Genomic DNA, 57,671 nt, shown 5'->3' with positions numbered 1-57,671 from the left:
AATGTATAGAAATTGTACATTACTTTTAATATAGAAATGTGATTATTATTTGAAATATTGTAAGGAGGAGATTATGACAAAGTGAAAAAGCAAGAGAAGAAAAGTGGTAGAGTAGTACCTCTCCGGTTAAATATTTTATTCCTTTGTGTATTTTTATTATTTTCTGGCATTATTATTCAATTAGGGAAAGTGCAAATTTTTGATGGAGAAACATATAAAAATGAATTAGAGAAGAGAGAAAATGCAACCGTGGGCCTTTCTGTACCACGTGGGAAAATATTTGATCGTGAAGGAAATCCAGTAGTTGATAATAAGTCTTTACGTACGATTACATATACAAAGGTGAAAGGTGTAAAACAAGAAGAAATATTAAAATCAGCAAGACAACTTGCAGATATTATTGAAATGCCACAAGAAGATATAGATAAGTTAACTGTGACTGATAAGAAAGACTTTTGGATGCAATTAAATCCAGAACTTGCTCAAGACTTAGTATCAAAAAAAGAAATAGATAAGTTCCGAGATAAGGATATTACCGGAAAAGAGCTAGACAAAAAAATAGAAGATTTAAAAAGGAAACGCGTTACAGATAAAAATCTTCAAGAACTAACGGCTAAAGATATAGAAGTGTTAGCTATTAAAAGTAAAATGACCTCAGGTTTTCAAATGGCACCTCAAATTATTAAAAAGGACGTTAGTGAACAGGAATATGCGGTGATTAGTGAAAATTTAGCGAACCTTCCAGGAGTAGACGCATCAGTTGATTGGGAGAGAATCTATGTAAATGATGGTCTATTCCGTTCTGTTCTTGGTAACGTTTCAAACGCTGATGAAGGATTGCCACGTGAACGATTAGATTATTATTTAGTGCGTGATTATAGCCGAAATGATAGGGTCGGTAAAAGTTATATCGAACAGCAATACGAAGATGTACTTCATGGTACAAAAAAAGAAGTAAGAAGCATTGCTGATAAACAAGGAAATACTATTAGAACGGAAACGGTCTCGGAAGGAAAAAGCGGTAAAAATTTAACTTTAACAATAGATATGGAATTGCAAAAAAAAGTAGAGGAGAGCATAGAAAAAATATTAAAACAATATAAAGGATCAGAATCAATGTTAGACCGTGCTTTCGTAGTGATGATGAATCCTAAAAATGGCCAAGTATTATCAATGGCTGGGAAAAGGCTTGTAGAAAAAGACGGGAAAATGGAAGTAGAAGATTATGCTTTAGGCACGCTGACAAGTTCATATGAGCTTGGATCAACGGTTAAAGGTGCGACAGTGTTAACAGGGTTTGAAACAAATGCAATAACTCCTGGAACACATTTTTATGATGCACCTATGAAGTTTAAAGGAACTAAGGAAAAGAAGTCTTGGAAAAATTTTGGTGATATAGACGATCTAAGAGCGTTACAAGTTTCTTCAAACGTTTATATGTTTAATATAGCATTAAAAATTGCTGGTGTGGATTATGTGAAAAATAGTTCACTAGATATTAAACAAGAATATTTTGATAAAATGAGATATTATTTCAGGCAATTTGGACTAGGTGTACAAACTGGTATTGATTTACCAAATGAAACTGCAGGGCAAATTGGAAAAAAAGATAATCAGCCTGGTTTCTTATTAGATTATTCTATTGGGCAATATGATACGTATACGCCACTTCAGCTTGCACAATATATTTCGACTATCGCAAATGGAGGATATCGAATGAAACCACAAATTGTTCAAGAGATTAGAGAACAAACCGTTCAAAAAAATGAGGTTGGTAAAGTAGTACAATCAATAGAACCCGTTGTTTTAAATAGAATCGATATGAAACAAGAATATATTAATCAAGTAAAAGAAGGATTTAGAAAAGTATTTCAAGAAGGAGATGGAACAGGAGTAAGAGCGTTCCAAAAAGCACCATATAAACCAGCTGGTAAAACAGGGACCGCACAAACTGTATATGGTGGAGAAAATGCAATTGGGCGAAATGCGAAAGGCGATCGTAGAGAATGTTATAACTTAACATTAGCTGGATATGCGCCATATGATGATCCAGAAGTAGCATTTTCTGTTGTAGTACCGTGGGTTGAAAATGATAAATCGGGCATTAACTCCGATATTGGAAAAGAAGTTTTAGATGCTTATTTTGATTTGAAAAATAAGCGGTTAACTGGTGAAGCGCCAAAAACGGATGCCTCTAAAGAGAATTAAAATGTACGAAACGTCTCTAGCATTCCTGTAAACTAGAGGCGTTTTTATCTGGGGATAGATTAGAAATGAGGTATATATGAAGCTGTTTATTCTAAAATATTGGAGGAACATATGTAGCTACATATTAATTATAATAGGGGTTATTTTTATTAATAAGTTCTTTTTATTTTGTATGGTAGAAGGAATTTCGATGCAACCTACTTTGAATGAAAAAGATTATATACTTGTTAATAAGGTAAACGTCTGTTTATCGTCTTTTCATCATGGAGATGTTGTCATTATAAAAAAAGAAGACGAGCCTACTTACTATGTGAAACGAATTATTGGATTATCGGGGGATAACATACAACTAAAAAAGGATGAGGTATTTATTAACGGTAAAAAGCGTGATGAGTCGTATATACATTTAGATATGTCACAAGTATCCAATCGTTTTTCCAATTTTAGAGAAATAAAAGTTCCTATGCATAAATTATTTGTGTTAGGTGATAATCGTAATCATAGTAAAGATAGTAGGAATACACTTGGACTTATTGATGAATCAAATATAATAGGTAAAGTAGAAATGGTATTTTATCCATTTGACCATATAAAATGGATAAAATAATTCTATTAACGATTCACATTTTATAAAATAAATCATATATTGATAGCATAGGACAAGCAGAAACGCTTGTTTTAACCTCACAGAACACTCCTTATCACGGTTAGGCATCTACATAGGTAGATGCTTTTTTTTATGTTGATGACTGAAAATTATTTATCAATATAATGTAGCAAGCATATTAGGACTATTAGGGGAAGATTACTTGTACAAATAACAGTATGCTTAATTAAAACAATGAAATGTAAGGAGTGAGGAATAAGTGCTAAATATTTTAGTGGTTAATTTTCCAGCAGAGGGACATGTAAACCCTACATTAAATTTAGTAAAAGCTTTTACTGAACGAGGGGATAACGTACATTATATTACAACGGCAAACTTTAAGGATAGAATTGAAGATTTAGGAGCTACTGTACATATTCATCCGGATTTATTAAAAGAGATTTCTATTGATGCTGAAACCTCATCTGGGTTAAATGCTTTCTTTCATGTGCATGTTCAAACTTCTTTATATATATTAGAAATTACGAAACAATTATGTGAAAGTATAAATTTTGATTTCGTAATTTATGATATATTTGGCGCAGGAGAGTTAGTAAAGGAGTATTTACAAGTTCCAGGTGTAGTGTCCTCACCTATATTTTTAATTCCGCCAGAATTTTTGAAGACATTACCTTTTCATCCAAATGCAGATATGCCATTCCAACCAGAGGAAATCTCTGAAAAATTACTAAATCAGATGGAACATAAATTTGGAGTAAAACCAAAGAATAATCTTCAATTTATGAATAATAAGGGTGATGTTTGTCTCGTATACACAAGTCGCTATTTCCAACCTAATAACGAATCGTTCGGAGAAAATAACATTTTTATTGGACCGAGTATTTCAAAGCGTAAAACAAATATAAAGTTTCCACTGGAATCACTTAAAGAAAAGAAAGTTATTTATATTTCAATGGGAACACTGCTTGAAGGACTCGAACCATTCTTTAATACTTGTATTGATACTTTTTCAGATTTTGATGGGATAGTTGTAATGGCAATTGGTGATAGAAATGATATCTCTAAAATTAAGAAAGCACCAGATAATTTTATAATTGCTCCATACGTACCTCAATCAGAAATATTAAATGAAGCAGATGTTTTTATTACACATGGCGGTATGAATAGCGTACACGATGCCATTCATTATAATGTCCCATTTGTAATAATACCGCATGATAAAGACCAGCCAATGATAGCGCAAAGATTAACTGAGCTTGAAGCGGCACATAGACTATTGAAAGAACATGTTAATGTGCACACTTTAAAAGAGGCCGTAACAGATGTTCTTTCAAATGAAAAGTATAAACATGGTATAAGAAAACTTAATGATAGCTTTTTAGAATGTGGTGGTTCAAAAGAAGCAATTGCAGTTATTGAATCTCTTTTAAATAAAGTAAAACTTTAATCGGTAGGGATTTTTTTACTACCCATAAATAGCGGGATAAATAGTCGTAACTGTATACAAGCATAGAGGTTCTCACCTTTATGCTTGTATATTCTTATCCAGCAAATTGCACAGCAGTATTTGCATGTAAAAAAGCAGTATCAAAAACGGGAACAGTAAGATCATTTTGGGAGATGAGTAAAGGTATTTCAGTGCAGCCTAATAATATACCTTCAGCGCCGTTTTGAATTAATGATTTTGTAATTTGTAATAACTTTTCTTTAGATGTTTCTGAAATGATCCCTCTACTTAATTCATCTAATATGACATGGTGGATAAAAGTTCTTTCCTCGTCATTTGGGATAATTGTCTCAATGTTATATTTCGCTAATCGTGATTTATAGAAATCTTGCTCCATCGTTTGTTTTGTTCCTAATAGTCCGATACGTTTTATATTCTGTTCTACCATTTCTTTAGCACTTACATCACCAATGTGAAGAAGCGGGATAGATATTGCTTGTTCTACTTCCTCGGCAAATAGATGTACGGTATTTGAACACATTAGTAAACATTCAGCCCCAGATTTTTCAACTTTCTTTGCAACTGTAACTAGTTCATTTTTCACTTCTTCATATTGATGGTTTTGTAATAAAGTAGTTACTTCACCAAAGTCCATACTATATAAAACTAACTTTGCATTTTGATCGTATTGAGAGAGTGTAAGTGTATTAATATGTTTATAGTATAATGATGTAGATTCCCAACTTAATCCTCCAATCAAACCAATAACTTTCATAATGCATTCCTCCCGAAACGATTTTGAATTTATTATTTCATAATCCCGATAAGAATACAATGATTTAAATGATCTATTTAACAAAAAATAAAAATAGTAAGAAAAGTGTTGAAATTAACATTCTTTAGTGCCATAATACGAATTACAAATTAATACTTATCCAGAGAGGTGGAGGGAACGGCCCTAAGAAACCTCAGCAACCCCTATGCAATTTTATAGGAAGGTGCTAATTCCGCAGAGGACACGATGTGTTTTTTGAAAGATAAGAGGATTCTTGAACGTGAAAGAAAATGACCTCTTATGTAAGAGGTCATTTTTTTGTTGTATAGAAAGGGAGTGTCGATGCATAATTCATTTTTAAATTAAATATAGAGTAATAAAAGTTGACTAATATGAGAGGGGAATTGTCATGAACAAATTATCAACAAAGTTAGTAGTAGCAATCGGTATTGGAGCAGCATTATACGGGATATTAGGACTTTGGGGATTTTCTATTGCACCGAATACATTTATTAAACCAGCATTAGCTATATTAACTGTTTTTGGAGCATTATTTGGTCCAGTGGCAGGACTGTTAATCGGACTTATCGGTCATACCGTAACAGATACGATTGCTGGATGGGGGATTTGGTGGGGATGGGTTATTAGTTCAGGTATTATTGGTTTTTCAATGGGGCTTATTCAAAAAAGAGTTGGTTTTAGTGTGAAAAACGGGTCATTTAAGAAGGGGGATATTTCTTATTTAGCAATTACTGGGCTAGTTGGTATTGTCATTGCTATTATATTTGCTGGGGCATTCGATATTATTGTGATGGGGGAACCATTTGACAAAATTGTTATACAAGTATTAGGAGCAACAATTTCCGATGTCATCGTTTTCTTAGTACTTGGATTGCCACTTACAATTGGTCTGGCGAAATCCAATAAGAAACATACACATTTAAAAATTGAAAAGTAGGGATGTCAACATGCAACCAATTATTTCGTTTGAACAATTCACCTTTCAATATGGGCATGCTGCGCAGCCTACTTTAAGTGATATTACCTTTCATATATACCCTGGGGAAAAAGTGCTAATTGCTGGACGAAGTGGTTCAGGAAAGTCGACATTAGCTCATTGTATAAATGGGCTAATCCCATTTTCTTACGAAGGGAATAGCACAGGTAACGTTTTAATTGCCGGTAAAGACCCGAGGGAAGGAAGTATTTTTGAACAAAGTAAACAGGTAGGAACAATTTTGCAAGATCAAGATGCTCAATTTATTGGTCTGACAGTAGAAGAAGATGTAGCTTTTTATTTAGAAAATGAATGTGTAAAGCAAGATGACATGAAAAAGATTGTTTCGGACTCATTAAGAAAGGTGAAGATGCATACGTTTCATAAACAAAGTCCACATGAATTATCAGGAGGTCAAAAGCAAACAGTTTCTCTTGCTGGTTTATTAACAACAAATGCGGATATATTATTGTTCGATGAACCGTTAGCTAATTTAGATCCACTAAGCGCCTTACATACGATAGAACTTATGAAAGATATACATGAACAATATAATAAAACGATTGTTATTATCGAACATAGAATAGAAGAAATTTTAAAACTGGATTTAGACAAAATTATATTAATTGATGAAGGTAAAGTCATTGCGATAGGAACACCAAAAGAAATCTTAGCGTCAAATATATTACCACGTATCGGCTTAAGAGAGCCTATTTACATCGAAGCATTAAAGAGATTACATTTTGATAGTAATAATGACGTAATATATCCAATGGAAAACCTTCAAAAAGAAAAGGTAAGCAACGTTATAAAAGAGTGGATGGAGAAACAAGTCATATTAAAAGGGAATACTAAAAACAAGGAATTACTTAAAGTGGAGAATTTATCATTTTCATACTCTAATAAACAAAAAGTATTAGAAAATGTAAACCTTTCAATATATGAAGGAGAAATTGTGGCACTGTTAGGACATAATGGAGCAGGGAAATCAACATTAGCTCATAGTCTTATAGGCATAAACAAAATGAAAAATGGGAAAATCTTGTTAAAAGGTGAAGATATTAGTTCTTGGTCTATTCGTAAACGTGGGGAAATCATATCTTACGTGATGCAAAATCCAAATCATATGATTACACAGCCTACTGTTTTTGAAGAAGTTTCATTTACATTAACATTACATAATTTTTCTAAGGAAGAAATTAAGAATAGAGTAGAAGGAACTTTAAAAATTTGTGGTTTATATCCATTTCGTAATTGGCCAATTCAAGCACTAAGCTATGGGCAAAAGAAGAGATTAACAATCGCATCTGTATTAACAACAAATCCTAAACTTATCATATTAGATGAACCGACAGCGGGACAAGATTATTATCACTATAAACAATTTATGTCTTTTATTAAAAACCTAGCTAAAAAGGGAATTTCATTTGTTTTTATCACTCACGATATGAATCTCGCGCTAGAATATACAGACCGTGCAGTAGTTCTACATGAAGGGAAAATTATTGCGGATAATACAGTGTTTGATGTATTAGGCGATCAAGAAACGTTACAAAGAGCCAACTTAAGAGAGAGTTCTTTAACCAAGCTTGTTAAATTTAGTGGGATTGCATGTCCAGAAAAATTTATGGAGCTTTATTTAGACAGTAATAGGAGGGAGGAAGGTGCATAGTACATATTTTCATCGTATGGATGGGATAGTGAAATTGTTTTTATTTATTTTTTGTATGACGCTTACTTTTTTGTTTTTTGATTTTCGGGTGTTGCTAATATTATTTATTATTGGGTGTATCGGGCTCAGCATTGCTAAAATTCCATTTCGTAAAATTTTAATTGTTTTTAGTGTCATATTTACATTTAGTTTATTAAACTCTGTCATGATTTTATTGATTACACCAACTCATGGATCTGAATTAACTGAATCATATACCGCGTTTTTACATGTTGGATATGCAACGATTACATATGAAACATTATTTTATGCAGCTACACTTTCATTAAAGTATTTTACGTTATTACCATTTACACTTCTTTTTATTTACACGACAGATCCAAGCGAATTTGTAAGTAACTTAAGTAAACTTGGTATTCATTATAAGATTACTTATGCAATAAATATTGCACTACGTTATATTCCTGACATCCAGTCTGAGTATAAAATTATTAAACACGCGCAAGAAGCGAGAGGGGTGGCTTTTGAAAAAGGAGAAGCAAGTTTATGGGTTCGTATGAAGAACCGTGTTTTAATTTTCTGGCCACTGATCATTCATTCTCTAGAAAGAATAGATACGGTTTCAAATGCAATGGATTTAAGAGGATTTGGAAAGAAGGATAAACGTACATGGTTTTATACAAGTAAGGCGAAACGTGAAGATTTCATAGCTTTATTTGCCGGTATTTTCATATTTATTGTTGCGGTATATTTAAAATTAAACGTATTTCAAAACTTTTGGTATCCATTTTAAAGCACTCTTTAAACGAGTGCTTTTACTTATTTTTATGTAGACATGCTCAAAAAAGGGATATATACATAATGTATAATACGAACCAGTTAAAATGATCAACTACCTATTAGTTTTCAAACCAAAAGGAGGAGAAAATATGAGTTACGGTGGTTCTTGTGGTTTTGGTGGAGGTTTCGCTTTATTAGTTGTGTTATTCATTCTATTAATAATTGTAGGATGCAGCTGCTGGGGCGGAGGATACTAATTTTTAATTAGTCTTCACAAATGTAAACTAAAAAAACATTGAAGATACTTATGTATCGAAACAAATAAAAAAGGAGCGACTATGCTCCTTTTTTATTTGTTTTAATGCGTATTCTTACTATATTTCGGGAACGTAATCGTTAAAGTCGTTCCTTTACTAACGATACTTCGGATTTTTAAACTTCCATGCATCGTCTCAATAATCTTAACAGCAACCATTGTACCTAAACCGGTTCCTTTTGTTTTTGTACTAAAATACGGTTCACCGAATCGATGTATTTGCTCCTGTGACATTCCAACTCCGCTATCTTCAATTCGTATTTCAACTTTACTATTATTGATAGATGAGGAAATATTTAAGGTACCACCATTAGGCATCGCTTCAATACTGTTCTTTATTAAGTTTAAAAAACATTGTTGAAAGTGCTGTTTATTACCAACAATGGTTGCCTCAGAAAAATCCTGTGTAATATGTATCGTATTCATATTACACAATGGCAATATCATATTAATAACCCGATTTAACTCTTGTTTTATTGAAATTTGATCTAATTTTTCTGGAGCAGGTTTGGCAAACGTTAAATAATCATCGATAATTTCTTGGGCACGATTTAACTCTTCAAGTATATGTTTAATATATTCGTCTCTTGACTCAGGAGTTAAATTCGGTGTTTTTAAAAGCTGTGTAAATCCTTTTACAACCGTTAAGGGATTCCTTACTTCGTGCGATATACTTGCAGCGAGTTGGCTAACAATCTCCATTTTTTCCATTTTAATTAATTTTGAGCGCATTAATACAGCATCTTTAATAACTTCATTTATATAAACAATAAATAACATTAAAGTAGTCGGTAATACCATGAAATAAATAATATACAAATTATTCACTTCAAAATCTGATAAGGTTAATACAATTAAAGTTGTAAATATTGCTAGGAAAAAGGTTAAAAACATGGAAAAAGCTACTTTAAGTTTTCTATTATATGTATTAAATTTTGAAGATGCGAGTGCTGTAACGATGAACATTATTCCGTAAACAACAACTGTCAGCATGTTAAAGCCATAAAATAAAAATCTCGTAATTAATAAAATTGTAAACAATATGATACCGACAGGGAATCCACCATAAAGCGTACCTATTATGACCGGAATTTGTCTTAAATCATGAATACAACTTTCATCCATATAGATAGGGTATCGCATACATAAAATAAGCGGGATACTAGAACAAAGGGTAATCAGTAGTATTTTATATTTCTTTAAATAGTGCCGGCTATCATATATGAAATAAAAAACAAATATACTACATAAAATGTATAGAAGATTATTTAATACGTTTTGATTAATATAAACAAAGTCCATAATATTTGCCTCGTTATTCTGAATTTACTTAACATATGTATTATACATAATAACATATGTTAAAGTGAATAAACCTTGTTAATACAAGATTAGTTTGGCTTTTTGTTATAAAATGCAAACATTTTTCAAACGTTAGCTATCCAAAGATACTTTTACTAAAATTTTTTACTCCTTCTTCCTGCATGTTCGGTAAAACATGAGAATAAATCCTAAGAGTTAATGAAATGTCTGTATGACCTAATCTCTCACTGATAATTTTAGGATTAACTCCTTGTTTCAATAGTATAGTTGCGTGTGGATGTCTTAAATTACGAATTTTAATTTTTTTCACTGCTGCATTTTTTATTTCCTTATAAAACTTTTCCCTGAAAGCATTTCTGCATAACCCCCCACCTGATTTATTACAATTAATTAAATCTAAATCTTGATAAGCAGAACTGATTGGTAATAAGAAACGTTTACATGAGATTCTAAATAAATATAAAAATACTAAAGGAAAGTAAGGTATGAAAAAACAGGTGTTTCAAGAAAAGTGGACGAGCTAGGTCGTGTAGTAATTCCAGTAAGAGTTTATTTGGGAAGTGGCTTTTAAAACTGATGTTGTTGAGTACATGTGGTAGTAAAAGGTAGATGGACATATGAACAAAGTAGAAATTGATGTTAGTAGCAACAAACTTTTAATAGTTTAGGACGAAAATGTAACAGTAGTCAATCCACCAATGAGCGGATTTGGTGAGCAAGTTGCGGTTTAGATAAAGGGTAAGGTTGATTGTGTAGATACTAAGTTTACTGAAAAGATAAAATGATTATTTTTAGAAAGATACCCAGACGGATTTAGTCGAGAAGCTAGTCAAAATCGCGTAGATGTGAAGTGAAAATCGTAAAAAAAGAGTCATGAGTGGAAAGGCTCATAGCTCTTTGTATAAGGGTAATGGTTTTATAGGTAAATATTATTATTAAATTCTGAAAAATTCAATGTTAGTAAATTAATTGGTATGTGATTTGGGTTTTATAGAAAGAGAGCAGCTAACAACAGCTAGCTGCTCTGCAGGTTCTGTAAGACAAAACAGAAAAGAATATTAACAGAATATAAAGGTTTATCCTGGTTGTTTGAACGTAGTTAAAGAAAGAATATCACATACTATCAATGTTAATAAAAACTATCTGTGGCTTTCACTTCTTTATTTTATTCACAAATAGTTCCAGTAGCTATTCCGGTTGGAGCGACACCTACTGGGACATTAGTGATAACAGTATTCGTAGCAATATCAATAACGGAAACAGTATTACTAGCTTGATTTGTAACATATGCTCGAGTGCCATCAGGTATGATGGTTACTTGATCAGGGGATAAACCAACAGAAATTGTATCAATCACAGTATTTGTCGCAACATTTATTACCGATACATTATTGCTAACCTTATTTACAACGTAAATAAGGTTTCCACCCGGTGTAATATCTATACCAACAGGTTCGGTACCTACGTTAATTGTATTAATAACTGCATTGGTAGCGGTGTTAATAACAGAAACTGTATTGCTGTTTTGATTCGTGACATACGCACGAGTACCATCTAGTGTAAACACGATTATTCTAGGACGAATGCCAACAGGGATGGTAGCAATAACTGTGTTGGTAGCAGTATTAATGACAGAAATTGTGTTGCTTAATTCGTTTGCAACATATGCAAAGGCACCATTTGGGGAAACAGTAATCCCTTGTGGAGCGATGCCAACAGGAATAGTATTAATAACTGTGTTTGTTGCCGCATTAATGACAGAAACCGTATTATTACCATGATTTCCAACATAAACAGTTGTGTTATTTGGAGAAACAGCTACACCTATTGGATTAGTTCCAACAGGAATGGTAGCGATAACAGTATTCGTAGCAGTATCAATAACGAAAACGGTATTAGAAAAAATATTAGTAACATAAGCACGAGCTCCATTTGGTGAAACTGTTACTTCAAGTGGTGCATTACCTACAGTAATTGTATCAACTACTATATTTGTTCCGGTGTTAATTACAGATACTGTATCATTTGTAGGGTCATCTATGAGTCCTGCATTTGTAGCATATACTAGGAAATTACATGCAGGTCCGGTTGGCCCGGTCGGTCCGGTCGGTCCAGTAGGTCCCGGTGGACAATCACAATCTCCAGTAGGTCCTGGTGGTCCTTCCGGTCCTTGAATCCCTTGCACACCTTGAGGTCCAGTAGGTCCCGGTGGTCCTTCCGGCCCTTGAATTCCTGGCACACCCTGAAGTCCAGTGGCTCCTTCTGGTCCTTCCGGCCCTTGAATTCCTTGTACACCCTGAGGGCCAGTGGGCCCTTCCGGTCCTTCCGGTCCTTGAATCCCTTGGATACCCTGAGGCCCAGTAGGTCCCGGTGGTCCAGGAATTCCCATTCCGGTCCCTGAACCAGTCGGCCCCGGTGGTCCTGGTGGTCCTTGAATTCCTTGTACGCCTTGAGGTCCTTGAGGTCCTTCTGGTCCTTCCGGCCCCTGAATTCCTTCTACACCTTGAGGTCCTTGAGGCCCTTGAGGCCCTTCTGGTCCCTGAATCCCTGGTACACCTTGAGGTCCTTGAGGTCCTTCTGGTCCTTCCGGCCCCTGAATTCCTTGCACACCTTGAGAACCCTGAGCGCCTCTAGGTCCAGGAAATCCTCTAGGTCCAGTGGCTCCAGTCGGCCCCGGTGTTCCGATGTTACTTAATAGCGAACTATTTAAGATTCCTTGTAGAATTAAATTGAATGTTTGCTGTAATAAGGGGTCCGATATATTTGAACAACTTATAAGTGAAGACAAGCTTTGGAATAGAAATTGGAATAATGCTGAGATTTGAGTGAGGGATGCAGTAGGTAAGGAATTAATTAATTGATTTATAGTTCTTATAACTAAATTTCTATTTGGTGTATTTGGTTGTACTGTTATTAATAAATCATTTAATGCCTGTAATGCTGATTGGAGTATTTGTATAGTTGTTGGATTTGGTGTTGTGAAAAAAGAAAGGATGGCTTGATTTAATTGATTTATTATTTGTAATAATTCTTGTTGTTGAGAATTCGAGAAAAAAACAGGTGTACAGCAATTACTTTGATCACAAGCGGATATAGAAATAAAGCAGGGTTGCTGAAATTTATCACACGAATTTTGGAAATTTGATTTTCGATTATATCTCATAAATACCTCCTTTTAAAAATTGAATATTAAGTAATTTTTGGTAAATTATTAGCAACTGAGTTTGTAGGTATATGTTTAATGTGAAATGTTTTTTCCTTCAAAGTATATGCCAATAAAATAGAGGTGTTCATATGGGATATATAATCAATACTTGGTTGTTAGGAGGATGTTGTAATCATAGGAAAGAAAATGAAGGTTACAAAGTTTATAGGCAAGCGATTGTATTTTAAAAAAGCGTTATTGTAATAAAATTTGAAGTTTATTAAAAAGAAGGAATGAAGGAAGATTTAAAAGATTTTGAAAGATCCATAAAAAATTCAGTAAAACTCTGAATTCTTCTACACGTATTTTTATTTGTTAATCCATTTAGAAATAATAGGAATTTGTTGTGCCTATTAAAATATGTACTGTTGGTAATTATAACATGAAAATGGATTGTAATAGACTAATGCATAAAAAAGAACAAGTAATAAATTAAACAAAAGCTTTATTTTATTAGAGATAAATAGGTGACTCAGCAATTGTGCTAGCCGAGTCACCTAGTACTATGGAACCAAATAATGTTCTTTTTCTATATGTAGTTATGTGGAGTTCTTAGAGGCTAGCCCAATAGACAGTTAAGGGATAAATAAAATCATTTTAGAGAGTTTTACATTTTATTATGTTAATGCTACAACAGCAAGAGTTAAGCCCAATGTATTTAATGTATTAGAATATGGTCCTACATTAACAGTAAGAGTACTTGTTATACCTAAAGGTGTAGTGAAAATAGCGGGTGCTGATACAGAAGTGAATCCTGCAGTATATCCCAGAGAAGTACCAGAGCCAATGATTGGATTATTATTAAGATACATAGTGATACCTGCCGAATTACCTCCTGGTTGAATGATAACTTGCACTTCATAGATTGCCAAATAGGTTCTTCCACCTTCAAGTAAAACAGTTGTTGGTGGTGTGAATGAGATTGCCGTACCATTAGAATTTACCACGGTATCTAGTGGAATCGCAGAATTTACCGAGACTATTGATGGGGTAGTTTGAACAACATTTAAACTGTTAGCCGTGGGGGATGGACAAGTGCAAGGTTTGTGAATGTTAGAGTTATTATCATTTTGGTAATTCACAAATAATCAAGCTCCTTTGCGTAAGATAATTTTTTATCCTATATAAAACGTAGCTTTTTTGTATCTAAGTGATTTTTAATAAGTTTTTAAAGATAAGTCGAATATTGTTGGTCAGTTAACTTTTAAAAGTATTTGATACTCTGGAATTTAAAAGTGCATCTGATAAATATATATGAATGTTTTTTAAGGACATTACTGTAAGTTAGGAAACATAATAAAATAGTTATTTTGTTAAATAAAAAAACATGCACAAAAATTGTGCATGTTTAAAAAAGTTATGTCTTGTCTATGTAAATATATGCTTAACTAATATATACCGTGTGTATGTTTGAACAAAATGGTTATTTATTAACAAATATAAAGAGCGCTTTTTAAGATGCTCCATGACCAAGATGTGTATCGATAAGGATACCAAAAGATTAATAATGAGATGATCATGATTATTGTATGTACATTTCTAATGAATGTGAAATCTTTAAATGCAATCAAAAAGAGCACGCATATAAGCATGCTCTTGGACAAGAAAGGTAGATTTCTATGAGTGGATATCTCCATACAATACTATATGCTTGTCCAGTTAAAAGGTGAAAAGTTTTAATGAAATCTTTATTTTATTAATTTGTAGGTTGATACAGTTCCCCAAACGAAAAGAACCAAGTAAAAAAGTCTTTGTAGTAGACCTGCAGGTAAGGGGAAAAGAAAAACAAGTGAGATAATGATTGTTATTACTATTAAGTTTAGTAAGCAGAAATATGTCCATTTTCTAGTTTTTTTAAGATTCTTTGCAAAAATAAATAGTCCTGGAAATACAGTAAGCATACCTATCCAAACTAGAATAGAATGTCCAATTAGGTTTACATCTGCAGGAATTAATCCTGAGACTATAGTGGAAACTCCTATTATAATTATAAAAAATGTTGCTATTTTATTAATTTTTGTTTTTTCTAGATGTTGTGAAATATATAGTACTCCAATACAAAATGTTATTCCATTAAGAATAAAGAGTAAATTCATCCAAAAGTGATTAGGGGAGCATATTTCATAAGGAGCTATTTCGTAGGTGAATTCTCCACAGGTTGTTACACCTAGATCACTCATTGCATGATGCAAATAGTTATAAGGTGCTGTAGAAGTGAAAATAAAGAAAGGTTCAATTAAAAAGTATAGACAAGTTGCAATCCAGCTAAATAAGCCAATTTTATTTGATATATACATTAGATACCTCCTTTGAAAAAAAGTATATTTCCATTATAGGTGGTTGCATTATCAAAAGTGAAAAATTTCAAGTTGAGAGTCGATAACCATTTTTAATAATATAGGGTTTTCTAGACAAATGTGTTTAGCGGAAAGACGTGTGAAAAATGGATGGGGTATAACTTAACAAAATCGTTATTTGAGAAAAAGGGATTAGTTTAGTTTTGATTCTGCTAATCCTCAACCAATTATAAAAAGCAGGCCGAATATGAGAGGGTAAAAAATACACGAAATTATTATACTAGTTATAACGACTTTTTTTGATGTACCTTTTGGAGCGAAAATAATTAAAACCAGTGATACAAATATTAAATAAATTAAATTACTATCACTATAAAAGGTAAAAAATACGATAATAGTTAACAAATTTGAAATGAAACCGAATTATTTTCTCATTACTTTAGCCTTTCTTGGAAAAATAAATAATCCAGATTATACCATGAATGAATAAGGTTTAAGTAAAATTTTAACAAAAACGTTATTTGAATAAAAAGAAGTTAGATAAGGATGAAGAATAGTCATCTCTTATGCTGGGGAGCTTAACGGATATCTAAATGAATTAAGGATGAGTATATGTTGAAAAGAAAAGTGGTTAGTTTGTTTTTGGGAATTACTATGGTAGTTTTATTTTTAAATCCGTTAGATACCAAAGCGTTTAATATTGATAATCAAGAGTTTTATGATTCTTATAATACTTTATTAGCACCATATGCAAGTCAAGTTATCAGAAGGAAGCTTGGACCAGATCATCAGTATAGTTTGACGGACACAAAAATTATAAAAATTGAACGTTTCCCAGAAGAAAACTTTAATTTTATTGTTACAGTTCAATATAAAACTTATATAGGAGCTCATAACCCTCCGAATGGCATAGAAACTATTACTTTTAATATAAATCCAAGTGGAGTAAAGGTTATAAATTTTGTTCATAAAGATGCTTAAAGAAGAAGTAATATTGTTCGTACATTGATGGAAAGGATATTTGAACTGAAAAATGTTATAAAAATTTCATTTTGTAGAAATAAAGAAACTAAAAAAAGAGCACCCTGCATCAGTGCCCTTTCAGATAGGAGGTAACACTTGGAGTTGGATACTTAAAAAGTATATGGTATAGAAGAGAAATACGACCTAAAATTTATTATCAACTCAATACAAAAGAGCAGTTAACGAAGGTTAACCGCTCAGTCCTCAGAGAAAGGAAAAAGAACATTACAGATGTCAATGTGAATTCAAGCTGTATCAGCCCATTTATAGTATCGGTGAAATATAGAATTTTATTCGTGTGAAACATAAAAAGAGCAGCTAGTAAAAACTAGCTACTCAGCCTTCGGGTATGAAGGGAAATCAGAAACTGTATATACATTATTAACGGAATATTGGGTTTTATTCAGGAGTTAGAGGGAAATGAATAAATTTAGACTGTTCCAACTTGGTTTTGGTCTGCAACATCAGAATCAAATGTGTTTGTTGCACTAACACCGTTAAATGTATTGAGAACAAAAGCAACGTTAGATGAACCTGAACCATTATAAGCTTTTGTATTTTCTTTTGGAGAAACGTTATAAAAATCACCTAAGTTGAAAGAGCCGTTACTATTTTGCACAACCATATTTCCGACAATAGATGGCATAGCTTTCACCTTCTTTCCTAGGAAGCATTTAAATTAGTATATGGTGTATGCGTCTAGTGGTTCATCTGAAACTGAGAATTTTGAAATGAAGTTTGATTGAAAATCTAATAAAATAATCCTTTTGAAATTATATAGGTACAATTCACATTTGAGCCGCTTTTTGAATGTAAGAAGGTATTAAATTAATAAAAACGCCTAAAATGGAAAAAACTGTTTTATAAGAAGGAGTGAGAGGATTGGATAATTTAAAGAAAAAGAAACTAAAAAAAGCAATTGCTCGTCGGACAAAGGTTATACAAAAATATGAGAAAGACAGAATAGATAAAGCTTGGAGGAATCTTTTTATACAGACAAGTATAATGAAATAAATATAGTCCGGCTAGAAAACTAGAGGACACCAATTCATTAAAGCAGCAATTCAAGTTGTTTTAATGAATTGGTGTCCTTTTTATTTTGGAAGGGGGAGATAGGAAAATATGAGGGCACTACAAGACTAATTACGTGAGTGGAAAAAGCAATTGAATCAAACAAGAAAGAAAAAAAGATATAGAGTTCAAGTAGTTGTGAGATAAATTGAAAATAGAAATTGATAAGTAAAAAGATAAATAATTAAACATGCGGATGTATTGAATGCAAATGAAATAAAAATTAAATAGGTATATTTTTAATTTTTAAGTTAAGTATAGAGAAGAAATGAATTATCTAGATATTAAGAAAGGATGGATTTTTACAATGAGTTCAAATGAATCAAATTTCAGTTTTACCAGTAACAAAGATATTGTAAAGTACCTTAATGTAAGAAAAGACCCTGTTGATTTAAGAGACAAAATGTTTCGGAGTTACTTGTTTAGTAATGAGGCGGATTTGCCAACGCAAGTCGATCTTCGTCCTAAAATGTCAGGTATAGTAAATCAATGGAATATAGGTTCTTGTACGGCAAATGCAATTGTTTCAGGATTACGAGAATATCTATTATTACAATCAGGTCGTCCATTTACTTGCTTATCTCGTTTGTTTTTATATTATCATGAACGAGAAATAGAAGGACATATTCAGGAAGATAGTGGAGCGAATGTTCGTGATGGTATGGGGGTTCTTAAAAATATTGGAGTATGCCCTGAAGAGGATTTTCCTTATACCGAGAATTTTAGAGATAAGCCATCACCAAAGGCTGAATCAGATGCTGCACTTTATAAAATTGGAACCTACCATCGTATTCAAGATTTATCGGGATTAAAGGCTGCACTTGCTCATGGATTAGTTGCTGTACTTGGATTTGCTGTACCAAAATCTTTTATGTCAGAAGAAGTGAAAAAGACTGGTATAGTTCCAGTATCAGGAACAGATGATGTAATTGTTGAAGATGGTCAACCAGCGGGACATGCTGTTTGTGCTGTTGGATATGACGATGATAAGCAAACGGTTATTATTCGCAACAGCTGGGGAGAAGACTGGGGAGATAAAGGATATTGTTATTTCCCATATGAATTATTTAAAAATGGAATTGTGCAAGATATGTGGACAGGTCGTTAATTAGAAAAGTGATGGAAGTATGGAAACTACAAAACACGTTATACGTGTTACGGGTAGCATAAAAGAGCGTGAAAAAGATGTAGAAATAAAAGGTGTAATGCATTATCATCTATTAATTAATGATATATCAGTTTTACATACAAGTGGTGCAGAGGTATCGTATAAAGGTTATGTACAAGCTATGAAGCAGCATGTGATTTCTTTTGGTAACTATGCATTCTGTCGTTTCTGAAAATGATGCACGCGTAGAAGCCCGTGATTTCTGAAACTGTGGTGACAAGAGTGCAACAGTTTGGGTGGCTGATGTAGAAGTGAAAACAATGGATGATATGCGAGCAGGTACACAGGCTTTTATCGATGAATTATGTCAATTAGGTGCTAAGAAAGTCGGTTTATATGTTGATCATCATATGTATGCACCTTTTGGGTGTGAAATATTTAAACAAAAAAGTGTTAGCAAGTTTGCAAACGAACTTGCTAACACTCATACAAAATAGACATAAATTATCGCTGATATGTCTTCCTTAATAATAGCCATAATCAATTAGAACACAATAATATGAAATGCTCATAAAATCATTCTTGCTATACATGATAATAGTATAAACTCTATATTTCTTTTAATAATTTAGGGTTATATCTTTTCTGCATCAGCCGCTTTTAACCACGCTTCGTAGAATTCTGTAACTGATGCATACCGTTCTGCCCGATTGTCATTTACAGCACGATACGCTACCTCATATAATTCCTTACTTGCTTCCCATTTTATAAAAGAACGATCTTTTTCACCGCCTAAGAGTGAGAAAGCCATTGCTCCCATATTAAATACATTTGTTCTTTCATCAATTATAGCGTTTAGTTCAAATTCCTCTGGTGACATAAAACGGGAGGAACCCCATAGCCGGCCCATTTTATTTATGTAAGGTTTCTTACTGTATAAATCTATATCACAAATTTTTGTTTCGTTTGTATTAAAATTATATAAAATACTACCGTCATAAAAATCTATCGCTACATAATTTTTCTTTTCTACATAAGTATGGAAAGAAAAAATGGAATGTAAAGAATGAATTCGTTCTATAACAGGTAAATGTCTAAATTTATAAAATGGAGAGTTTGGATTTTTATATTTCTCAGGAGGTGGGAAGCGCCAATGCGAATGAAGACATTCACCATCAAACCAATCGAAAATTAATACATATCCAGATTGAACTGGAAAATGATCAATTAATCTTATGAGCGATTCATGCTTTAAATCTTCATAAATAGTAACTGAATTTTTTAGCCTTTCAATAGCATCACCCGTTGTTCCTTCATATGCAATTGTTTGTGCTCCTGCGTATTTGATAAATTTCTTATGCCCATCTTTTTCTACACCAAAACTTATATTACCTGAATCTTGCTGGTCAAAAACTGCAAATACGGTACCTAATTTAATAAGCCAATCAAAATTATGATGTTCTTTTAATTGGAATATTACACTATTTAACTGAAATTCGACGGAATTATCTTTCATAGATTACCTCACATTTAATATAATTAAGTTGTACATTCCACTATTCGACATATTTTATGGAAATCCTATGCTAACAACATAAAATTTTATAAATATACTGATAAATACTTATAGAGAGGTGAGTACAATGGACCAACAAATTGTTATTAAACCGTATCAAAAAGACTGGGTTGAAGAGTATATAAAAGAAGAAGAGAAATTCTGTTCCTTGTTAGGACAAGGAATAATCGCTGTTGAACATATAGGGAGCACAGCAGTAGAAGGATTAGGAGCTAAACCTCTTATTGATATGATGATTGGCGTAACAGACTTACAAATTACTGAAAACTGGATTGAAGTTCTATCGGAAATTGGATATGAGTATGTTCCAAAAGATGCAACCAATTGGCGTTTTTTTAGAAAGGGAAAATGGAGAGCAGGTACTCATCATTTGCATGTTTATATTTATAATAGTGACGAGTGGAGAAACAATATTTTATTTCGCGACTTTCTAATAAGCCATAAATGGGCACGTAAAGAATATAGAGAATTAAAAGAGAGGCTTGCTATTACATATGTTTTGATCGTGTTTCATATACAAAGGCAAAAGCGCCGTTTATTCAAAACATAATAAAGTTAGCTGAAAAAAATCAATAATAGTTGTCAGTGATATTGAAATTCTCATTTTATTTTAATCTTTCTCTCATTTTATTTTCTTTTTTATTTGATAGACTGCTTGTTACAAAGCCTTTATTAGTAAGGAGATTAAATAAAATGGAGAAGATATTAAGAAATAAATATTTCCATGTGTGTGTTAAAATTATAGGTATTACTATTATTATTTGTAGTGTAGAGATGCTATTTATTAATGTTATGTACGGCAATGTTCTGAATGTAAAATGGTTAAATAAAAAATTAGGCTCTTTTGGTGAATATGGGGCTATTATCGCTGCTTCATTATGGTTTTTACGCCATATATGGGTGTTTTTAAAGAAGAAAAATATACAAGGGTTTAAAAAAGTTAAAGAAGTGTATCTATTTGCAAAAAAGTTTCATGTATTAATTGGATACGCTATAATAGCTGTTGCAATTACTCATGGTGTTTACTTTTTTATAAAAGGGAGTCGTCATATTTTACTCATATACAGTGGTATATTTTCTCTATTAGCCTTAATCGCACTAGGGGTTGTTGGGTTTTATTTACAGAAAATGAATAAGAAAGAAAAATTTATGATGTATAGAAAAGTGCATCAAATCATTGTAATTATATTTGGAATAGGATTATTTATTCATTTAATTGTCTAGGAGGAACTACCGTTGCAACACATTTTAATTATTGAGGATGAGGAAAGTTTAGCAGATTTTCTAGAATTAGAACTAAAATATGAAGGGTATAAAGTAGATATACAACTAGATGGAAGAAAAGGGTTAAGCGCAGCACTTGAAAAGAATTACGATCTCATTTTGCTTGATTTAATGCTGCCTGGATTAAATGGACTAGAGGTATGTCGTCGACTAAGAGCGACTAAAAATACACCTATTATTATGCTGACTGCTCGTGATAGTATTATGGACCGTGTGACAGGTTTAGATAGTGGAGCGGATGATTATCTTCCGAAACCATTTGCAATTGAAGAACTGTTAGCACGTATGAGAGTGATATTTAGAAGAGAAGAACATATTGAAAACAAGCAGGTTTCATTTCTTACATTCAAAGATTTGCAGCTTCAGATTGAATCTCGAACTATAACGAAAGGAAATGAAGAAATTGAACTTACAAATAAAGAATTCGAGTTATTGCTTATGTTTATGAAAAATATTAATCGCGTACTTACTCGTGATGTTTTACTGGACCAAGTATGGGGATATGATGCAATTGTTGAGACAAATATCGTTGATGTATATGTTCGTTATTTGCGAAACAAGTTACATAGTGTAGATAAGGAGGAGTATATCCAAACAGTCCGTGGTGCGGGATATATAATGAAATGATAAAAAATATTATGTTTCGAATTCGAAATCTACCTATAAAGTGGAAACTAACACTTTGGTCCACTACACTAGTATTTATTTTATTCATCTTATATAGTGCTTTGCAGTTTATTGTAATCAATAAGTGGACTATAGATTATGAACAGAAACAAATAAATAGGCAAGTGACGGAAATAGCGGCATATTTCCAAGATAAAAATGATACCCTTTCGAGTAAAACATTTGAAAACAGTAAAGATTTTCTAAACAATATGATTGATAAGCATCAAATGATTCGTATTATTGACATGGATGGGGGGCCGATTATTACTGTTTCACGAGATTTTAATGAAACGTGGATAAAGCCGAAACAGGTTATAAAAGATGAGTCATTTATAAAAAGGCATTTAGAAGATCGAATATTAGTTAAGCGCATACCAATTAAAACGAAAGAGTTTACTGGCACTATTGAACTTACGAAAAACCTAGAGACATTTGATTATTTATTAAAAGTTATTTTAGTGGTAATGCTTATTGCTGGAATATTTGGATTGATATTTAGTTTTTTAGGTGGGATTCTTATAACGAAGAAACTATTATCAAGTGTTCAAAATATAACAGATACGATGAAACGTATTAAAAAGAATGGACTAAATGAACGGGTTCCAGTACGAGAAAATAATGATGAGCTTGCAAAATTATCATTTCTCTTTAACGAGATGATGGATGAAGTAGAAACTTCTTTTGCACAACAGAAACAGTTTGTCGAAGACGCATCTCATGAACTAAGAACACCGTTAACAATTATTCATGGTCACTTAGCGATGTTAAACCGATGGGGGAAAAATGATCCAGCAGTATTAGATAAATCTCTTCAATCTAGTTTAAAGGAAGTAGATCGTTTAAATAAATTAGTTTCAGAATTGCTTGAACTATCAAGAGCTGAATCTGAACAAATGTATCCAATAGCAGCTGAGCCAGTCCATGTAAATAGCGTATTAAAACATGTTACACAAAACTTTATAGTAATTCAAAGTGATTTTCAATTTGATATGAAATTCGGGGATGACGAGGCTTATGTTTCAATGCCATCATCTTACTTAGAACAAATTATTATTATCATAATGGATAATGCAGTTAAGTATACAAAAGAGGTTAATAAATATATTTGCATAGAATCCAGTTTACAATCAGGGAAAGTTACAATTCGTGTAATAGATCATGGAACGGGAATACCTGAAACCGATTTACCATTTGTTCTTAATCGGTTTTACCGAGTTGACAAAGCGAGAAGTCGAAAACAAGGTGGAAACGGACTAGGTTTGTCTATTGCAAAACGACTTGTAGAAAAATATAAAGGAGCTATTAAAATAGAGAGTAAAGAAAATGAAGAAACAATCGTTACGATTACATTACCATGTATAATAAAATAAGCCTTCAAAGAAGGGGTGCGTTTTGCATTCCTTCTTTTTTTACGATCAAATCATTTTGTTTATTTTGAAATTTCTAGTACATTAAAATTATTAAGGGGGAATAATAATGAAAGCTATCGTACATCAATATAAAACTGGGTTTGACGGTGTAGAATATAAAATATCACCTGAGAGAGCACTTAATGATGGGGAAGTTAAAGTGAAATTAAAATCAGCAGGCTTAAATCATCGGGATTTATTTATTATAAATAATAGAAAAGAAATGGATCTACCATTAGTAATAGGATCAGATGGTGCAGGTATTGTTACGGAAATTGGAAACGGTGTTTCTGATAACATATTACATACAGAAGTTATTATTAATCCTAGTATTGGATGGGAACATGCTACTGAAGTACCGGAGTTACCGGAAGTGCTAGGTGGGCCGAAAGATGGAACGTTTGCTGAATATGTAATTGTACCAGTTGAAAATGTTGTAGAAAAGCCGTCATATCTTACTTGGGAAGAATCAGGTGTTTTATCTTTATCCGCATTACCTGCATATAGAGCGCTTTTTACTAAAGGTAGATTGAAGCGCGGCGAACACGTTTTAATTCCGGGAATAGGCGGTGGTGTTGCTACATTTGCCATGTTATTCGCGAAAGCAATTGGCGCAAAAGTGAGTGTTACTTCAAGGGTAGAGAATAAAATGGAACTTGCTGCAAAATATGGTGCAGATATTTCTTTTCATAGTGCCGGAAATTGGGAAGAGAGCTTACAAGGTGAAAAAGTAGATTTAATAATAGATAGTATAGGTCCAGCAACTTTTTTGAAATATTTTGATGTATTAAAACCAAACGGAAGAATCGTGAATTTTGGTGCAAGCTCAGGAGATAAAATTGAATTACCATTACGCGCGCTATTTTACAATCAAATTGATATTATGGGAACATCCATGGGTAGCCGTGAGGAATTTAATGAGATGATAAAGTTTATAGAAAAACATCAAATTAAACCAATTATTGATAAAGTTTACTCGTTAGAAGAAGCAATTCGAGCACTAAGCCGTATGGAACATGGAGAACAATTTGGAAATATTGTACTTCAAATGAATTAAAAAATATGATTTTACAATTAGTATATTTAAATGAACATGTTATGTATTCCAAACATGAAAAAAATACGAATCGCCTTATTATAAAGGTTTACGAACTTTATACATAAATAGCGTATAAAATTTGTTTTATAATTGTCACATGAGTAATAGTAAAATGAGAATTAGATGAGAAAAGTTTAAGCCCATTTTCATAATGGTATTGTATACTGTGTAAATCAAGAACACTTGTAAGTAGGGAGAGAGTATTATGAATTACACAGTATTTCAGTGGTTTAATAATTTTGCTGATTCATCCAAACTATTAGATACGATAATGGTTGCAATTACAAATAGCGCTGCATACGTAGCCATTTTATTTATGCTTATCTTATGGTTTAATAATGGAAAGAAAGAGAATGCAATTAGAAAACAATATACAGTTTTATATACGACGCTTTCGGTTATTATTGCATTAGTAGTAAATGTTCTTATACATGCGGTATATTACCATCCGCGTCCGTTCGTATCACATGATGTACATCAATTAGTACCACATGCAGCAGATTCATCATTTGTTAGTGATCATTCTGTACTTGTATTTTCAATCGCCTTCGTATTTATTCTTAGAGGAGAAAAACTGAAATATATCGCGCTATTATGGGCAGTGTTAGTCGGTATATCACGTATGTATGTAGGTGTTCATTATCCTTTAGATATACTTGGTGCAGCTTTCATAACACTTGTTACGAGCGGTTTAGTAATGCAAAGTACACGTATGTTTGAACCAATAGCGAAATTCGTATTCAAAATGTATGCATTAGTAGCGAGACGAATTCCTTTCTTAGCAAAATATAACCATATCGCATAATTTTCTTATAAAAAGTTCCCCTTTGGAAATCCAGAGGGGAACTTTTTATAGTAAATAAGAAAAGAGTTTAGAGTGATATGCAATCAAGTTTTGGTGGGGTTAATATTCAGAAATTTCACGCACCGTACTTTAATTAAATAAAACAAAAACAAAAAATAACAATAGTTAGTTTCGTATTGTTTTAAAGGAATTAAAAAGAAAACTTCGAAACATATAGTATCGTAAACAAAAACTACAAATTATAAAACGCATCTTCGTACGAATCCATTCCAAAAGAGAGGAGATAAGTATGCAAAAACTTCAAACGAATAAAGGCGCTCGATATATGATGATTGCTTTTATTGTTTTGTTTCTTATTATGATTTTGCGTATAGTCTATATTCAGGCAGTAGGAGTCGTGCATAATGTAAATGTAAAGGACCTCGCGGATGAACAACATAATAAAAAAGGTGTTTTAGAAGCGAATCGTGGCACTATCTATGACCAAACGGGAAAGGTGTTAGTACAAGATTCTACAACATATCGAGTTGTTGTGAATTTAAAAGGAAAAGATAAAGTGAAAAATAAAGATGAAACCGCACAACAATTAGCCGATGTGCTTGAAATTGATAAAGAAGAAGTATTAAAAAACTTTCATGAAGGGCGTACGCAAGTTGAAATTGGGAAAGTTGGTCGGAACTTATCTAGGGAAACGAAGGAAAAAATTAACGATTTAAAAATACCAGGTGTATCTTTTATGTCGGAAAAAGCAAGAGTGTATCCGAATGAAGATTTTGCATCCTATATACTGGGTTTTGCTAGACCAGATGATAAAGGGAATACGGAAGGAAAGTTTGGGCTTGAAAAGAGTTTGGATAAATATTTGCGCTCTACAAACGGGAATATAGAATATGTGGGTACACGAAGGGGGATTCCGCTTACAAATGATATAGGTAAAGTAGAACCTGCTAAAAATGGGAATAACGTGTATTTAACGCTTGATAAACAAATTAATAGCTTTTTAGAAGAAGCGATGAACAAAGCACAAGAGCATTATGATCCTTCTATGTTAATTGGAATTATTGCTGATCCAAAAACAGGAAAGGTTTTAGCGATGTCTAGTAAACCTAGTTACAATCCTAATGTAGGTGATATCGAATACTTTTTAAATGATCCGATTGCAAATGCATATGAACCAGGTTCAACTATGAAAGTTTTTACGTTAGCAGCTGCCATTAATGAAGGTGTATATAACGGAAAAGAATATTTTCAATCTGGAAAATATTCCGTTGGTTCCTCTGATATAAAAGATCATAATGGTGGATTTGGATGGGGGTCAATTACATTTGATGAAGGTTTTGAAAGATCATCAAACGTAGCTTTTTCTATTTTAGAAGATCAGTTACTGAAACCAAATAAATTTAAGCAATATATGAATAAATTTGGATTCAATCAAAAAACAGGAATAGATTTACCTGGAGAAAGTAAAAATACTTTATTATTAAATACGCAAATTCAACAGGTTACAACTTCTTTCGGTCAAGGTTCTACAGTAACTCCGATTCAATTAATCCAAGCAGCTACTGCTATAGCAAATGACGGGAAAATGATGCAACCATATATCGTTGATAAAGTTGTAAATCCAACAAATAAAGAAGTTATTATGGAAAATCAACCGAAAGAAATTGGGAATCCGATAAAAAAAGAAACAGCGGACAAGGTTAGAAGCTTAATGGAGCGTGTTATAACATCTTCAAAAGGAACTGGTACAATGTATAAAGTAGATGGTTATCCAATTGGAGGTAAGACAGGAACAGCACAAATCCCGAATCCTGAAAACGGCCGATATATGGAAGGGAAAGAGAATTACATTTTCTCCTTTTTAGGAATGGCTCCAATTGATGATCCGGAGTTAATCGTATACTTAGCTATTAAGCAGCCAAAGTTAAAAGGAGATGAGTATGGAGCTCAGCCTCTTGCTGAAATATTTAAACCTGTTATAAAAAACAGCCTTGAATATTTAAAGGTGAAACCGTATACAGAAAAACAAATAGCTGATGCAACGAAGCAATCTCAATTAAAAGTACAAAATTATGTAAATCAATCAATGGGTACAGCAGAGAAAAGTGTAGAAAAAGAGAAGCTACAGCCGGTAATTTTAGGAGAAGGAAAAATAATAAAACAATATCCACAGTCTGGCGAGGTAATGAGTGAAGGTGATCGTATATTTTTATTAGGGAATAACGCACAAATGCCAAATGTAAAAGGTTGGTCCATGCGTGATGTTATGTATTTCTCTAAGCTTTTGAAATTAGATTTGAAAACTTCTGGTACAGGTTATGTAACGAGCCAAAGTATTGAAAAAGGACAAGATTTACATGAAGGAGATACACTAGAACTAGAATTAGAACCGCCGTTACAACCGTTAACAGAGGCGAATACGAATTAATTCAGGTATTTGGAAGGAGCTAGATGCAAATGGCTCTTTCTTTAGAGCTGTAAGTAATTTCACGCACCGTAATTTTCAGAAAAAACAATAAATAAATGAATTAATAGAGACACGTTATTAAATATCTGATTATTTTTTATTTACAGTTAAAAATAATTGTGATAATATGGAAAAAATCAAATGCAGTGAAGAGAAGAGTAAATAAAATGAATTTTTTACAGAGAGCTCCATTTAGCTGAAAAGGAGTAAAAATTCCTTATTGAACCAAGCCTCTGAGCAGCGCATCGGAACCTATTATTAGGGGATGGTGTGACGGGAGCTCCCGTTATAGAGCTATGGTATAAGCATGAGTTAGAATGCAGTACCTGATAAGGTTAATATGGTGACATATTAACAAACTAGGGTGGCACCGCGATGATAAATCTCGTCCCTAAGATTAAAAGTCTTGGGGGTGGGATTTTTTTATTGTTTTAAAACAATTTTGAAAGCGGGGGCCAAAAATGAAAAACTTTCTTAAAGATTGGAAATATCCTTTATTACTACTGTCCGGTGTTGGTATTGCGAATTTAGGGGCATGGATTTACTTAATAGCACTGAATGTACTTGTCTATAATATGGGTGGCTCAGCCTTAGCTGTTGCTGCTTTATATGTAATAAAACCATTAGCCACTTTATTTACAAACGCTTGGTCTGGGAGTATGATTGATCGTTTAAATAAACGGAAGTTAATGATTCACCTCGATATATATCGTGCGTTATTTATCGCTATTTTACCTTTACTTCCGTCAATTTGGATTGTTTATGTATTTGTATTCTTTATAAGTATGGCCAGTGCAATTTATGAGCCAACTGCTATGACGTATATGACGAAATTAATTCCAGTAGAACAAAGACAACGTTTCAACTCATTACGTAGTTTAATAGGATCTGGTGCATTTTTAATTGGTCCAGCGATAGCAGGGGTTTTATTAATTGCGAGTACACCAGAGATTGCTATATATATAAATGCTATAGCATTTCTCTTATCAGGATTCATTACATTACTTTTACCTAATCTTGATAAGAAAGAAGCTTCGGATACAACAAGTAATACATTATCTCTTACAGTATTAAAAAAAGATTGGAACACTGTTATAAATTTTAGTAGAAAACATGTGTATGTCGTATGCGTGTACTTCTTATTTCAAAGTATGTTCGCATTAGCAACCGCTACTGATTCACTTGAACTATCGTTTGCGAAAGAGGTATTACTACTAACAGATAGTGAATATGGTTTTCTAGTTAGTATAGCTGGTGCAGGATTTATTTTAGGTGCCATAACAAATACAATTTTGTCAAAGAAATTAGCACCTTCACTTCTAATTGGAATAGGATCATTATTCATTACAATTGGTTATTTAATTTATGCTTTTTCAAGTGTATTTTTAATAGCTGCTATTGGATTCTGTATTTTATCTTTTTCAATGGCATATGCAAATACAGGATTTTATACATTTTACCAAAATAATATCCCTGTTCATATGATGGGACGGATTGGGAGTATATATGGACTTGTTATTGCGATAGTAACAATCTTTATTACAATATTATCTGGTGTTGCGACTCAGTTCATTTCTATACAACTTGTAGTTATTGTAGGTTCATTGGTCATGTTATTTATTACTATCGTCTTATGTGTGTTTACTTTATTCCCAGCACAATCTAAGTTGTATTCTACTGAATCAATAAAGTGAAACTTTAATCAGGGGGCATCCCCCACTGATTATCAGCCCTCACCAATCGGGCTTTTACGGGCAGCAAGGTCCCCACTTAACTTCTTTGCTTTCGCTGAATTTTGAGATGGGGGTCTTACTGCCCACAAATAGCGGGATAAATTCGAAATGAACTTTGTGTTCTCATTAACAATTTATCGTATTTAATAAAAGGGTTCTTTCCCCTTTATATGGAAAAATTAATAAGGGGAAAGAACAATACCGAAAGATAAGGGTGGTTGTCGTGATAAAAACAAAAGATGAAATTGATAAAATTGTAAAAGAAATACAAAAGAAAATAGATTTCTCTGGAGTAGTTTTAGTAAAAAAAGAAAAAGACTTAGTCTATGAAAAAGCTTTGGGTTACGCAAACCAAAGTGAATGTATAAACAATACGATACAAACAAGATTTGGCATTGCCTCAGGATGTAAAATTTTCACTGCAATTGGGATCTGTCAACTTGTTGAAAAAGGTTTTATTTCTTTTCATACAAAATTAAAAGATTGTCTAGAGATAAAATTTCCAAACTTCGATGAAGATATTACAATACATCAACTACTAACGCATAGCGCTGGTATACCAGATTATTTTGATGAAAGTATTATGGATAACTTCGAAGATCTTTGGAAACAAACACCTATGTATCTATTAAAGAGCTTAAAAGACTTTTTATCATTATTCCAAAAAAGTAATATGATGTTTGCACCTGGAACTAAGTTTCACTACAACAATGCAGGTTTTATCATACTTGGATTAATAATAGAAGAACAGACGGGAATTAAATTTACGGAGTATATAGAAAAGAACATTTTTAATCCGATTGGCATGAATGATTCTGGCTATTTTTCGTTAGATAGATTACCAAGACATACAGCTCTAGGATATATAAAGGACGAAACCAACCAAAATTGGAGAACAAACGCCTACTCTATACCGATAAAAGGAGGAGCTGATGGAGGTGCATATGTTACTGCACCAGACATGCTGAAATTTTGGGTGGCCCTATTTAATAATGAAATTTTAGGAAAGGAATATACAAAATTACTTTTAACTCCTCACATTCAAGTAAATGATAAACAGTCCTACGGCTATGGAATATGGATTGAAACACGAGAAAACAAGGTATTCAAATATCATGTAATGGGATATGATCCAGGCGTCAGTTTTCGCTCGGCTATATATCCAGAATTAGGAATCACTTTAGTTATTCCATCGAATAAAGGGGCAGGACCTGAAAAATTAATGACAGAAATAGAAAGAACTTTTTAATTATATGGATTTAAAAGAAGAGATACGAAAATAATTTAAACGGGTTCATGATTGTTTCCGTTTTGAAAAATATTTTAGTTAACGAGGAACCCTTTATTTATTAAATAAGGGGTTTTTGTAATTCTGTACAATTATATATAATTATATGGATTTTTAAATTAGAAAACATTACTATATAGTTGTAAATTTTTATTATTAATTCATATGAAAGGATGTGTTAACAATTTGTATATGATTAACGGTAGTGTGTTTATTATTTTAGGAGTTATTTGTTATTTAATTGTACGTGGAATATTAATTGGTACCAAAAATACAAAACATGTAATTTGGTGGAAAGAAATAATAAGTTTTTTATTTGTGATCTACATTTGTATGGTTGTTGCAGTAACTTTATTCCCTTTACCAATCGGTTTTCCTTTTAATATTGAAAATCTGAATCGCTCGGTCAATATAATACCATTTGCATCAATTATTAAAGACATCAATCAAATTGGTAGTGCTTATGATGGAGATAGCCTATTTATGATTGCTCTAATTGTAAGAAATGTAGGCGGGAATATTTTATTATTAATGCCTTTAGGATTTTTAGCACCAATCCTATGGGATAAATATAAGAAATTCAAAAATACAATTTTATTAGGATTTTCTATATCAGCTAGTATTGAATTGCTACAATTAATTGAGTCTTTATTTAGTGGAGTGGGACGTATTACTGATATTGATGATGTGATCTGTAATGTTATAGGTTCTATTGTTGGATATTATATTTATATTATCTTTTTAAAAGCTATTAATAAATTTAACATTCGAGTGTTGGGTAAAGCTAATTCTAAAGGTGTGGAATTAGTTGATAAATAGGAGTTTAAACGAGTTATTAAAGGCGTACGAGTAAAAAGTACGTCTTTTTATTTTTATAAATAATGCTTAAGGCTGATGAGAAATCACATTTTCCATCTTACACTTGAAAGTAGCTATCGTATTTCAAGTATGGAATGAAAAGAGGAGAATATAATCTTTAAAGATAAACAAGTTTATAGGAGGATTCTAAATGGATATTTTACTTGTTATTCTTATTATTGTTTTGATGCAAAGTAAAGAACGAAAAGTGAAAATAAACCGTATTTGGCTCATTCCGGCTTTGTTGTGTTTTGTAACAGTTCAATCCATTATTCATATGGGACAAATAACTTTGCTGCAAGGACTACTGTTTGTTGTAATGCTTGGAATTGGCTTATGTCTTGGGATTATACGGGGAAGAGCTTTAACATTTCGATTAGATAGTGAAACAGGTCATGTACTACGAAAAGGAAATTGGGTAAGTACAATAATCCTTCTTGTTATTTTAGGAGCAAAAATTATGATTAAACAAAGTATGTTTTCGGGTAGTACGCACCAGACATTAATGGTTGTAACAAATGCCTTTTTATGTATTACATTAGGCACTGTGATTAGTAGACGTTATTATATTTGGAAAAAATATAATGAATTAACACAAAAAGCGTAAATACATTCATCCCTTGTTTAACATTGCTAAGAACGGTAATACTAATTAACATTGAACTTTTACAACAAGGGATGATAATATGATATACATTTACACAGATTTTGGTGGAACACATACTACCTCACTAGCTGCAGCGTATCATTTAAATAAATTACCAACGGATCGCAAGTTAACGAAAGAAGAAATTTTGAATGTAGATTACTTTAATAAATTGAAAACAGAAGATATGGGAAAAATTATTTTTCATGGCATAGATGAACATGGTCATCCTGTATATACGATTGGATGCGGCGCATCAAAAGTTGTTGTACCAGCGATGAAGCATTTAGGAGAAATCTTGCAAAAACATTATCAAAGTCATGAAAAGATTATTTTTTCTAATACATCACCAACCGTACCTTTACCAATGACTTTCGGTGGGCTGTTTTCTAGAAGGTTCCATATCGATTTTATTGGCGTACCGTTACTCGTATGGGGAGCAAAAATTTGCTGTGATAATATACAAAGGCTTGTTAGTTATACAAAAGAAGCTGGCCGATTAACGAATGATTATGTTGTAATTTTAGATAATGAAACTTTTAAATAGTATATGATAAAAAGAAAATCGAGCAAATTCCTTGATTTTCTTTTTTATTTGTGAAATAGACAAGAAATAGTCACATTTAATATACATCTACTATAGCCAAAACAATAAAGTCCTGTTACTATTACAGGGATATTCTCTTTTCATAACATAAATATATAGAAAAATTAGAAAAGAGGAATTGAATTAAGGGAGGAACAACATGAAGCGTGTTGCTTGGATTACTGATAGTACAACTGCGAATTTTAAAACAGAAGGAGATAACTTTGTTATCCCAATCGAAGTTATTATTGATGGAATTTCGTACAAAGATTGTGAAGAAGGTGTACGTGAAAGGGTTTATAATGCGTTAAACGAAGGTAAAACAGTCACTACTTCACAACCTAATATTGGGGAAATGGTAGAGTTATTTACAAAATGCAAAGAAGAATATGAAGAAGGATTTGCAGTTGCTATTAGCGGAAAAGTAAGTGGAACCTATCAAAATATGAAGTTAGCTGCAGAAATGGCAGGTTTTCCATTAACGGTATTAGACAGTGAAACAACAAGTTATCCAATGGATGAACTAATTAGAAAAGCGAAATCGTTATACAATGATGGTATGACTTTACAAGATATACACAAAACATTAGTAGATGAAAAAAGAAGACCCTTTCATGTATTCCCAAAGAGTTTAAAAGGTCTATATGCAAGTGGCCGTGTAAAGGGCATGCAATTTTTACTTGGAAGTTTATTAAGTGTTAACTTAATATTAGAAGTAAAAGGTGGAGAGCTTTTACTTGAAAAGAAAGTTCGTAAAATCCAAAAATGTCGAGAATATATTAAAAATGAACTTGAAAAAGAATTACCAAAAGTACTTCACATGTTCCATGCTAACGATAAAGCTGGAGCTGAAGAATGGATTGCAGATATTAGACAAGCATTCCCTGAAATGGATTTCAAATTATATCCATTACCAATTTCATTTGCAGTTCATGCAGGTGAAGGTACAATAGCAATCAGTTATTAAAGAAAAACCCGTGAATAATTCACGGGTTTTTCTTTAATTAAAATTAAATTGGATCCCGGCATATCTCCAGCGAGCTTAGAAATCGATGGTTCCCCTTAACCTAGCAGTAATTGAAAGACTTGTACTATGGAATCTACAAAATATCCGTATTCTTTTCTTTGTACAAACTATAGGTATACTTTGCATTCTCGGATAAGATCTGATCCATGAAAGCTTTGAACATATACAAGACAATCCCCTTTGGATGCTATTTATTATTTACTTCGGTCGTATCGGCTTATCTATCCATGAGCATTAGTACAAGGGAGGGTTTATTATTAGGTTTTATCTAAATTTGAAATAAAGTCGCGACGTTTTGCCCCTTTGAATCAGTTTATCTAAAAGGATGTTTTTATAGTGAAAAGAAGATCTGCACTGTAAGGCGAATTAAGGAACTGCTGGGTAGCAATAAAGCTTCTCCACTAAAGGGCCCATTTAATGAAATAAGGCTTATGAACAAAATGAATTTCTACCATTCGATTAAATCCCGAAAACTGAGGCTGTACTTAGGCACCATTTTATGGTTAATAAAATAATATCAGGTTGATAATGTTTCCACTTGAATAGATTTTGCTTTTCCACACTTAACATGTCTTTTTTTAGAGTACTAGTATCAGTATGTCCAAGTATGGGGAGGTACTGCAGATATTTTGAAGGTTTGCACCAGAACCTAAAATCTTTTCTTTTATCTTCATAAAATCAATTCTTGATAGGCATGTGATGGGACCCCAATAAGGTTGTTTAAAAGTCGGCTTGGAGATATTTTTAAATATGTTTAACATCCAAACTAAGCCAAGGTAATTAAAAATGAAAGTGTCCTATTAATATTAAAAAAACACCTAATCCCATTCTCTTGCTATATTTTTAGTTAACTCACTTGACTATAACGCAACGTCATAGTGCATAATTTTAACTATATTAAATAAGGAGTGAAAGAAATGAATATAAAATCATTACGGTCAGATAGAATATACCGAAAAATTTTACAAGCTCCAAAAGAGGAAAAGGTTGAGTTATACAGGAAAGAAATGTTGGCTCCGTTTATGGGGAAATGGGAAATTCAATATGTTCCTTTTAAAGCTGAGGAGCCAAATGGTTTTGATGTTATTACATTGAATAATATAATGAGCATTTCTCCTAATCAGATTACAAATGAGATTACACCAGAACTAGAATTGATTTCGTCAGATTCTTTTTGGTCTGAGTGTAAAGAAGCTGTTAGGAAAAGCCTTCATTTATTTAGAGAGTATGATGTGAACCTTCGTGTATCTGATTACGTATTCACGATTCTATTAGGGAATCCCAATAGTCCTTCATTAAGGTTAAATGAAGGGTATAGTGGTGATGGAGGTATTCCTGGTTATATTTTGTGTACATTTTTGCCAAATGAATACACAATCCCTCGAATGAAAGCTGCTTTAGCACATGAATGTAATCATAATGTTCGATATCAATTTATTCAGTGGGACCATACTGTTACTTTAGGTGAATTAATTGTTAGTGAAGGTTTAGCAGAAAATTTTGCTACTTCTATTTTTGGGGAAGATCTACTCGGACCTTGGGTATCGAAAACAACTATGGAAATGCTTAATAGACGTATCAAACCCGTGCTCAAGGATCAATTACAATTAACAGGATTTGATAAAATTGCACCGTATCTTTATGGTGATGAATTAGCAAAACTTCAAAACTATATACCAGTCGATATGCCTTATGCTGCTGGTTATGCCTGTGGATACTATTTAATTAAATACTATTTAGAAAAAACAGGTAAAAATATCTTTGAAGCCACAATAACTCCTGCCAATCAAATACTAGATGAAATAAAGGAATTTTGGGATGAAGAAACAATTTTTAACGGTTAAAGATATTGTGCAAATTACAGGCATAACAAAAAGAACCTTACAATACTATGATAAAATAAATTTATTAAAGCCAATTTACTTAACGGAAAATGGTTATCGACTCTATGATAAGAACAGTTTAGCAAGACTTCAAATGATACTATTTTTTAAAGAAATGGACTTTTCTCTAAAGGAAATTGCGGAAGTTTTGAAACTTACAAGAGAAGAACAGCTACAATTATTAAAAAAGCATAACCAAACTTTATTGTTAAAAAAACAACATTTAGAAACAGTTATTACTGCGGTGGATGAGTATGTATCAGGAAAGGATATCTACAATTTAAATATTTTTAATAATTCATCTATTTTGCCATTACAAGAACAATATGCTCATGAAGCGAAATTCATCTATGGAGAAACAGAAAAATACAAAGAATTTGAGGAGAAACTGAAAGAACTCTCTCCTAGTGAAAAAGCGGACTTATTTCACGAATTCGAACAAAAAATGGAAAGGGTGTTTAGAAAAATTGCTTCCTATATTAATCAATCACCTACTTCCGATGAAGTACAGCAATTAATTGTAGAGTGGAAAAGTTATCTCGAACAATCTATTGTATGTGATTCTGAAATGTTGACATGTATTGCAAATACGTATAAATTTGATAATCGATTTAAAAATTATATAAATCAATTTAGTAATGAAGACTTAGCTGAATTTTTATATGACGCTATTATACATTATATCAATCAAAAGAAGTATTAATGTCGTACTTTTATAATAGGGGTCACCTTACATAGCCATTAACTTAAGAACAGAATTAAAAAAGGCTTTCGTTTACCAAAATAAAAGCATTTAAAAAAGGAGTATTTTCTTATAAATGTGCATGATAAATAAGCCCTGGCTAGTTCTAAAAATTATACAGTTTTTTGCCCTCTTAATATAGTATACTCGTAAACAACACCTAAAATATTCTCATATGGGTGAGTTTTTCGTCCGTTTTAGCTAGAAATATGTCCATAAACTGTGTATATAAATCATGGAGGGTAGTTCAAAATCTAGAACCAGGATTTGTATCACAAATAAAGGATATTTTCGGGAAAAATTCACAAACTCCATTGTGAACTGTTTGTTATGTTAGAGTTTCTTTAAGTTCCTTTTATGAAAAACTGTATTTTACAAATACTACAAGTTCATTTAGGGCAAATAATAATGGAAAATCGCCGTTGTATAATCAATTTATTATGAGCATGCAAGGAGGCTTGTTAGGAGTGAAAATAAGCGAACTAGCACGATTGACCAATGTCAGCATACGATCCATCCGGCATTATGACAATAAAGGACTTCTAAACGCCGATAGGTTGGAGAACGATTACCGGGATTTCGACGAATCGGCCATAGAACGAGTCAAAGCGATTCAGTTATACTTGAAGCTTGGATTAACAGCAGATGAGATTAAAGTATTGTTCAAGAGCGAAGCGGCAAATCCTGACGAATATCAATATTGCGAAGAGATGCTGGAAACGTATGAAAAAAAGCTAAGTAATGTGAATTATCAAATCGAAGCACTTCATGGATTAAAGAGATTACTGGAGAGGCAAATCGCTTTAACGATTAGGAAAAAGAGAACTGTTTAATGTAGAAATGGTCCCGAGCATGATAAATTGCTCCGGGGCCATTTTTGTTTGTGTTGACATTGACACTAGTGTAATCCTTTATGATTTACTTAATTTCACCTGAAAGGGGTTTTTTCATTGAAAAGTAATAGCCAAAATGAGAAAAATGGTTCTGAAACTACAAACGCGGTTGGGAACCGAAAATCAGTAACAGTCATAGGGTTAGGGCCGATGGGTCAGGCGATGGCAGACGTTTTTCTGGAATACGGGTACTCGTTGACCGTGTGGAACCGGACTTCAAGTAAAGCAGACCAGCTTGTAGCAAAAGGAGCCATCAGGGTGTCCACGGTCAACGAGGCGTTAGCTGCTAACGAGTTGGTAATCCTTAGCCTTACAGATTACAATGTGATGTACTCTATTCTTGAACCCGTCTCTGAGAACTTATTCGGTAAGGTGCTCGTTAACTTGAGTTCGGATACTCCGGAGAAAGCTCGTAAGGCGGCTAAATGGTTGGAAGACCGTGGAGCCTGGCATATTACTGGAGGGGTGCAAGTTCCACCGTCAGGCATAGGTAAGTCGGAATCTTACACATACTATAGTGGTGATCGAGTGGCCTTCGAGGCTCACAGGGAGACCTTGAAAGTGTTAACAAGTACCGATTACCGGGGCGAGGACCCCGGATTAGCCATGCTATACTATCAGATACAGATGGATATATTCTGGACAGCAATGCTAAGTTACCTACATGCTCTTGCAATCGCTAACGCAAACGGCATTACGGCGGAGCAATTCCTACCATACGCTTCGGCGATGATGTCGTCACTCCCGAAATTCGTAGAGTTCTATACCCCGCGTCTCGACGAGGGGGAGCACCCTGGTGACGTGGACAGACTCGCAATGGGCTTGGCGAGCGTTGAGCACGTTGTTCATACTACCCAAGAAGCCGGCATCGACATCGCTTTGCCAGCAACTGTTTTGGAAGTCTTCAGGCGCGGCATGAAGACTGGTCATGCCAGTGATAGCTTCACCAGCCTCATTGAAACCTTCAAAAATTCCGATATTCGTTCATAACAAGAATTACGTGGAAACTGTTTCATTGTACATGTCTTATGAAAATAAATGTATCTTTGAAGCCGAGATGAAATCGGCAAAACGAATCTATACTCGTAGTAACTCCTTATATGTTCAAGGCGGTGTAGAAAACAAAACAATCGAGGTAAAATTTAAGCCACATTTTACTATTCAAATAGAGGTATTCCAGATATAGTAAATAAGAAAACACCTTACATACTATAAGGTGTTTTTACACCAAAGATGCCCATATGGGCGTCTTTGGTACCTCTTAACATGACTTGAATAGCGTTTATTTGAGGTCATTAGGTAGTAAGAGATGGATAGACTATCTTAAACGAAAAATGTTGATTAGTTCTTATTTATTATACATCATTATATATTGATTTAAACATTAAATATTGCATGTTTAAATCAATGCTCAGCAAATCCTAAGCAAATTTACAATTTTTAATGTCAACACTACAAACTTGACATGTTTATTAAGAAAGAGTGAGGATGAGAATTATAACACTTATCCGATATATTCAGGTGATATTAGAATTGGATTTATTTTTAAGGGGGATGTTTAATGAAACCGGAAATAATTATTAGAAATTTCTTTAAAGAAGTGCGTTCAGGGAGTAATCCGGATTTTTCAAATCGATATATGGCAGATAAAGTATTGGCACATCAAGTTATATCTGAAGAGGAACAAACAGTATACAGATCGCCAAAAGATTATGCTGAGCATGTAAGAGAGATGATAGGAATATATGGAAACTTTTCATTAGAAATTCAAGAATTATTAGTACAAGATAGTAAAGTATATGTACGCTGGAAGCAAGTAGGTACACACATAGGAGAAATAGATGGGTATGAACCTACAGGCCTCCCTATAATTCAAATAGCAAGTGCAGTGTATAGAATAGAAAACGGGAAAATTTCAGAGTATTGGATTCAAATTGATAGATCAGGAATTCAAAATCAATTAGAGTACAATAAGAATATTCAATAAATTATCTTTAAGAATAATAGAAAAAAGCATAAAAACAAGATTTTTAAAACGATTATTTTTGTTACATAAAGGATACAAATCAATGTACTTTTTTACTGAAAGATTCATTCAAATTAATAAAAGAGAGCATGTTTTAATAAATCTTTTAAAATATGCTCTCTTTTATTGTTTCTATGTGTACTGATATCAGTTTGGTGTAACATTATTATATAGTAACAAGAAATATAGGCATCTGTTTATGAACTAAAAAAATAGCAACAATGGTTCATAGGGTTTAAATTCGCTATACGCTAGCTAATAATGAAAATAATAGAATCAATTTGTAATGTGTATTTCGTTTTACACTGTAAATCATTCATATTGAGTAATAGAATTGCAGAAATATATAATAGAATATTCACACTAATATTTATACAGCTACAATCTATTTACATATAAAATTATTAGGATTATATTGACAATGAAAGAGAAAACAATAGATGGAAGGGGATGTTTTTATGTTAAAAAAAGCAGCACTAGGGATTTCATCGTTAGCAATCACAGCGTTCGTCGGATTAGGGATGGCAACAGAAGCTTCAGCTGGACCAGCAGCACCACTTACTTCACTAAACGTCGTACAAGTAGAGTCTGAGCTAGGCGGGGTAGAAACAATTAATCAGAACAGCTTCAGCACATCGCGTAACCACGGGGGAAAATATTTATATATTACAACGAAAGAAATGGGCTATGGCCAAAACCCATTTGCTAAAATGAATGGTTCTAATGTAAAAAGTATTGATTCCACTATAATTGGCGGAAGACCAATCGTTGGCTGGTATTATAAATGGGATGCTTCTGGACACCAACAAGGAACTTTTGAGTACCAAAAGACATCTATAAATGCACCATTTAATACAATGCGTACATCGATTTATATCCAATAATTTTGAAAGCGTTCGCACATATAGAATAGTAAAAAAGGTACTTCTAGGAGTACCTTTTTTTGATTTGAATCACGTTCATCTATATTTACAATCCTAATTTCACAGCAAGAATACTTCCCATAAAACAAAATCCTTAAACGTCTATAAAATTAATATGAACGCGTAGTACAAGTCCGCTACAGTTAAAGTACGTAACTTTACATATTTCAACTCAATGAAAAAGGAAGAAACTGCAGTACTTACGCCGCAGTTTTTAATTCATACATGAATTCACAGTTTTTAGATATATAGACATAAACGTACTACCTGCTACTCTTTTTTAAATTCAAGATAAAAAAAGGAGTAGCTAAACTTATATAAGCTTAGCTTAATGGGTATGTGGCGGAACTTTAAAATTAATTACATCTTTTTCATAGCATAAATAATTTTGTATAGGGAGATGAAAGGATTTTTTAAAATAATAAAGAAGTATGTATAAACAAATATATAAATGGTAGTGATTAGGATGAAAATCAGTAAGTTTGCAGAAGTAAATAATGTAAGTGTAGATACGATTAGACATTATATGGACCTCGGACTCGTTATTCCCGAGAAAAAAGGAAGTCACTATTTTTTTGACGAGTATTGTCAAAAGGATATAGAACTTATATTAGAGTACAAATGGCTAGGGTTTAGCTTGTATGAAATTAAAGAACTGTTTCTTTATAAAAATTTAGGGAAATCCTTAGGCTATGAAAAGGATAATTTTTATCAATCTTTATTTAAAGTAAAATATGAAAAGATTGAACAAGAAATAAAAACTTTAGAGGAACGAAAATGCAAATTAAAGGAAGCGTTACATAATTTATCTATAGAAACTGAAATTTCGAGTTCAATTTTAGGGATAGATTTAAAAGTACTTCATTTATTTAAATGTGTTAAGTGTAACGGAAATTTAATTCTTGAAGATGGCATTATTAATAAGAATCAAATTATTGAGGGAAAGTTAATTTGTAATTGTGGTGAAGAATACATGATTATTTCAGGGGTTTTAACAGCTGGTAACTCAGTGAAAGCGTATGAAAAGAAATCACTTGAAGATTCTATTTCGGATTATATTCATGAAACTGATACTGCTTTTTTGGAAAATGTTCAAAGAGGAGGAGAATGGGCGAAAAAGAAACTAATGCAATTAGATTTAAATGAAAAAATACTACTTGATTTAGGGTCTGGTATTGGGTTCTTTTTACGAAATATTTATGAAGAACTACCGGAAGAGTGTTTATATATTGCTGTTGATCGAGATTTGAATAAACTTTTACTTTTAAAAGATGTAATTGAGAGAAGAAATGTGAAAAGAAATATTGTATTTATCTGTGCCGATTTTCTAAACATACCTATTCAGAATTATTCTATTGATATTGTAATTGATCAATCAGGTACAAGTAATTATAGTTTTGAACATGAGGAGTTCTTATTGTGCGAATTAAATTCTCTTTTTAAACACAATAGTTATTTATTAAGTTCGTTTATTTTATTTAATAAATTTAGTATAAATAGCCAAATTGCACCTAGACTCAGAGTGAATTTTACATCTGTAAAAGTAACGAAAGAAATCCAAAATCTACAGTTTCAATCGATTGATGAAAGTACTTCAAATTATTTGATACGAGGGGGAAAGTACGAGGATTTCTTTGTTCAAGGAGAAGAAATTTATACATATTCATTTTTCGGAAAAAGATGGGGTTAACCCCGTCATAAAAAGTCCGTTTTTATAACGGGACTATTTATGACGATTCCTATCTATACTTTTTACGATGAAAAGAAAAAGAGAATGTTAATCTAAATGTTTAGCACTCACTGGACAGTCTCTTGTCGGTGTATGTCTAGTAAGAGAAAAGATAGCCAAACCTAAAGATAATAAAACTAAAGATCCACCAACCCAGGCCATATTGGCGACATTATGTACTTGTTTTAAAGCTATACCTCCAACTGCAGAGCCGAGTGAAATTCCTATTTGTAGGGCTGAATTATTAAAACTTTGCTGTATATCTGACGTATCCGGGGCAGTTTGGATTAAATAACTTTGTTGAGGTGGTGCAAGCCCCCAACTCAATGCAGCCCAAACTATCATAACAGGAATAAATAGGATAATAGAAACTGCAGTAAACGGTAATATAAATAAGATTAGAGCAAATAGAGTAATAACTATCAAAATACTTTTTTGAGCGCCTATTTTATCTGATAATACACCGCCAAACGCACCGCCACTTACTGCAGCTATACCAAACACTAAATAAAATATGCTAATCCAATAAGGGCTTAGGTGAAACTTATTTTCTAAAAAAGGAGTAAAATAAGCATATAGAGTATAGTGTCCTGCTAACATAAACATGGTAGCTAGATGGGCAGATCCTAGTTTAAGACTACAAACGGCCTTTAATTGGATAGATAAAGGAGTTCGGTTTTCCTCTCCAGGTATTTTATCTAAAAATACTGAAATTAAGATAATAGACCCCAATGATAAAATAGCTATACATAAAAAAATAATTCTCCAGCCAAATGTGTTTGAAATTAATATGCCTAGTGGTACTCCTAGTACAAGTGAAGAGCTAATACCCATATAAATTAATCCTAATGCTTTTGCTCGATAAGCGGGATTAACAATTTTAGCTGCAATTGTTAGGGAAAGTACTACAACTAAAGCAGTACTCATAGCAGTTAAAATTCTTGCTATCATCATAAAAGTAAAGTTCGGACTAAAATAAGTAAGTAGATTACCAATTAGAAAAATGTAAAGTGAAATAATATATAATTTTTTTCTTTCCACTTTACTTGTGAAAATCAATAATACAGGACCTGCTATTGCATAAGTAAAGGCGAAAATTGTAATTAATTGACCAGCGGAACTTAATGAAACATTAAAATCTTTAGCGATGTCTGGCAATATTCCTCCAACGATAAGCTCTACAAGACCTACCGCTATCGTTGCTAAAGCTAATATAAATACTTTGAAATTCATTTTTTGTAATCCCTTCTCGTCATTATTTACCGTAGAACAAAAAAACTCCTGACTACAAACGCTATAATACGCATTTTGTAGTCAGGAGTTTTTGGTTCCTGGTAGAGACCCCCAAGCCATATTCTTGGAGTTATACATGATTCTCATATGTAATTAATCAATGTAATAGAAGATACCATATTACTTTTTATATTTCAATAAAAAATTAGCATTTGTACATGTGATCTTATTAATTATTTTATTTTTTATCGTTGTAGGATGCACTAATATCTTCAGTTGATGTGCACGGGGTTAACCCCATCTTTTTTCATTTCTTTGTAGTAATTTTTAAACACAGTGTATTGATATTGGGTTAACCCGAGAATTTACACTTTATGTAATACAAAGAAAAGTGAGGGGAAAGTGATGGGAAGTTTACGATTACATATAGAAAATAAAAAAAGAAACCAAGAACTAAGAAATATTTGTTTATATTCAATTGCAAAAACAGTATCACTATTCGGTAGCTCTATTTATAGTTTTGCATTAGGATTGTATGTTTTACAAATAACCGGATCTGCGTTAAATTTTGCGATTACGCTCATATTAGGAACGATTCCAATGATTGTTATGAATCCATTTGCCGGTGTCATTGCTGATAAGGTTGATAAAAAGAAACTCGTCGTTTGCATGGATGTACTAAGCGGGTGCTTATTAATAACTGTTTATATATTAAGCAACTATTATGGATTAAACTTATTCATTATTTATACTACTACCTTTCTTATGACAGTATTTACAACGTTTTTTGGAATAGGATTAGAGGCCGTAAAACCGAATATGGTTACTAAAGAACGGTTAATGAGTATTAATTCTATAAGTAAAATTATCGATTCTATATCTTTAATTTTAGGGCCTATGTTAGGGGGCATTGTTTTTGCAATCTTGGATATAAAAACTTTTATCATTATTAACGGTATTTCATTTATCCTTTCGGCTATATCCATATTGTTTATAAACTTTAAATTGTGCGAGCAAAACATAAATGAGGAATGGTCAATTAGAGAAATTAATTTTATTGAAGATATAAAGGAGGGATACTCTTACTTATTGGAGCGGAAAAGCTTAAAAAATACTTTTAGTATTTTAATTTCTCTTAATTTCTTTTTAGGCTTTGCTGTAACCGTTCCGTTGCCATACATTATTAACACAGTTCTCAATCTTAATTCTAAGCAATTTGGTATGATTCAAGGGACTTTTCCGATAGGTATGATAGTTGGTGCAATATTAGTAAAAAAGATAACTGATTGTTTTTCTTATTCTTATCTATTGAAAAAAATAAGTTTTATGTTGGCAATTTTTATGATAGTTTCAGGAATACCTGTTTTATTTAAACCTATTGTAGTAAATAATTTGGTATATGTTACTACGTATTGCATGATTATGTTCTTTTTAGGATTTATGATAGCACAAATTGATATTCCTTTAATGTATTTCATGCAAAATGAGATTCCTGAAGAATATAGAGGAAGAGTTCTTAGTATTGGATTAAGCTTAGGTAAAATAATGCAGCCAATAGCACTTGCAATATCAGGACTGTTATTAAATTTCATTCCAGCCTACACGCTTCCCATTGCAGGAGGGATTGTATTTTTTACTTTGAATAAAATTTTAGCAAATAAGTTAAATTTAGAAATTCATTCAAAAGATTATAGTGTTTAACGTAACTTAAAAAGCGCAGGATTCTAATCCTGCGCTTTTCTATCGTAATTCAGCTGTTTTTCTAATAACGATCTTATCAATTTCATCTTCTTCATCACCAATAAATAATCCTCGTTCTTTTAAATATGCTTCAAAATATAAATCTGCTTCAGCGCGTTCGTCATATGGCTTTACAGAGAGAACGAAACCTAATTTGTTTTGTTCTTCTAAATGAGAAGTGGAGATGTAAGCCGGTACATTATGGCGTAAAAAGAGTTCTTTAACCGGAATAATCATATCTTTCATTAATTTCGTTAGCATACCCATTTCAAACTCGAAATTAAAGCGATCTATACTAGATAAATCAGCGAATACTACACCGATAAAACCTGTATTAAATACTTCTTGATATTCTACATCTTCGTCATGGCCGCCGTAAAAATTCTTTTCGATTAAATAATTGACAAAATAAGCAACGCCATCACTTTGTTCAAATGGTTTCGTTGAAAGAACAAAGCCAATTTTCTTTTGTTTATGTAAATACACACATGACATGTATGCTGAAATGTTATGTTCTTTAAATAAAGCACTTGTTGCTCCAGAGAGACCATCTAATACGTGATGAACAATTTGAAGTTTTTTACGAGCGAAATAATAGGATTTCTTTTGTAACTCCAATGTATCAATAAAGACAGAGCCGATAAAGCCTGTATTTGAAATAATAGGTGCTTGCTTTTTTCTTCCTCTGCGCTTTAATGGAGCCATTGTTAAAATCATCCCTTCATGTACGTTTAAAATAAAAAGAACGTTTGTTCGTATATTTATATTTTACTATTAAAACGCTATAAAGTAAAGGGTTTTTGATGAAAATATAACAAAAAAGACACCTTATAAAAGGTGCCTTAAACGCTGTAGGGAATAGGGTTTACCCTAACTATTTATATTATGATACAGAAACAATCTCTTCTGTATCTTCTACATCTAAATGACAGTCCATAGTACGAACATCTTGATCTTCATGACTTCCGAAATAAATAGTAATTTTCATATGTATCGCTCCTTTATTCTAGGAATACCTAAAATAATTACTAGTAATGTTAATATTTATTATATACCACTTTTTTCATTCCGACAACGTTATATCATTTTTAATTATTTTAAACTATAGAGCACAATTTAAAGAGGTACTTTTTATAGAAAAAGGTAAATTTCTAATATGTTATATTTAATATAGAAGAATTCGAGGAGTACTTTTTATGAAAAGGAGAACTATTGATGAATTATAAACAACTACTAATAGATAACTTTGCATTTAAAACTTCATATGTTGCGCAATTTGTGCCCGGAATGAGTATAAAAGAAACGCAAGATTATATTGCTGTTGATTGCGGATTACCTGCAGATACATTCAATGTCATTACTCTACTAAACAATCATTTAACGGTAGGGATAGAGAAATTATATAAGGAGGTAGACTACTATAATCAAAAGAATTTTCCAATGAGTGTTTGGTTATGGGATGAAGAGCAAGAGCGGGATATAAAAAGCAAGTTAAATAAAATCGGTTTAAAAGAAGCGGAGCAAAATATTGCGATGGTAGCAGACTTAAAAACAATTTCTCCAACAATAAACATGCCAGTAAGTTTTACAATTCAACAGGCATCTTCACCTGCACAAATAAAAAAATTTGGAGAAATGTTAGCTAATCTATTCGGCACATCAGAAGAAGGTATACATGTACAAGCATTCTATAATCAAATTTCTAATCTTGATTTATGGAACAGTGAAAATATGAAACTATTTTTAGGATTTTATGAAGGGGAAGTCGTAACTGTTGGTTCATTGATATGTTCAAAAGATAGTATTGGTATTTATGACATCGCAACTAAAGAGGAAATGAGAGGACGAGGATTCGGATCTACTATGTTTAATTTCCTTCTGCAAGAAGCACAAAAATTAAAAAATATGTATTGTGTGTTACAAGCTTCACCCGATGGAATCAACATTTATAAAAAATCGGGATTTCAAGCTATTGGCAAAATGACTGTATTGGAAAATCGACATTTAATTGAGTAAATCATTCAAGTTAAATCGTCTTTATATAGGAGCTTATAAATCGTTATGAAAAAGATATATCTCGTTACAATAATTTTTATAGTAATAAGTATCTTTGTTTTTCAGAAAATAAATGAACATAAGTATACTAAAGCTATTAATCAATCAAATCATATAAAAAATATCGCACATAGAGGTGCTTCTGCGTATGCACCTGAACATACAATAGCAGCATATCAATTAGGCCAACAAATGAATGGAGATTATATAGAAATTGATCTTCAAATGACAAAAGATGGACATTTAGTGGCTATGCATGATGAAATATTAAACCGTACAACGAATGGTACTGGGCTGGTAAAAGAGCATACATTAGAAGAAATAAAGCAACTAAATGCTGGCTCTCTTTTCAATGAAAAATATCCGAACTTAGCAAAGAAAGAATTTGAAAATGCAAAAGTCCCAACATTAACAGAAATTATTGAAACGTTTGGGCATAACGCGAACTATTATATTGAAACAAAAACACCTGATGAATATCCAGGAATGGAAGAAAAATTATTAGAAATTATTAATCACTACGAAATACAGGATAAAGTTATTATTCAATCGTTTAGTGAAGAAAGTCTACAAAAGATTCATAGCTTAAATAGTAATATATCCATAGTACAATTATTACCTTATAAAAAAGCAGTTCAATTAACAAAATTAGAGATAGAAAAGTATAAAATGTACTGCATAGGTCTTGGCATGAATTACAAATATATTGATTCAGATTATGTAAATAAAATAAAGAAAAACGGATTAGAAGTTCATCCATTTACAGTAGATAATGAAAAAGATATGAAAAAGTTACTTTCATGGGGAGTCGATGGGATGTTTACTAATGATCCGGATCGTTTACATTCAATATTATTGGATTTGAAAAGTCATGAATAAGAAGTGTTATTTATAAAGGGAAAATTTACACAACCTGTATATTAGGATTATCAATGCAAGAAGGCATGTAGCATATAAAAAGAAAATACCAAAAACCGCAACTGGAAGACTTAGGTTGTGGTTTTTTTATTGCTTCGATTTCAACTTACAAAGTTTGAAGCTAGAAGTGAAAACCTTTTTAGCTGAATTGGCTTCCTATGTATTTGTACTTCGTATCGTTGTAGGTATATGTACAACCCGTGAGAAGAGTTTTGCATAGGATAATAGAAAAGGAGATGTTGCATATTGAAATACCACAATAGAAATGTAAGTAATCTGAATAAATTAGCGGATAATACGAAAGCTGCAGCTTTTAAGTGGTATCAGTACTGTATCGACAATGGAATTGAAGTATTAATTTATGAAACAATCCGAACGGTCGAGCAACAACGTGAATATGTTCGTAAAGGAGCATCACAAACGATGCGCTCATATCACTTAGTAGGACAGGCATTAGATTTTGTTCCAATTCAGTCGAATGGTACAGAAGATTGGAATGGCTATAATAAAGAACCGTGGGCATCAGCAATTCGTTATGCTAAACAAATTGGTTTTGAATGGGGCGGTGACTGGAAAGGATTTGTGGATAGCCCGCATTTGCAATATAACTACAAAGGATATGGAACGGATACTTTTGGAAAAGGTGCTCAAAACGTAGTGGCTCCTCCCACGTCGAATGATAGTGTAGGGATTGCTTATATTAACGGTAGTAATGTAAATTTACGAAAAGGACCTGGTACTGGATATGGCGTTATTCGTCAATTAGGGAAAGGAGAGTCCTACAAAGTATTTGGGCAATCAAATGGCTGGTTAAATCTCGGTGGCGATCAGTGGATTTTTAACGATCCATCATATATTCGTTATACGGGAGGAAATGTGCCAACACCTTCACAATCATCAAATGAGGGTATAGGTGTAGTTACTATAATCGCTGATGTATTACGTGTTCGTACCGGCCCAGGAACAAATTACGGCATTGTGAAAAACGTGTATCAAGGTGAAAAATATCAATCATTTGGATATAAAGATGGTTGGTATAATGTTGGTGGAAATCAATGGGTTTCTGGTGAATATGTTACGTTTGTAAAGTAAAAATAAGAGCCGTCCTGTTGGGCGGCATTTTATTTTAAATATTCATAGGGCGAGCACTCATGATATCATTCGTGATACATAGATTATAATTTTTCATTCTAATAATCAGAAAGTAATCAAAATGTAATTAATTTCAACTACGCTTTTTATATTTTTTTGATACACTGGCTACGAGGGGGATACCAATTAAGGTGGGTAAAAACCAAAACCATATTGGCGGAAGTAAATTTATAATGGGAATATGGATGCCGACATTTACTAAAAGTGCGGTGACTGCACCTATATAAGAACCTAACATACCTCTAATGTGGTGATGGAGCCAATTTTTCCAACGTTTTTTTCGTGCAAGGTATCCATAAATCGCAAATGAATAAGAGAAGATTGCTACATAAAATAAATATGCGATTTTATCCCAGTTTATAATGGATAATATAATGGCAGTAACGGTGATAACGACATAGGATGCGTGATATATTTCACCCCATTCCGTATGTTTACCTTTCTTCTTTTGAGCAACCATCGCTATTATCCCAGTTATTAAACATATCGTTCCAAATAATATGTGGATGGTTAAAAGAATGTTGAAAATGCTCATCATAATTCCTCCCTTTTTATTTTTATAGTATTGCAGCATAGGAGAAAAGTTGAAACATATTGTTTATTCACTTTAATATATTGAAGTAAAGGTACTTCAAGAACAAGTTTAAACGGACAAATTTTTCTTGAGTTTAGTGAGACACGTATTACGTGAAATGAAGGAGAGACTTCCATGTTTACATCTATTACATATTTACAATCAGGGAATGACAAGCAACAAAAAGTATATGATGTTTTGAACAAACTAAATATTATGGAGGGTTTAGCTTTATATAATCCCGTTCTTTGCGGGACAATCCCGATAAGAATTGATACTTCTCAATCTGACTTAGATATTGTAATGGAAGTATATAATTTTGATGTTTTTGAGCAGGAAATGAGATCTTTATATGGTTCTTATAGAGGGTTCAATATAAAAAAGAAAAAAATGAAAGGTACTGAATCGATAAAGGTGAATTTTGAATTCGAAGGTTTTGAATTTGAATTATTTGCTCAACCTAAGCCAGTGCGTAATCAAAATGCATATAGACATATGATAGTGGAACACATGTTATTAATGCAGCATCCCCATATAAGGGAAGAAGTTATTCACTTAAAGGAACAAGGTTTAAAAACAGAACCTGCTTTTGCTCAAGTATTAAATATTGACGGAGATCCTTATGAAGAACTTATTTTATTAGGGCAGGAAATGAAATTGTGGTAAATAAGATACGTAAAAAAATCCTCCAAAAACAAAAGAGGATTTTTTTATGCTGTTAACTTCCGAATTAATTCACTGAGCAATTTAACCCCGTAAGTCATTTGTTCTGGAGAAGCATATCCATATGATAAACGAATGTACTGATCTGATTCTTCTTCATAAATACGTCCCGGGTTTAAAAGAATTCCTTTTGATAGTGCCTCTGAAAATAGTTTTTTCATCGGAATGTTATGTACAACCTTTAGCCATATAAAAACTCCACCACTAGGAATATCCCACGATGCAATATCTGCACAATATTTATTTAAAGCTCGTATCATTATTTGTCTTCGTTCTTTCAGGTGCATTCTTACGTTTGCTACATGTTCTTCATAAAAACCTTCATTTATCCATTCAGCAGCTACTCTTTGAGATAAAGAACTCGATCCATAGTCTGTTTGCATTTTTATATCTGACAACCTATCAATAACAGGTTCTGGTCCGATTATCCATCCAATTCTAAGTCCTGGGCTAAGTGTTTTAGAGAGACTACCAATATATAATACATGTCCATGTTTATCCATCGACTTTAAAGGAGCTGGAGGTGATTCATCAAGCCATAACTCTCGGTAAATATCATCCTCGATGATAGGCAATTGCTCTTTTTCACATATTTTTAATATTTCTTTTCTTCGCTCTTTGGACATCAATATCCCCGTTGGATTTTGAAAACAAGGGATTGAATATAAAATATTATTCTTTTGACTATATTTAATTCGTTTTAATAAGTCGTTAGGTAAAATACCGTGATAATCCATTGATATACCGGATAAATTTATATTTGCTGATTGAAAAACATGAAGTGAATATAAGTAAGAAGGTTGTTCAAGTAAAACAGTTGATTTTCTATGTAAAAGACCAATTGATATTAAATGTAATGCTTGGAGTGCACCAGACACTATTAATATAGAACCCGGTGATGCATGTATTCCAAATGATCTTACATATTTGCTTATTGCTTCACGTAACAGATAAAAACCTTTTTGTTCTTCGTATCCGAAATAATCTAATTCCTCACTGACGTTTTTTATTATAGATTGCATAGTTTCGAGCGGGAAGAGATGAGGTGCAAGTTCACCTTTACTAAGATGGATAAGCGTTTTATTTGCTTCTGCTTCATTTATTTCTCGCACCATTAACTTACTTGGTTTATGAATACCGGCCTTTACATATTCACTCCAATCAGGCGGGGGATTAGTTGCTAATAATGACCATGTATTATTTGTTACAATTGTTCCTGCTCCGATTTGTCCTTGAATTAAACCATCTGCCATAAGTTCATCTAGCGCAGTTATTACAGTACTTCGATTTACATGAAATAATTTTGCTAACTGCCGCTGACTAGGGATTTTACTTCCAATTGGCCATTCTCCGTTTTCAATTTTTTCTTTCATATAGTCTATTATCTGCCGATATTTGGGCACTTTTTTATCGTTTGTCATATAAAAAACTCCCTCGTTTATTTAAAAGATTCAAAGTGGTTGGTTTTTCCGATAAATAACTGGTTGAAGACATTGTATCAACTATTAAATATGATGAAAAGAAATAATTGGTAATTTAAAAATGGTTGGTTTATTAGGGAGGGAGAGAAAACATGCATAATAAAAAATGGGATTTACGCATTATATGTGCTCACGCTTTTACAATTCTTATATGGGGAACTGCTTTTCCAGCAATTCGTATGGGGCTTGAATCTTATACGCCTGAACACCTTACTTTACTACGCTTATTAATCGCTTCATTTATACTTTTGTTATTTTCATTTATATACAAACTACGACTACCGGATTTAAAGGATATCCCAGCATTTTTTATATTTGGTGCTTTAGGGTTTACTATTTATCACATCGCATTAAACTACGGCGAAAAAACAGTAAATGCTGGATCTGCAAGTTTAATAATTTCAGTCACTCCAATAGTGACGGCAATTCTTGCTTTTGTTTTTTTGAATGAAAAAATGAAATTAAATGGCTGGATCGGTGGTGTAATGAGTTTTGCAGGAATTGCCTTAATTTCATTTAGCCAAGGCGACGCTATTCAATTAAATAGCGGGGGATTATTTATATTATTAGCGGCGATTTCAGAAAGTCTATTTTTCGTTTTCCAAACATCTTACTTAAAAAAATACGGCTTCTTACCATTTACCATATATACAATTTTGTCTAGTACTATATGTATGCTTATTTTCTTACCTGGAGTTTATCAAGAAATATTAGCAGCTCCTCTTGAAGTTAACTTGAGCGTTATATATTTAGGTGTCTTTCCAACAGTACTCCCGTATATTGCATTGGCCTATATTATATCTCGTGCTGGTGCTTCTGAAGCAACAAGTTCTCTATATTTAACGCCAATAACTGCGTGTTTCATTGCTTGGATATGGTTAGGAGAAGTGCCAACTTTAGTTTCGATAATTGGCGGAGTGATTACTATACTTGGAATTGTGATTGCTCATATACCAGTATTAAGAAAAGAAAAACATGGGAATTTAGCAAATAATCAATCCGTATAATGTAATTCAATAATGACTTTAAGATACTTTTTTATATAGTTTCTTTCTTATGTTGATAAATATAATATTTTGTATTTCAGTTAAATATTGTATGTTACATTTTATGTAGTAAGCATTTTAAAAGGAGCTGACAACATAATGAATGGAAAAAGAAAAATTTTCACATGTATTTCTATTGTAGGAATCGGACTAGCTAGTTTTTCTAATTCTAGTTTCGCAGCAAGTGTAACGGACAATTCAGTACAAAATTCTATTCCCGTAGTTAATCAACAAGTAGCTGCTGCAAAGGAAATGAAACCATTTCCGCAGCAAGTTAATTATGCAGGTGTTATAAAACCGAATCATGTTACACAGGAAAGTTTAAATGCTTCTGTAAGAAGTTACTACGATAATTGGAAAAAGAAATATTTGAAAAATGATTTATCTTCTTTACCTGGTGGTTATTATGTAAAAGGAGAGATTACAGGTGATGCTGATGGGTTTAAGCCACTTGGAACTTCAGAAGGTCAAGGGTATGGGATGATAATTACAGTATTAATGGCTGGTTATGATTCGAATGCTCAAAAAATCTATGACGGTTTATTTAAAACAGCAAGAACTTTTAAAAGTTCTCAAAATCCTAATTTAATGGGATGGGTTGTCGCAGATAGTAAAAAAGCACAAGGTCATTTTGATTCTGCTACTGATGGAGATTTAGATATTGCGTATTCTCTTCTTCTTGCTCATAAGCAGTGGGGATCTAATGGAACAGTGAATTATTTGAAAGAAGCACAAGACATGATTACAAAAGGTATTAAAGCTAGTAATGTTACAAATAATAACCGACTAAATTTAGGCGATTGGGATTCTAAAAGTTCACTTGATACGAGACCATCTGATTGGATGATGTCACACCTTAGAGCATTTTATGAATTTACAGGTGATAAAACTTGGCTTACTGTTATTAATAATTTGTACGATGTTTATACGCAATTTAGTAATAAGTACTCTCCAAATACAGGACTTATTTCAGATTTCGTTGTAAAAAACCCACCACAACCCGCACCTAAAGACTTCTTAGAGGAGTCAGAATATACAAATGCATATTATTACAATGCTAGTCGGGTACCATTGAGAATTGTAATGGACTATGCGATGTACGGCGAGAAAAGAAGTAAAGTCATTTCTGATAAAGTTTCTTCGTGGATTCAAAATAAAACGAATGGAAATCCTTCTAAAATTGTGGATGGTTATCAATTAAATGGATCTAATATTGGTAGTTATTCAACTGCTGTATTTGTTTCACCGTTTATTGCTGCAAGTATAACAAGTAGCAATAATCAAAAGTGGGTAAATAGCGGTTGGGATTGGATGAAGAATAAGAGAGAAAGTTATTTTAGTGATAGTTATAATTTATTAACTATGTTATTCATTACAGGAAATTGGTGGAAACCTGTACCTGATGATACAAAAATACAAAATCAAATAAATGATGCAATTTATGAAGGATACGATAATTAATTAAATTTGAGAATGGTTACTCAAGAAAGGAATTAGCATACGCTAGTTCCTTTTTAATATTTTGTAAAACATTATCCATTCTAAAATTTGCATAGATATACTTGCTTTTTTCATATACATAGTTACTAATGACTCGTTTTTTTCGTGAGAGGAGCGTATTTCTTGGAAAAAGTATTATTTTTCGGAGACCCAGGTATTGATGACTCATTTGCCATTATGTATGGCTTACTGCATCCCGAAATTGAAATTGTCGGTATTGTAACTGGATACGGAAATGTTGAGCATATACATGCTGCACATAATGCAGCGTATATTTTACAGTTAGCAAATAGACAAGACATTCCTGTCATTAGTGGTGCAACAAAACCACTTACAGAAGAAATCACTACGTACTATCCTGAAATTCACGGAGCAGAAGGATTAGGGCCCATCCATGTTCCAGAAAATATATTATCTATTCCAATATACAATTTTGGCAGTATTGCTGCGATTCTTATAAAGTACGGAAAAGATTTAACGATTGTTGATGTAGGAAGATCTACCTCGTTAGCAATTGCTTTTAATTTGTGGAATGATTTAATGCTAAATGTAAAAGGAATCTATTTCATGGGTGGTGTTTTTTTAGAAGTAGGAAACGTTACGCCGTTAGCAGAGGCAAATGTGTATGGAGATCCTATAGCAAGTAAAATTGTTTTCCATCAAGCAAAGAATTTATTAATATTCCCTTTAAATGTAACAAACAAAGCTGTGTTAACACCAAATGTGTTTGACTATATTCAAGCTAATTCAAAGAATCCATTCCATACGATAATGAAACCAATGTATGATTACTATTTTTCTGCATACCAAAAACTTAATCCATCTATCGAAGGGCCATTGCTTCATGATGTGGTTGCTATAAGTGGATTAGTAAATCCAAACTTTTTTGAATTTGTACATCGTACAGTGAATGTTGATACATACGGAGATACGAAAGGACAAACATTTGCTGATTTTCGCCTTAGCTCTATATCTGAAGGAGCCCGTATAGCTTTAGAAATAGATGCAGAAAAATTCATTCAAGATTTTATAAAAATTATGTTATAAGTTGTTGTCGAAAAAGGGAATTATTTCAATGCGTTGAATATAAACATACATCCTCTATATAAGGGAGCTTACAATATTGAATATCCAGTTAAAGGTTGTTACGAGAGAAAATTGGGAAGAAGCATTAAAACTACAAGTTAAAGAAAATCAATTGAAATTTGTTCCATCCGTAGCAGTTTCGCTTGCTAAAGTATATATAAAACCAGATGGTGACAATGTAGAGTACATACCATTCGCTATATACCATGGTGACCTTATGGTTGGTTTTGTTATGCATGCTGTTGTAAGAGAGACATCGGATATGTATTGGATTAACGGATTTATTATTGATCAATCGCAGCAAGGTAATGGTTATGGAAAAGCAGCATTACAAGAAAGTATTAATATAATAAAAAATACTTTTAAATCGTGTAAAGAAATTAGATTAACAGTACATAAAGATAATCTCTCTGCAAAGAAATTATATGAACGATATGGTTTCATATCATTAGGACAAGAGTATGATGGTGAGCAAGTATATCGTTTATTTGTTTAACTATTAGGAAGTAAAGGTGTAAATGAAATATGCAATTTACTGAAGTGAAAATTGAAGTGTTCATTCCTGAAGAATATATTGAAACATTAAGGGATGAATTAAATAAAATTGGAGCATGTAAAACGGGCGAATATGACCATTGCCTTTCCTATAGTTCAGTGAAAGGATATTGGAGACCTTTAGACGAAGCATCTCCTCTTAATGGAGAAATTGGGCGAATATGCGAAGGGCAAGAATGTAAAGTTGAAATAAAGTGTAAACGAGAACTTGTAAAAGATGCTCTTGAAGTTATTAATGATATTCATCCGTATGAAACACCTATGATTTATATTATACCAATACTAAATGACTATTTTGAGCAACTATACATTGAATAACTAGGAGGGATTTCAATTGAAAAGTAAATTCCATCATATTGTACGAGCAGTCATGATAAAAGATGGGAAATTATTAGTTGCTGAATATATCGGCCATCATTATTTTTTACCTGGTGGCCATGTTGAAATTGGAGAATCAGTAGAGAATGCATTAATAAGAGAGTTAAGAGAAGAACTTGGAGTAAACTGTAGTATACAACAATTTTTAGGAGTCATAGAAAATCAATGGCAAGATAAAGAAGTGCTCCATCATGAAATTAATCACATTTTTGAAGTAGAGTCACAAGATTTACATACGGACTTAACACCGAAATCGAGCGAGTCTCATTTAGCATTTCACTGGATAGATTATAATAAAGAAGCCTTAAATCATTATGAAATCATGCCAATGCCTTTAGTGAAGGAATTACTAGAAAGAAAGTTAAGTGATGAACTACTAAATTGTTGGATTAGTAATTTTTAAATCACTTTATTTATAGTAAATACGTCCATCGAATAAATATAAAGAAAATAGGCTGAAAAACAAGGTACATCACCTAGTGTAAGTTCATATTTTGTTGATGTACGCATTTAGTCTATAGTCTTGTTTCTATTTTGTTTACAAAAATATATAAACTTTAACGTTTGGGCGAAATTTATATTTATAAATGGAGGGGTTCGTAATGAATCAGTTTCAACATGAATTACAAACATTAAACCTTAATGATTATCAAACTGGTAATGTTGTGTATTGGGATCAACAACAAAGCCAATATCCATATTATTACATCCAAGGCGATGCACGTCGTTGTGGCGGATGCGGAGGTTGTGGTGGACGC

The 57,671-nt window shown here is 32.5% G+C and carries 52 protein-coding genes, 6 pseudogenes, 2 riboswitches and 1 other annotated feature (1 of these 61 cut by a window edge); of the genes and pseudogenes, 45 read left to right on the top strand and 13 right to left on the bottom strand.

The features are described 5' to 3' along the window. Window positions 1-81 precede the first annotated feature (81 nt). The 3 genes from AU379_RS10795 to AU379_RS10785 all read left to right on the top strand — a co-directional run bounded on the left by AU379_RS10795 (window position 82) and on the right by AU379_RS10785 (window position 4,262). Window positions 82-2,208, top strand: a complete 2,127-nt coding sequence (locus AU379_RS10795; protein WP_061139229.1) for a penicillin-binding protein 2 — start codon at window positions 82-84, stop codon at window positions 2,206-2,208. 76 nt (window positions 2,209-2,284) lie between these two features. Next, on the top strand, window positions 2,285-2,815 hold the full coding sequence (gene lepB / locus AU379_RS10790; protein ID WP_000765191.1) for a signal peptidase I: 531 nt from the start codon (window positions 2,285-2,287) through the stop codon (window positions 2,813-2,815). A gap of 259 nt (window positions 2,816-3,074) precedes the next feature. Further along, window positions 3,075-4,262, top strand: coding sequence for a macrolide family glycosyltransferase (locus AU379_RS10785; RefSeq protein WP_000932142.1), 1,188 nt, complete (start codon window positions 3,075-3,077; stop codon window positions 4,260-4,262). Window positions 4,263-4,356: 94 nt separating this feature from the next. Here the strand turns inward: AU379_RS10785 and AU379_RS10780 are convergent, their stop codons facing one another. Continuing rightward, the gene (locus AU379_RS10780) at window positions 4,357-5,037 is read right to left on the bottom strand and encodes an aspartate/glutamate racemase family protein (RefSeq protein WP_000864394.1); all 681 of its coding nucleotides are present in this window, start codon (window positions 5,035-5,037) and stop codon (window positions 4,357-4,359) included. Between the two features lie 153 nt (window positions 5,038-5,190). After that, a riboswitch (SAM riboswitch) is annotated at window positions 5,191-5,306 on the top strand. A 140-nt stretch (window positions 5,307-5,446) separates the two neighbouring features. Between AU379_RS10780 and AU379_RS10775 the strand changes: the two genes are divergently transcribed. The 4 genes from AU379_RS10775 (at window position 5,447) to AU379_RS28910 (ending at window position 8,743) form a co-directional block, all read left to right on the top strand. After that, window positions 5,447-5,995, top strand: coding sequence for an ECF-type riboflavin transporter substrate-binding protein (locus AU379_RS10775; RefSeq protein ID WP_001038208.1), 549 nt, complete (start codon window positions 5,447-5,449; stop codon window positions 5,993-5,995). Between the two features lie 10 nt (window positions 5,996-6,005). Further along, the gene (locus AU379_RS10770; RefSeq protein WP_001182506.1) at window positions 6,006-7,706 is read left to right on the top strand and encodes an ABC transporter ATP-binding protein; all 1,701 of its coding nucleotides are present in this window, start codon (window positions 6,006-6,008) and stop codon (window positions 7,704-7,706) included. Then, window positions 7,699-8,499, top strand: a complete 801-nt coding sequence (locus AU379_RS10765) for an energy-coupling factor transporter transmembrane component T (RefSeq protein WP_000556362.1) — start codon at window positions 7,699-7,701, stop codon at window positions 8,497-8,499. Before AU379_RS10770 ends, AU379_RS10765 begins: the two co-directional genes overlap by 8 nt. Window positions 8,500-8,635: 136 nt before the next feature. Continuing rightward, entirely contained in the window at window positions 8,636-8,743 is a 108-nt protein-coding gene (locus AU379_RS28910; protein ID WP_000120182.1) for a YjcZ family sporulation protein, read from the top strand. Between the two features lie 101 nt (window positions 8,744-8,844). On the opposite strand, the gene AU379_RS10760 is transcribed toward AU379_RS28910, so the two are convergent. Together AU379_RS10760 and AU379_RS28905 are read right to left on the bottom strand one after the other, a co-directional pair. Next, a complete protein-coding gene (locus AU379_RS10760) occupies window positions 8,845-10,104 on the bottom strand; it encodes a HAMP domain-containing sensor histidine kinase (protein ID WP_001987738.1) in 1,260 nt (419 codons plus the stop codon). Between the two features lie 136 nt (window positions 10,105-10,240). Then, window positions 10,241-10,540, bottom strand: a pseudogene (locus tag AU379_RS28905) (tyrosine-type recombinase/integrase); the annotation flags it as partial. Between the two features lie 202 nt (window positions 10,541-10,742). Between AU379_RS28905 and AU379_RS30255 the strand changes: the two are divergent. Beyond that, window positions 10,743-10,856 (top strand): annotated as a pseudogene (locus tag AU379_RS30255) (DUF3954 domain-containing protein). A 434-nt stretch (window positions 10,857-11,290) separates the two neighbouring features. On the opposite strand, the gene AU379_RS10755 reads toward AU379_RS30255, so the two are convergent. The 3 genes from AU379_RS10755 to AU379_RS10745 all read right to left on the bottom strand — a co-directional run bounded on the left by AU379_RS10755 (window position 11,291) and on the right by AU379_RS10745 (window position 15,627). Beyond that, window positions 11,291-13,288 carry a collagen-like repeat preface domain-containing protein gene (locus tag AU379_RS10755; RefSeq protein ID WP_061139228.1) on the bottom strand — a complete coding sequence of 666 codons (1,998 nt, stop codon included), beginning with the start codon at window positions 13,286-13,288 and terminating at the stop codon, window positions 11,291-11,293. A 659-nt stretch (window positions 13,289-13,947) separates the two neighbouring features. Further along, the gene (locus AU379_RS10750; RefSeq protein ID WP_001109248.1) at window positions 13,948-14,412 is read right to left on the bottom strand and encodes a hypothetical protein; all 465 of its coding nucleotides are present in this window, start codon (window positions 14,410-14,412) and stop codon (window positions 13,948-13,950) included. A 606-nt stretch (window positions 14,413-15,018) separates the two neighbouring features. Further along, complete coding sequence (locus AU379_RS10745; RefSeq protein WP_061139227.1) at window positions 15,019-15,627, bottom strand: DUF998 domain-containing protein; 609 nt, start codon at window positions 15,625-15,627, stop codon at window positions 15,019-15,021. Between the two features lie 612 nt (window positions 15,628-16,239). Here AU379_RS10745 and AU379_RS10740 point away from each other — a divergent pair. Then, entirely contained in the window at window positions 16,240-16,608 is a 369-nt protein-coding gene (locus tag AU379_RS10740; RefSeq protein WP_000919725.1) for a DUF3888 domain-containing protein, read from the top strand. 472 nt (window positions 16,609-17,080) lie between these two features. Here the strand turns inward: AU379_RS10740 and AU379_RS10735 are convergent, their stop codons facing one another. Then, complete coding sequence (locus tag AU379_RS10735; RefSeq protein WP_001139345.1) at window positions 17,081-17,296, bottom strand: spore germination protein; 216 nt, start codon at window positions 17,294-17,296, stop codon at window positions 17,081-17,083. 236 nt (window positions 17,297-17,532) lie between these two features. Here AU379_RS10735 and AU379_RS30250 point away from each other — a divergent pair, with 236 nt between their 5' ends. The 3 genes and pseudogenes from AU379_RS30250 to AU379_RS30905 form a co-directional block, all read left to right on the top strand. After that, the gene (locus tag AU379_RS30250) at window positions 17,533-17,664 is read left to right on the top strand and encodes a DUF3983 domain-containing protein (RefSeq protein ID WP_000369348.1); all 132 of its coding nucleotides are present in this window, start codon (window positions 17,533-17,535) and stop codon (window positions 17,662-17,664) included. Window positions 17,665-18,028: 364 nt separating this feature from the next. Next, complete coding sequence (locus AU379_RS10730) at window positions 18,029-18,829, top strand: C1 family peptidase (RefSeq protein ID WP_000097509.1); 801 nt, start codon at window positions 18,029-18,031, stop codon at window positions 18,827-18,829. Window positions 18,830-18,989: 160 nt separating this feature from the next. Next, window positions 18,990-19,257 (top strand): annotated as a pseudogene (locus tag AU379_RS30905) (N-acetylmuramoyl-L-alanine amidase); the annotation flags it as partial. Between the two features lie 206 nt (window positions 19,258-19,463). Here the strand turns inward: AU379_RS30905 and AU379_RS10715 are convergent. Beyond that, window positions 19,464-20,345: a serine/threonine protein kinase gene (locus AU379_RS10715; RefSeq protein WP_061139226.1), complete on the bottom strand. Its 882-nt coding sequence runs from the start codon at window positions 20,343-20,345 to the stop codon at window positions 19,464-19,466. Between the two features lie 127 nt (window positions 20,346-20,472). Here AU379_RS10715 and AU379_RS10710 point away from each other — a divergent pair. The 13 genes and pseudogenes from AU379_RS10710 (at window position 20,473) to AU379_RS10650 (ending at window position 34,216) form a co-directional block, all read left to right on the top strand. Next, a pseudogene (locus tag AU379_RS10710) lies at window positions 20,473-20,981 on the top strand (GrpB family protein). Between the two features lie 117 nt (window positions 20,982-21,098). Further along, window positions 21,099-21,629 (top strand): hypothetical protein, encoded by a 531-nt coding sequence (locus AU379_RS10705; RefSeq protein ID WP_061139225.1) that lies wholly within the window; start codon window positions 21,099-21,101, stop codon window positions 21,627-21,629. 12 nt (window positions 21,630-21,641) lie between these two features. Then, window positions 21,642-22,316, top strand: coding sequence for a response regulator transcription factor (locus AU379_RS10700; protein ID WP_001163828.1), 675 nt, complete (start codon window positions 21,642-21,644; stop codon window positions 22,314-22,316). Further along, window positions 22,313-23,728 carry a HAMP domain-containing histidine kinase gene (locus AU379_RS10695; RefSeq protein ID WP_000594473.1) on the top strand — a complete coding sequence of 472 codons (1,416 nt, stop codon included), beginning with the start codon at window positions 22,313-22,315 and terminating at the stop codon, window positions 23,726-23,728. Before AU379_RS10700 ends, AU379_RS10695 begins: the two co-directional genes overlap by 4 nt. A 106-nt stretch (window positions 23,729-23,834) precedes the next feature. Further along, window positions 23,835-24,824, top strand: a complete 990-nt coding sequence (locus AU379_RS10690) for a zinc-binding dehydrogenase (protein ID WP_061139224.1) — start codon at window positions 23,835-23,837, stop codon at window positions 24,822-24,824. A gap of 247 nt (window positions 24,825-25,071) precedes the next feature. Then, a complete protein-coding gene (locus AU379_RS10685) occupies window positions 25,072-25,671 on the top strand; it encodes an undecaprenyl-diphosphatase (protein WP_001110118.1) in 600 nt (199 codons plus the stop codon). Between the two features lie 289 nt (window positions 25,672-25,960). Next, window positions 25,961-28,099 carry a penicillin-binding protein gene (locus AU379_RS10680; RefSeq protein WP_061139223.1) on the top strand — a complete coding sequence of 713 codons (2,139 nt, stop codon included), beginning with the start codon at window positions 25,961-25,963 and terminating at the stop codon, window positions 28,097-28,099. A 176-nt stretch (window positions 28,100-28,275) separates the two neighbouring features. After that, window positions 28,276-28,534 (top strand) — a binding site (T-box leader). Window positions 28,535-28,599: 65 nt separating this feature from the next. Next, entirely contained in the window at window positions 28,600-29,832 is a 1,233-nt protein-coding gene (locus AU379_RS10675; protein ID WP_030025724.1) for an MFS transporter, read from the top strand. Between the two features lie 262 nt (window positions 29,833-30,094). Next, complete coding sequence (locus AU379_RS10670; RefSeq protein WP_030025725.1) at window positions 30,095-31,120, top strand: serine hydrolase; 1,026 nt, start codon at window positions 30,095-30,097, stop codon at window positions 31,118-31,120. A gap of 225 nt (window positions 31,121-31,345) precedes the next feature. Then, the gene (locus AU379_RS10665) at window positions 31,346-31,978 is read left to right on the top strand and encodes a VanZ family protein (protein ID WP_061139222.1); all 633 of its coding nucleotides are present in this window, start codon (window positions 31,346-31,348) and stop codon (window positions 31,976-31,978) included. 190 nt (window positions 31,979-32,168) lie between these two features. Beyond that, the gene (locus AU379_RS10660; RefSeq protein WP_000353706.1) at window positions 32,169-32,624 is read left to right on the top strand and encodes a DUF1453 family protein; all 456 of its coding nucleotides are present in this window, start codon (window positions 32,169-32,171) and stop codon (window positions 32,622-32,624) included. A 79-nt stretch (window positions 32,625-32,703) separates the two neighbouring features. Beyond that, a complete protein-coding gene (locus tag AU379_RS10655) occupies window positions 32,704-33,210 on the top strand; it encodes a DUF3189 family protein (RefSeq protein WP_000639421.1) in 507 nt (168 codons plus the stop codon). A gap of 199 nt (window positions 33,211-33,409) precedes the next feature. Then, complete coding sequence (locus AU379_RS10650) at window positions 33,410-34,216, top strand: DegV family protein (RefSeq protein WP_000831921.1); 807 nt, start codon at window positions 33,410-33,412, stop codon at window positions 34,214-34,216. A gap of 514 nt (window positions 34,217-34,730) precedes the next feature. On the opposite strand, the pseudogene AU379_RS30245 reads toward AU379_RS10650, so the two are convergent. Next, window positions 34,731-34,837 (bottom strand): annotated as a pseudogene (locus AU379_RS30245) (IS6 family transposase); the annotation flags it as partial. A gap of 356 nt (window positions 34,838-35,193) precedes the next feature. Between AU379_RS30245 and AU379_RS10645 the strand changes: the two are divergent. From AU379_RS10645 to AU379_RS10615, 8 genes and pseudogenes are all read left to right on the top strand, one after another. After that, window positions 35,194-36,120 carry a DUF2268 domain-containing protein gene (locus AU379_RS10645; RefSeq protein WP_061139221.1) on the top strand — a complete coding sequence of 309 codons (927 nt, stop codon included), beginning with the start codon at window positions 35,194-35,196 and terminating at the stop codon, window positions 36,118-36,120. Then, complete coding sequence (locus AU379_RS10640; protein WP_000743883.1) at window positions 36,095-36,862, top strand: MerR family transcriptional regulator; 768 nt, start codon at window positions 36,095-36,097, stop codon at window positions 36,860-36,862. The genes AU379_RS10645 and AU379_RS10640 overlap by 26 nt, the downstream gene beginning before the upstream one ends. Before the next feature lie 506 nt (window positions 36,863-37,368). Beyond that, window positions 37,369-37,734, top strand: coding sequence for a MerR family transcriptional regulator (locus AU379_RS10635; protein WP_000703056.1), 366 nt, complete (start codon window positions 37,369-37,371; stop codon window positions 37,732-37,734). A 117-nt stretch (window positions 37,735-37,851) separates the two neighbouring features. Further along, window positions 37,852-38,784, top strand: a complete 933-nt coding sequence (locus AU379_RS10630) for an NAD(P)-binding domain-containing protein (protein WP_000841637.1) — start codon at window positions 37,852-37,854, stop codon at window positions 38,782-38,784. A 13-nt stretch (window positions 38,785-38,797) separates the two neighbouring features. Further along, window positions 38,798-38,980 (top strand): annotated as a pseudogene (locus AU379_RS31205) (hypothetical protein); the annotation flags it as partial. 375 nt (window positions 38,981-39,355) lie between these two features. Further along, window positions 39,356-39,781 (top strand): ester cyclase, encoded by a 426-nt coding sequence (locus AU379_RS10625; RefSeq protein WP_000801679.1) that lies wholly within the window; start codon window positions 39,356-39,358, stop codon window positions 39,779-39,781. Between the two features lie 497 nt (window positions 39,782-40,278). Then, window positions 40,279-40,704: a DUF4879 domain-containing protein gene (locus AU379_RS10620; RefSeq protein ID WP_015382392.1), complete on the top strand. Its 426-nt coding sequence runs from the start codon at window positions 40,279-40,281 to the stop codon at window positions 40,702-40,704. Between the two features lie 505 nt (window positions 40,705-41,209). Continuing rightward, window positions 41,210-42,433: a MerR family transcriptional regulator gene (locus AU379_RS10615; protein ID WP_061139220.1), complete on the top strand. Its 1,224-nt coding sequence runs from the start codon at window positions 41,210-41,212 to the stop codon at window positions 42,431-42,433. Window positions 42,434-42,520: 87 nt separating this feature from the next. Here the strand turns inward: AU379_RS10615 and AU379_RS10610 are convergent, their stop codons facing one another. Then, complete coding sequence (locus AU379_RS10610; protein WP_001009821.1) at window positions 42,521-43,705, bottom strand: MFS transporter; 1,185 nt, start codon at window positions 43,703-43,705, stop codon at window positions 42,521-42,523. A gap of 58 nt (window positions 43,706-43,763) precedes the next feature. Further along, window positions 43,764-43,863, bottom strand: a riboswitch (purine riboswitch). A gap of 247 nt (window positions 43,864-44,110) precedes the next feature. Here AU379_RS10610 and AU379_RS10605 point away from each other — a divergent pair. Beyond that, window positions 44,111-45,406 carry an MFS transporter gene (locus AU379_RS10605; RefSeq protein ID WP_061139219.1) on the top strand — a complete coding sequence of 432 codons (1,296 nt, stop codon included), beginning with the start codon at window positions 44,111-44,113 and terminating at the stop codon, window positions 45,404-45,406. Between the two features lie 39 nt (window positions 45,407-45,445). On the opposite strand, the gene AU379_RS10600 is transcribed toward AU379_RS10605, so the two are convergent. Continuing rightward, window positions 45,446-46,150, bottom strand: a complete 705-nt coding sequence (locus AU379_RS10600; RefSeq protein WP_000035356.1) for a hypothetical protein — start codon at window positions 46,148-46,150, stop codon at window positions 45,446-45,448. 510 nt (window positions 46,151-46,660) lie between these two features. Between AU379_RS10600 and AU379_RS10595 the strand changes: the two genes are divergently transcribed. From AU379_RS10595 to AU379_RS10585, 3 genes are all read left to right on the top strand, one after another. Then, window positions 46,661-47,461, top strand: a complete 801-nt coding sequence (locus AU379_RS10595; RefSeq protein ID WP_061139218.1) for a GNAT family N-acetyltransferase — start codon at window positions 46,661-46,663, stop codon at window positions 47,459-47,461. A gap of 45 nt (window positions 47,462-47,506) precedes the next feature. Next, complete coding sequence (locus AU379_RS10590; RefSeq protein WP_048567645.1) at window positions 47,507-48,379, top strand: glycerophosphodiester phosphodiesterase; 873 nt, start codon at window positions 47,507-47,509, stop codon at window positions 48,377-48,379. 285 nt (window positions 48,380-48,664) lie between these two features. Beyond that, entirely contained in the window at window positions 48,665-49,510 is an 846-nt protein-coding gene (locus AU379_RS10585) for an SH3 domain-containing protein (protein WP_000873734.1), read from the top strand. A gap of 133 nt (window positions 49,511-49,643) precedes the next feature. On the opposite strand, the gene AU379_RS10580 is transcribed toward AU379_RS10585, so the two are convergent. Then, window positions 49,644-50,105 (bottom strand): DUF2306 domain-containing protein, encoded by a 462-nt coding sequence (locus tag AU379_RS10580; RefSeq protein ID WP_000021727.1) that lies wholly within the window; start codon window positions 50,103-50,105, stop codon window positions 49,644-49,646. Window positions 50,106-50,279: 174 nt separating this feature from the next. Between AU379_RS10580 and AU379_RS10575 the strand changes: the two genes are divergently transcribed. Beyond that, on the top strand, window positions 50,280-50,810 hold the full coding sequence (locus AU379_RS10575; RefSeq protein WP_000495193.1) for a DUF4269 domain-containing protein: 531 nt from the start codon (window positions 50,280-50,282) through the stop codon (window positions 50,808-50,810). A 44-nt stretch (window positions 50,811-50,854) separates the two neighbouring features. Here the strand turns inward: AU379_RS10575 and AU379_RS10570 are convergent, their stop codons facing one another. After that, window positions 50,855-52,288 carry a PLP-dependent aminotransferase family protein gene (locus AU379_RS10570; protein WP_061139217.1) on the bottom strand — a complete coding sequence of 478 codons (1,434 nt, stop codon included), beginning with the start codon at window positions 52,286-52,288 and terminating at the stop codon, window positions 50,855-50,857. A gap of 152 nt (window positions 52,289-52,440) precedes the next feature. Between AU379_RS10570 and AU379_RS10565 the strand changes: the two genes are divergently transcribed. The 7 genes from AU379_RS10565 to AU379_RS10535 all read left to right on the top strand — a co-directional run. Beyond that, window positions 52,441-53,355, top strand: a complete 915-nt coding sequence (locus AU379_RS10565; protein WP_000551611.1) for a DMT family transporter — start codon at window positions 52,441-52,443, stop codon at window positions 53,353-53,355. A gap of 138 nt (window positions 53,356-53,493) precedes the next feature. Next, on the top strand, window positions 53,494-54,855 hold the full coding sequence (locus AU379_RS10560) for a glycosyl hydrolase family 8 (protein WP_016118017.1): 1,362 nt from the start codon (window positions 53,494-53,496) through the stop codon (window positions 54,853-54,855). A 162-nt stretch (window positions 54,856-55,017) separates the two neighbouring features. After that, window positions 55,018-55,941: a nucleoside hydrolase gene (locus tag AU379_RS10555; protein ID WP_000416775.1), complete on the top strand. Its 924-nt coding sequence runs from the start codon at window positions 55,018-55,020 to the stop codon at window positions 55,939-55,941. A gap of 76 nt (window positions 55,942-56,017) precedes the next feature. After that, window positions 56,018-56,476 carry a GNAT family N-acetyltransferase gene (locus AU379_RS10550; protein WP_001025614.1) on the top strand — a complete coding sequence of 153 codons (459 nt, stop codon included), beginning with the start codon at window positions 56,018-56,020 and terminating at the stop codon, window positions 56,474-56,476. A gap of 29 nt (window positions 56,477-56,505) precedes the next feature. After that, window positions 56,506-56,853, top strand: a complete 348-nt coding sequence (gene cutA / locus AU379_RS10545) for a divalent cation tolerance protein CutA (protein WP_001160790.1) — start codon at window positions 56,506-56,508, stop codon at window positions 56,851-56,853. 16 nt (window positions 56,854-56,869) lie between these two features. Continuing rightward, window positions 56,870-57,316 carry an NUDIX domain-containing protein gene (locus AU379_RS10540; RefSeq protein ID WP_000836837.1) on the top strand — a complete coding sequence of 149 codons (447 nt, stop codon included), beginning with the start codon at window positions 56,870-56,872 and terminating at the stop codon, window positions 57,314-57,316. 199 nt (window positions 57,317-57,515) lie between these two features. After that, window positions 57,516-57,671: the 5' portion of a heterocycloanthracin/sonorensin family bacteriocin gene (locus tag AU379_RS10535; RefSeq protein WP_001071345.1), read on the top strand. Its footprint extends 93 nt past the window's final position; only the first 156 of its 249 coding nucleotides appear in the window; it begins with the start codon at window positions 57,516-57,518; its stop codon lies off the right edge, out of view.

The organism is Bacillus sp. JH7, from assembly GCF_001563515.1.
Lineage (GTDB): Bacteria > Bacillota > Bacilli > Bacillales > Bacillaceae_G > Bacillus_A > Bacillus_A cereus.
This window is presented reverse-complemented; position numbering and strand designations above follow the sequence as displayed.

Excerpts from the sequence above, each read along its gene's own strand:
- lepB (WP_000765191.1), top strand. The coding sequence starts at position 2,285 with ATGAAGCTGTTTATTCTAAAATATTGGAGGAACATATGTAGCTACATA.
- AU379_RS10780 (WP_000864394.1), bottom strand. The coding sequence starts at position 5,037 with ATGAAAGTTATTGGTTTGATTGGAGGATTAAGTTGGGAATCTACATCA.
- AU379_RS10775 (WP_001038208.1), top strand. The coding sequence starts at position 5,447 with ATGAACAAATTATCAACAAAGTTAGTAGTAGCAATCGGTATTGGAGCA.
- AU379_RS10770 (WP_001182506.1), top strand. The coding sequence starts at position 6,006 with ATGCAACCAATTATTTCGTTTGAACAATTCACCTTTCAATATGGGCAT.
- AU379_RS28910 (WP_000120182.1), top strand. The coding sequence starts at position 8,636 with ATGAGTTACGGTGGTTCTTGTGGTTTTGGTGGAGGTTTCGCTTTATTA.
- AU379_RS10760 (WP_001987738.1), bottom strand. The coding sequence starts at position 10,104 with ATGGACTTTGTTTATATTAATCAAAACGTATTAAATAATCTTCTATAC.
- AU379_RS10755 (WP_061139228.1), bottom strand. The coding sequence starts at position 13,288 with ATGAGATATAATCGAAAATCAAATTTCCAAAATTCGTGTGATAAATTT.
- AU379_RS10745 (WP_061139227.1), bottom strand. The coding sequence starts at position 15,627 with ATGTATATATCAAATAAAATTGGCTTATTTAGCTGGATTGCAACTTGT.
- AU379_RS10740 (WP_000919725.1), top strand. The coding sequence starts at position 16,240 with ATGTTGAAAAGAAAAGTGGTTAGTTTGTTTTTGGGAATTACTATGGTA.
- AU379_RS10735 (WP_001139345.1), bottom strand. The coding sequence starts at position 17,296 with ATGCCATCTATTGTCGGAAATATGGTTGTGCAAAATAGTAACGGCTCT.
- AU379_RS10730 (WP_000097509.1), top strand. The coding sequence starts at position 18,029 with ATGAGTTCAAATGAATCAAATTTCAGTTTTACCAGTAACAAAGATATT.
- AU379_RS10715 (WP_061139226.1), bottom strand. The coding sequence starts at position 20,345 with ATGAAAGATAATTCCGTCGAATTTCAGTTAAATAGTGTAATATTCCAA.
- AU379_RS10705 (WP_061139225.1), top strand. The coding sequence starts at position 21,099 with ATGGAGAAGATATTAAGAAATAAATATTTCCATGTGTGTGTTAAAATT.
- AU379_RS10695 (WP_000594473.1), top strand. The coding sequence starts at position 22,313 with ATGATAAAAAATATTATGTTTCGAATTCGAAATCTACCTATAAAGTGG.
- AU379_RS10690 (WP_061139224.1), top strand. The coding sequence starts at position 23,835 with ATGAAAGCTATCGTACATCAATATAAAACTGGGTTTGACGGTGTAGAA.
- AU379_RS10685 (WP_001110118.1), top strand. The coding sequence starts at position 25,072 with ATGAATTACACAGTATTTCAGTGGTTTAATAATTTTGCTGATTCATCC.
- AU379_RS10680 (WP_061139223.1), top strand. The coding sequence starts at position 25,961 with ATGCAAAAACTTCAAACGAATAAAGGCGCTCGATATATGATGATTGCT.
- AU379_RS10675 (WP_030025724.1), top strand. The coding sequence starts at position 28,600 with ATGAAAAACTTTCTTAAAGATTGGAAATATCCTTTATTACTACTGTCC.
- AU379_RS10660 (WP_000353706.1), top strand. The coding sequence starts at position 32,169 with ATGGATATTTTACTTGTTATTCTTATTATTGTTTTGATGCAAAGTAAA.
- AU379_RS10655 (WP_000639421.1), top strand. The coding sequence starts at position 32,704 with ATGATATACATTTACACAGATTTTGGTGGAACACATACTACCTCACTA.
- AU379_RS10650 (WP_000831921.1), top strand. The coding sequence starts at position 33,410 with ATGAAGCGTGTTGCTTGGATTACTGATAGTACAACTGCGAATTTTAAA.
- AU379_RS10645 (WP_061139221.1), top strand. The coding sequence starts at position 35,194 with ATGAATATAAAATCATTACGGTCAGATAGAATATACCGAAAAATTTTA.
- AU379_RS10640 (WP_000743883.1), top strand. The coding sequence starts at position 36,095 with ATGAAGAAACAATTTTTAACGGTTAAAGATATTGTGCAAATTACAGGC.
- AU379_RS10625 (WP_000801679.1), top strand. The coding sequence starts at position 39,356 with ATGAAACCGGAAATAATTATTAGAAATTTCTTTAAAGAAGTGCGTTCA.
- AU379_RS10620 (WP_015382392.1), top strand. The coding sequence starts at position 40,279 with ATGTTAAAAAAAGCAGCACTAGGGATTTCATCGTTAGCAATCACAGCG.
- AU379_RS10615 (WP_061139220.1), top strand. The coding sequence starts at position 41,210 with ATGAAAATCAGTAAGTTTGCAGAAGTAAATAATGTAAGTGTAGATACG.
- AU379_RS10610 (WP_001009821.1), bottom strand. The coding sequence starts at position 43,705 with ATGAATTTCAAAGTATTTATATTAGCTTTAGCAACGATAGCGGTAGGT.
- AU379_RS10605 (WP_061139219.1), top strand. The coding sequence starts at position 44,111 with ATGGGAAGTTTACGATTACATATAGAAAATAAAAAAAGAAACCAAGAA.
- AU379_RS10600 (WP_000035356.1), bottom strand. The coding sequence starts at position 46,150 with ATGGCTCCATTAAAGCGCAGAGGAAGAAAAAAGCAAGCACCTATTATT.
- AU379_RS10595 (WP_061139218.1), top strand. The coding sequence starts at position 46,661 with ATGAATTATAAACAACTACTAATAGATAACTTTGCATTTAAAACTTCA.
- AU379_RS10590 (WP_048567645.1), top strand. The coding sequence starts at position 47,507 with ATGAAAAAGATATATCTCGTTACAATAATTTTTATAGTAATAAGTATC.
- AU379_RS10580 (WP_000021727.1), bottom strand. The coding sequence starts at position 50,105 with ATGAGCATTTTCAACATTCTTTTAACCATCCACATATTATTTGGAACG.
- AU379_RS10575 (WP_000495193.1), top strand. The coding sequence starts at position 50,280 with ATGTTTACATCTATTACATATTTACAATCAGGGAATGACAAGCAACAA.
- AU379_RS10570 (WP_061139217.1), bottom strand. The coding sequence starts at position 52,288 with ATGACAAACGATAAAAAAGTGCCCAAATATCGGCAGATAATAGACTAT.
- AU379_RS10565 (WP_000551611.1), top strand. The coding sequence starts at position 52,441 with ATGCATAATAAAAAATGGGATTTACGCATTATATGTGCTCACGCTTTT.
- AU379_RS10560 (WP_016118017.1), top strand. The coding sequence starts at position 53,494 with ATGAATGGAAAAAGAAAAATTTTCACATGTATTTCTATTGTAGGAATC.
- cutA (WP_001160790.1), top strand. The coding sequence starts at position 56,506 with ATGCAATTTACTGAAGTGAAAATTGAAGTGTTCATTCCTGAAGAATAT.